Below are 57,404 nucleotides of genomic sequence, written 5' to 3' on the forward strand. Positions count from 1 at the left end.
GCTGGTGGGTTCGTCGGGTGCGATTCTGTCGTACATCATGTGCAAGGCGATGAACCGGTCGTTCTTCAACGTGATTCTCGGCGGCTTCGGCGGCGAGGCTGGCGGTGCGGTTGCGGGCGGCTCGACTGAGCAGCGTCCGGTCAAATCCGGCTCCGCCGATGACGCCGCGTTCATGCTCGGCAATGCGGAGAGCGTGGTGATTGTGCCGGGTTATGGTCTTGCGGTCGCGCGCGCGCAGCATGCGCTGAAGGAGCTGACGGACAAGCTCGTGGAGAAAGGCATCGATGTGCGTTATGCGATTCACCCGGTCGCGGGGCGGATGCCGGGCCACATGAACGTCCTGCTGGCGGAAGCCGAAGTCCCCTATGAGATGGTGCAGGAAATGGAGGACATCAACAGCGAGTTCGGCCAGACGGACGTGGTGCTCGTGCTCGGGGCGAACGACGTGGTGAACCCGGCCGCGAAGACCGATCCGAAATCGCCGATCGCGGGCATGCCGATTCTCGAAGCGTATAAGGCGCGGACGATCATCGTGAACAAGCGGTCGATGGCGGCGGGTTACGCCGGCCTCGACAACGAACTGTTCTATATGGACAAGACGATGATGGTGTTCGGGGATGCGAAGAAGGTGGTCGAGGAGATGATGAAGGCGGTGGAGTAACCACCACTCCGGTTCGAAACTGCTGAACCGCTGGCGCCAGCTCCCGTCTTGCGACGGGGCTGGCGCTTTCTTTTTCCGGCGATGAAGCGGCGCCACCGGCCGGTCGTACCTCCCCGCGTACAATACCGCCTTTGAACATCAGCAAAACCACCTCATGTCCTCCCCCCTCTTCGACTGGTTTGTCCCCTGCCCGCGCGGTCTCGAAGCGCCGCTCGCCGCCGAGCTCACGGAGATCGGAGAGCGGCATGTGGCGAGCGCCCCGCTGTCGGGCGGCGGATCACTGATCGTCGGCGCCCAGGTGCCCGGCGGCGTGCATTTCCGGGGCGGCTGGGTCGCGGGCATGGCGGCGAACCTGCATTCGCGCATCGCGAGCCGCGTGCTTCTGAAGGTCGCGCAAGGCCCGTATCGCAACGAGCACGACATCTACGAACTCACGCATCGCCAGCGCTGGGAGCAATGGTTCACGCCCAGCCAGACAATGCGCGTCGACCTGACCGCGATCAAATCGCCGGTGAAGAGCCTCGAATTCACGACGCTGCGCGTGAAGGACGCCGTCTGCGATCGTCTGCGCGACGTCGCCGGGGCGCGCCCGAGCATCGACACCGCGCAGCCCGATGTGCGCGTGTTCGCGTTCCTCACGGTGAACGAATGCACGCTCTATCTCGACACCTCCGGCGAACCGCTCTTCAAGCGCGGCTGGCGTCTCGACAAAGGCGCCGCGCCGCTGCGCGAGAATCTCGCAGCGGGCATCCTGCGCCTCACCGGCTGGACGCCCGGCACGCCGCTCTTCGACCCGATGTGCGGCAGCGGCACCTTCCTCGCCGAGGCAGCGCAGACGGCGCTCAACATCGCGCCGGGCAGCGATCGGCGCTTCGGCTTCGAAAAGCTCAAGCCGTTCCATCCGGGCATGTGGCAAAAGCTCAAGACAGCCGCGCTCGAACAACGGCGCGCCGCGCGTGCGTCGCAGGCCGAGCTGCGCATCTTCGGCAGCGACATCTCCGGCGACATGCTCGAAAAGGCGCGCGCGAATCTGAGCCGTGCGGGCATCACCGATTTGTCGCTCAAGCAGATCGACGCCCGCAACATGGTGCCGCCGACCGATACGCCAGGCATTCTCATCGCGAATCCGCCGTACGGCGAGCGTATCGAAGTGCGCGGCCGCGGCCCGCGAGGCGAGATCCGCGAGACCGCGCGCTCCCGCCGCGAAGAGGACGACGCATTCGCACGTGCACAGCCCGACCCCGCCGACACGGAATTCTTCGTCTCCTTCGGCAACGCGCTCAAGCAGCGCTTTCCCGGCTGGCGCGCCTACGTGCTCACGTCCGACCGCAAGCTGCCAGGCCTGATGCGGCTGCGTGAATCGACGAAAACGCCGCTTTTCAACGGCGCGCTCGAATGCCGCCTGTTCCGCTTCGATCTGATCGCGGGCAGCGTGCGCAATCGTCCCGCCGGCGAATGAGTATCCGGCGCGCGAGTGCCGCGCGCCATTAGACCGAACGGCCTATGCCGATCGGCCGAGTCCCGGCATCGCCGGGCCGGCGCTACAATCGGCGCATGAACTCACCGACCGAACTCGCCAGTCCCATCGCCGTCGATATTTACCGCGCACGTCGCGAGCGCGTGCTCGCCGCGCTGCGTGCGCAAGGCGGCGGCGTCGCCATCGTGCCGACCGCGCGGGAAGTCATGCGCAATCGCGATACGGACTACCCTTTCCGTCACGACAGCTACTTCTACTATCTGACGGGCTTCAACGAACCCGAGGCCACGCTCGTGCTGAACGCGAGCGCGAAAGACGGCGAGCCCGCGTCCATACTCTTCTGCCGCGAAAAGAACGCCGAGCGCGAAACGTGGGAAGGCTTCCGCTTCGGCCCCGAGGCCGCGCGCGACGCCTTCGGTTTCGATGCCGCTTTGCCCATCGGCGCGCTCGATCAGGAAATGCCGCGTCTCATCGCCGACAAACCCGCGCTGCACTACGCGCTCGGGACATCGGCGGAACTTGACGCGCAAGTGCGCGGCTGGCTCGCTGCCGTGCGCGCCCAGAGCCGCAGCGGCGTGCGCGCACCCGCGAAGGCTGCGCACCTGCTGCCGCTTCTCGACGAGATGCGCCTCATCAAGGACACGCATGAAATCGCGATCATGCGCCGCGCCGCCTCGATCTCCGCCGAAGCGCACCGCCGCGCCATGCGTGCGTGCCGCCCCGGCATGCGCGAATACGAAATCGAAGCCGAACTGCTGTATACGTTCCGGCGCCACGGCGCGCAGGCACCGGCGTACGGATCGATCGTCGCGGCGGGCGCAAACGCCTGCGTGCTGCACTATCCGGCGGGCAACGCGATCGCGCGCGACGGCGACCTGATCCTCATCGACGCCGCGTGCGAGCTCGACGGCTACGCGTCCGACATCACGCGCACCTTTCCCGCGAGCGGCCGCTTCACGCCCGCGCAGCGCGAACTCTACGACATCGTGCTCGCGGCACAGGCCGCCGCCGTCGATGCGACGCGTCCCGGCGTCAGCTTCGACGCGCCGCATCAGGCCGCGTTGAGCGTGTTGTCGCAAGGCCTGCTCGATACGGGCATTCTCGACAAGTCGACATTCGGCAGCGTCGACGATGTCCTCGCGCAACGCGCCTACGCGCGTTTCTACATGCATCGCACGGGGCACTGGATCGGCATGGATGTGCACGACGCGGGCGAGTACCGCGAGGCGGACGGTCCGGTCGACGAGCAGGGCGCGCGTCCGTGGCGCACGCTCGCGCCCGGCATGGCGCTCACCGTCGAACCGGGGCTTTACGTGCGCCCCGCCGAAGACGTGCCCGAGCAATACTGGAACATCGGCATCCGCATCGAGGACGACGCAGTCGTCACGGAGAACGGCTGCGAGCTGATCACGCGCGAAGTGCCCGTCGCCGCCGACGAAATCGAAGCGCTGATGCGCGAATCAAACGCAAACTGACCATGAGCGACGTTCAAGTCACCGAACCGCATTTCGACTACGACATCGCCATCGTCGGCGCGGGGCCGGTCGGGCTCGCGCTGGCGGGCTGGCTCGCGCGGCGCAGCGCGACCTCGCGGCTGTCCATCGCGCTGATCGACGCGCGCACGCCCGACGCCGCCGCGAACGATCCGCGCGCGCTCGCGCTATCGCACGGCAGCCGCGTGATGCTCCAGCCGCTCGGCTTTCCCGCCGACGCCACGGCCATTCGCCGGATTCACGTTTCGCAGCGCGGGCACTTCGGCCGCACCCTGATCGAGCACGACGAGCACGAGCTGCCCGAGCTCGGCTACGTGGTGCGCTACGGCTCGCTCGTCGGCGCGCTCGCGGATGCGGTGCGCGCGACCAAGGTCGACTGGCTCACCGACACCGCCGCGCTCGCGCCGCTGCAGGACCACGACAGCGTCACGCTGCCGCTGCAATCGGCGGGCAGCGAGCGCACGATCCGCGTGAAAGTGCTCGTGAATGCCGAGGGTGGGCTCTATCAGAAGAGCGACGTGACCGCGCCCGGCGAACGGCGAGCGCGCGATTACGGTCAGACGGCCATCGTCGGCACGGTGAGCGTGTCCGATCCGCGCGCGAATGTCGCGTGGGAGCGCTTCACGAGCGAAGGTCCGATCGCGCTTCTGCCCTGCGGCGGCCAGCGTCACGCGGACTACTCGCTCGTCTGGTGCTGCTCGCCCGACGAAGCCGCGCGCCGCATGCAGCTCGACGACGACACCTTTCTCGCCGAGCTCGGCGCCGCGTTCGGCACGCGCATGGGGCGCTTTACGCGCATCGCGGGCCGCGCCGCGTTCCCGCTTGGGCTGACCGCGCTCGACGTGCTCGTCGACCGGCGCACCGTCGCCATCGGCAATGCCGCGCAGACGCTTCATCCGGTCGCGGGCCAGGGGCTGAACCTCGGCCTGCGCGACGCGCTCGCGCTCACCGACGCCCTTTCCACCGATGGCGCGCGCCCGCTCGCCCTCGCTCATTTCGCGCAGCGCCGCGCGCTGGACCGGCGCCTGACGATCGGCGCCACGGACACGCTCGCGCGCATTTTCACGGTCGATTTTCCGCCGCTCGCCGCGATGCGCGGCCTCGCCCTCACCGCGCTCGAGTTCCTGCCGCCGCTCAAAACCGCGCTCGCCCGCCAGATGATGTTCGGCCAACGGCGTTGATCGGGCACGGACAAAGGCAATCGCCTACGCCGATCCGATGAACTTATCCTCTATGAACGCTCGTGCTTTCATAGAAGATTTAAAGACTTGCACGCGATTGCTCTTAATTTCAGCACGCGCTTCGCGTTAAAATACGCGTTTCCCCTTCAGCAACGTTGCATCCGCCTGACGCGGTTCCGAATCTTTCCGGACCGCATTCGCCAGCGCGGATCGTTTAGCCTTCATGCCCACCATCGGTTCACACGTCCTGCGCAATAACCTGTTCGTCGCTCCGATGGCAGGCGTCACCGACCGCCCGTTCCGGCAGCTTTGCAAGCGCATGGGCGCGGGCTACGCGGTGTCGGAAATGGTCGCGTCGAACGCGCAGTTGTGGAAAAGCGAGAAGACCATGCGCCGCGCCAACCACGCGGGCGAGGTCGAGCCGATCTCCGTGCAGATCGCCGGCGCCGATCCGCAGATGCTCGCCGAAGCCGCGCGCCATAACGTCGCGAACGGCGCGCAAATCATCGACATCAACATGGGCTGCCCGGCGAAGAAGGTCTGCAACGTGGCGGCCGGGTCGGCGCTCCTGCAGAACGAGCCGCTCGTCGCGCGCATCGTGGAAGCCGTGGTGCAGGCGGTGGGCGTGGGGCCGGATGCGGTGCCCGTCACGCTCAAGATTCGCACGGGATGGAATCGCGAGAACAGGAACGCGCTGACCATCGCGAGGATCGCGCAGGAAGCGGGCATTGCGATGCTCACCGTGCACGGCCGCACGCGCGCCGATCTCTACAAGGGCGACGCGGAGTACGAAACCATCGCGGCGGTGAAGGCATCGGTCAAGATTCCGGTGGTCGCGAACGGCGACATCACCACGCCGGAAAAAGCGCGCGACGTGCTCGCCGCAACCGGCGCCGACGCCATCATGATCGGCCGCGCGGCGCAGGGGCGTCCGTGGCTGTTTCGCGAGATCGAACATTTTCTGCAGACGGGCGAGCGCCTGCCGCCGCCGCGCATCGACGAGATCCAGCAGGTGATGAACGAGCACCTCGAAGATCACTACGCCTTTTATGGGGAATTCACGGGCGTTCGGACTGCGCGCAAGCACATCGGCTGGTACACTCGCGGCCTTTCCGGCGCCAACACCTTCCGGCACCGGATGAACACGCTGGACACGACCAAAGAACAATTGCTCGCTGTTAATGAATTCTTCGACGCCCAAAAGGCGTTGTCGGACCGTCTCGTCTATGTGGACGAAGCCGGTGACGCCGATGATGCCGACGGCGAAGAATCGTGCGGCGGGCTCGACAACACGACAGACCGATTGATTGCCGCATGAGCAGACATAACATCGAACAATGCGTTCGCCAGAGCCTCGACAACTATTTTCAGGACCTGGACGGCTCCAACCCGCACGACGTGTACGACATGGTGATTTCGTGCGTGGAAAAACCGATGCTCGAGGTGGTCCTCGAGCAGGCGGGCGGAAACCAGTCGCTCGCGGCCGAGTATCTCGGCATCAACCGCAACACGTTGCGCAAGAAGCTTCAGCAGCACGGATTGATTTGATTCATCGGACTGGGGCGCGCGCCTTGGTCCGGCCTGTTTTCCCTTCTCGGTTTCAGTGTTCATCATGATCAAGCAAGCGCTCCTCTCCGTCTCCGACAAATCCGGCATCGTCGATTTCGCGAAATCGCTGTCGGAACTCGGCGTCAAGCTCCTCTCGACCGGCGGCACGGCGAAACTGCTCGCCGACGCCGGCCTGCCCGTGACCGAGGTCGCCGATTACACCGGCTTCCCGGAAATGCTCGACGGGCGCGTGAAGACGCTGCATCCGAAGGTTCACGGCGGCATCCTCGCCCGCCGCGATCTGCCCGAGCACATGGCCGCGCTGGAAAAGCACGACATTCCGACCATCGATCTGCTGGTCGTGAACCTGTATCCGTTCGTGCAGACGGTGTCGAAGGAAGAGTGCTCGCTGGAAGACGCGATCGAGAATATCGATATCGGCGGTCCGACGATGCTGCGCTCGGCGGCGAAGAATCATCGCGACGTGACGGTGATCGTCGATCCGACCGATTACTCGGCCGTGCTCGACGAGATGCGCGCGAACAATAATTCCGTCGGCTACAAGACGAACTTCCGTCTCGCGACCAAGGTGTTCGCGCACACCGCGCAGTACGACGGCGCGATCACGAACTATCTGACGAGCCTGACCGAAGCGCTGCAGCACTCGGATCGCAACACGTACCCGGCCACGTTCAACCTCGCGTTCGACAAGGTGCAGGACCTGCGCTACGGCGAGAATCCGCATCAGAGCGCGGCGTTCTACCGCGATCTGTCCGTGCCGGCCGGCGCGCTCGCGAACTACGAGCAGCTGCAGGGCAAGGAGCTGTCGTACAACAACATCGCGGATTCGGACGCCGCGTGGGAATGCGTGAAGACGTTCGATGCTCCGGCCTGCGTCATCATCAAGCACGCGAATCCGTGCGGCGTGGCGCTCGGCGCGAACGCCGCCGAAGCGTACTCGAAGGCATTCCAGACCGATCCGACTTCCGCGTTCGGCGGCATCATCGCGTTCAATCGTGAAGTCGACGAAGCCGCGGCGCAGGCTGTCGCGAAGCAGTTCGTCGAAGTGCTGATCGCGCCTTCGTTCAGCGAGGCGGCGCGCGCGGTGTTCGCGGCGAAGCAGAACGTGCGTCTGCTGCAGATCGCGCTCGGCGATGGTCACAACAAGTTCGACCTGAAGCGCGTGGGCGGCGGGCTGCTCGTGCAATCGCTCGATGCGAAGAACGTGCAGCCGCACGAACTGCGCGTCGTGACGAAGCGCCATCCGACGCCGAAGGAAATGGACGATCTGATGTTCGCTTGGCGCGTCGCCAAGTACGTGAAGTCGAACGCGATCGTGTTCTGCAGCGGCGGCATGACGCTCGGCGTCGGCGCGGGCCAGATGAGCCGCGTGGATTCGGCGCGCATCGCGGGCATCAAGGCGCAGAACGCCGGTCTGACGCTGAACGGCTCGGCGGTCGCGTCGGATGCGTTCTTCCCGTTCCGTGACGGCCTCGATGTCGTCGTGAACGCGGGCGCGACCTGCGTGATCCAGCCGGGCGGCTCGATGCGCGACGACGAAGTGATCGCCGCCGCCGACGAGCACAGTGTCGCGATGATCTTCACCGGCACGCGCCATTTCCGTCATTAAGCATCACAGGTTCATTTAAGATTGGCCTGTTTGCGCTTTTGACAGCGCAAACAGGCCATTTTGATTTTGACGACGCCTTTTTGAGAACGCGTAACGCGAACGAATGAGAATCCTAGGCATCGACCCCGGCCTGCGCGTGACGGGCTTCGGCATCATCGACAAGACGGGGCACACGCTCAACTATGTGACGAGCGGCGTCATCAAGACGGCCGAGGCGGATTTGCCTTCGCGTCTCAACACGATCTTCAGCGGCATCTCGACACTCATCGCGCAGCACAATCCGGATCAGGCGGCGATCGAAAAGGTCTTCGTCAACGTCAATCCGCAGTCGACGCTCTTGCTCGGCCAGGCGCGCGGCGCGGCCATTTGCGGACTCGTCGCGAGCGGCGTGCCGGTGGCCGAATACACCGCGCTGCAACTGAAGCAGGCGGTCGTCGGCTATGGACGCGCGACGAAGGAACAGATGCAGCAGATGGTCGTGCGGCTGTTGAGCCTCTCCGGCGTGCCCAGCACCGACGCCGCCGACGCGCTCGGCATGGCCATCTGCCACGCGCACGGCGGCACGGGTCTCGCGACCTTGGGCGGCATCGCGCCGGGGCTCGCGAAGAAAGGCCTGCGCGTGCGGCGCGGCAGGCTCATCGGCTAAATCTCTTCTACGAATATCAAAACATGATCGGTCGCATCGCCGGCGTTCTGCTGGAAAAAAATCCGCCGCATTTGCTCGTCGACTGCAACGGCGTCGGCTACGAAATCGACGTGCCGATGAGCACGTTCTATAACCTGCCGAATACCGGCGAGAAGGTCGTGCTGCTCACGCAGTTGATCGTGCGCGAGGACGCGCATCTGCTGTATGGCTTTCTCACCGCGCAGGAGCGCTCGACGTTCCGCGCACTGCTCAAGATCAGCGGGATCGGCGCGCGCATGGCGTTGGCCGTGCTGTCGGGCATGAGCGTGCAGGAGCTGTCGCAAACCGTCACGACGCAGGACGCGGCGCGTCTCACGCGCGTGCCGGGCATCGGCAAGAAGACGGCGGAGCGCTTGCTGCTCGAACTGAAAGGCAAGCTGGGCGCGGATCTCGGTTCGGCGGCGGCGGCTGTTTCGGCGTCCGATCACGCATCCGACATTCTCAATGCCCTGCTCGCGCTCGGCTATTCGGAAAAGGAAGCGCTCACCGCGATCAAGAACGTGCCGGCGGGAACCGGTGTGTCGGAAGGCATCAAACTGGCGCTGAAATCGCTGTCGAAGGCGTAGTGGCTTAGGCCATTCGGCCAGCTTCGCCGCAAAAAAGCTCGCTGTACAATCGACCCATGATCGAAACCGACAAACTCGCCGCCGAACGCGTCATCTCGGCCTCGCCCGTCTCGCCGAACGAGGAAGCGTTCGAGCGCGCGCTGCGCCCCCACAAGCTCGACGAATACATCGGGCAGGAAAAGGCGCGCGGCCAGCTCGAAATCTTCATCGAAGCGGCCAAGCGCCGTTCGGAAGCGCTCGATCACGTGCTGCTGTTCGGGCCGCCGGGCCTCGGCAAGACGACGCTCGCGCATATCATCGCGCGGGAAATGGGCGTGAATCTGCGACAGACGTCGGGGCCGGTGCTGGAGCGCGCGGGCGATCTCGCCGCGCTGCTCACGAATCTCGAAGCGAACGACGTGCTGTTCATCGACGAGATTCACCGGCTGTCACCGGTCGTCGAGGAAATCCTGTATCCGGCGCTCGAGGATTATCAGATCGACATCATGATCGGCGAAGGGCCGGCCGCGCGCAGCGTGAAGCTGGATCTTCAGCCGTTCACGCTCGTCGGCGCGACGACTCGCGCGGGCATGCTGACGAATCCGCTGCGCGACCGCTTCGGAATCGTGTCACGGCTGGAGTTTTATAACGCGAGCGAACTGGCGCGCATCGTGTCGCGATCGGCGTCGCTGCTGAAGGCGGAAATCGTGCCGGAAGGCGCGCTGGAAATCGCGAAACGCTCGCGCGGCACGCCGCGTATCGCCAACCGCCTGCTGCGGCGCGTGCGCGATTACGCCGAAGTGAAAGCGAACGGCATGATCACCGCCGACGTCGCCGACAAGGCGCTCAAGATGCTCGATGTCGATCCTGTCGGCTTCGACCTGATGGACCGCAAGCTGCTCGAAGCGATCCTCCACAAGTTCGATGGCGGGCCGGTCGGCGTGGACAATCTCGCGGCGGCCATCGGCGAAGAGCGCGATACGATCGAAGACGTGCTCGAACCGTATCTGATCCAGCAAGGCTTCCTTCAGCGCACGCCGCGCGGTCGCGTCGCGACGATGCTCACGTATCGCCACTTCGGCCTCGCGGCGCCGGATGCGGGGCCGATCCGCGATCTGTGGGATACCAATAACTGCTAAGCCCGCTTGCGCAGACTGTCGTCGTCCGTATCGGTGGAAAGATGGCTGATATCGCCCCACGACACGACCGTCGCGCCGCCGTCCGCATAGTCCACCACGTTGACGCTGCAATTGAGCAGCGGCCAGTTGCGCGGCTCCTGCAACGAGAGCTTCATCGCGAACCGATAGATGCAATCGAGCACCCCGCCATGCGCGACGACCGCGACGCGCCCGCCCGGATGCGCCGCGACGATCGGCTCCATCGCGTGCACGACGCGGTGATAGAACACGCGCTGCGATTCGCCGTCGCCGGGCGGCGCGAAACCCGGGTCGCGCGTCTGCCATTCGACATATTCGGCGGGAAACTTGTCGTTGATCTCATCGCTGTCGTGGCCCTGGAACGCGCCGTAGAACCGCTCGCGCAGCCCCTCTGACAACCGCAATTCGAGACCGAGCGCATCCGCGAAAGGACGCGCCGTTTGCTGCGCGCGTTGCAGATCGCTCGAATAGACGGCATCCATCCGCCCTTCTCTCGCGAGCCGCTGACCGAGTTGTTCCGCCTGCAGGAAACCGTGCTCGGACAAGGGGATGTCGACATGCCCCTGGATGCGCTTGATGCGATTCCAGTCGGTTTCGCCGTGTCGAATGAAGAGGATCTGGGTCGTCATAGGCTTTTCGAAATCAGGGCCGCACTTGCAGCCAGAACGTTACCGGCCCGTCGTTCACGAGCGATACCTGCATTTCCGCGCCGAACTCGCCGGTCGCGACGATCGGATGATTCGCGCGCGCCCGCTCGACGAAGTAATCGAAGAGCCGCTTGCCTTCGTCGGGCGGCGCGGCGGGCGTGAAGCTCGGGCGCAGGCCGCTCGATGTATCGGCGGCGAGCGTGAATTGCGACACCAGCAGGACGCCGCCCGCCTGGCCCGCGCCGTCCATGTTGGAGACGGACAGGTTCATCTTGCCGGCGGCGTCGCTGAACACGCGGTACGCGAGCATCTTCGCGAGGAGCTTGTCGGCGGCGGCCTCGTTGTCGCCGCGCTCGGCGCACACCAGCGCGAGCAGGCCCGCGTCGATCGCGCCGGTCACGCGCTCGCCCACGCGCACGTCGGCGCGTTTCACACGCTGTATCAGAGCGATCATGCCGAGAGCGTCACGCGAGCAAAGCGCCGCTTGCCGACCTGCACGACGAACTCGCCCGCCTCGACCTTCAACGCCTTGTCGGAGACGGTCGCGCCGTCGATCTTCACGCCGCCCTGCTCGATGTTGCGCAGCGCTTCGCTCGTCGACGGCACGAGGCCCGCCTGCTTCAGCAACTGGCCGATCGCAAGCGGCGCGCCCGCGAGCGTCACCGACGGAATATCGTCCGGCACGCCGCCCTTCGCGCGATGGTTGAAGTCGTCGAGCGCGCGCTCGGCATCCGCCGACGAATGGAAGCGCGCGACGATTTCCTGCGCGAACATCACCTTGAAATCGCGCGGATTGCGCCCGCCTTCGGTTTCCTTCCTGAAACGCGCGATCTCCTCGATGCTGCGGAACGACAGCAGTTCGAAGTAACGCCACATGAGCACGTCGGAGATGCTCATCAGCTTGCCGAACATCTCGGTCGGCTTCTCGCTGATGCCGACATAGTTGTTCTTCGACTTCGACATCTTCTCGATGCCGTCGAGACCTTCGAGCAGCGGCATCGTCAGAATGCACTGCTGCTCCTGGCCATACTGCTTCTGCAATTCGCGGCCGACGAGCAGGTTGAATTTCTGATCAGTGCCGCCGAGTTCGAGATCCGAGTTCAGCGCGACGGAGTCGTAGCCCTGCATCAGCGGATAGAGGAATTCGTGGATCGAGATTGGAACGCCGCTTTGGAAGCGCTTCGTGAAGTCTTCGCGTTCCAGAATGCGCGCGACCGTGTAACGCGACGCGAGCTTGATCATGCCGTCGGCGCCGAGCGGCATCGACCATTCGCTGTTGTAGCGAATTTCCGTTTTCTCGCGATCGAGCACGAGCGACGCCTGCTCGAAGTACGTCTTCGCGTTCATTTCGATCTGTTCGCGCGTGAGCGGCGGGCGCGTCGCGTTGCGGCCGGACGGATCGCCGATCAGCGACGTGAAATCGCCGATCAGAAAAATGACGTGATGGCCGAGATCCTGCAACTGGCGCATCTTGTTCAGCACGACCGTATGGCCGATATGAATGTCGGGCGCGGTCGGATCGAGGCCGAGCTTGATGCGCAACGGCTTGCCTGTCGCGGCGCTCCTCGCGAGCTTTTGCGCGAATTCGTCTTCGATCAGCAGTTCGTCGCAGCCGCGCTTCGCGATGGCGAGCGCGCTCTTCACCTCGTCGGTGATCGGGAAGCTCTGCGCGCCGGGCGCGGAAGAAGCGTTGGAATCAGTGGTCATGCTTGCGGCTTGTGAAGTCAAAAGGGTTCGATGGCTGGCGGCGCGGCGGCACGATGGTGCCTCGACGCTGTCGCTGCGGTCCGGCGGCGGGGCCGGAAAGGACGCCGCTTCGTTGAAAGCGGCGCGCGCGGAAAATGACGAAAATCGCGCGCAATTGCTTGTTCAGGCTCAGGATTTTACGCGATGACGCGGTAGCTCGCGCCTTTTCGTGTCGTTTCGGGCTGTTTTGCGCGGCTTTCCGAGCGTCCGAATGCGCCGCGCGATACGCACACGCTTCAGACGCATCTTAACGATTCGGCCCGTAACGCGGATAATCGCCGCTTGGCAAGCGACGCGGAAACGCGGCAACACGGCATTGAAGAGGAGAGCGGCGTGGGAAAGAAAACCGAAGCAATCGAAACCGGCAAGGCAGACGGCGTGTACTTCGGTTTGATGTCCGGCACCAGCATGGACGGCGTCGACGGCGTCGCGGTGCAGTTCGCGACGGGCAAGGCGCCCGTCGTGCTCGGCGAGGCGCACGTTTCCTTTTCGAAGGGCTTGCGCGATGCGCTCTTCGCGCTGCAGTCACCCGGCGACAACGAGCTCGAGCGCGAGGCGCTCGCGGCCAACGCGCTCGCGACGCGCTATGCCGTCTGCTGTCACGAGTTGCAGAGCATGAGCGGCTATTCCGCGACGAAGGTGCGCGCGATCGGCGTGCACGGGCAAACGGTGCGGCATCGGCCTGAAAAGGGTTACACGCGGCAGATCAACAATCCCGCGCTGCTCGCGGAGATGACCAGCATCGATGTCGTCGCCGATTTCCGCAGCCGCGACGTGGCCGCGAGCGGTCAGGGCGCGCCGCTCGTGCCGGCTTTTCACGCGACGGTGTTCGGCGCGAAAGACGAGACGCGCGTCGTGTGCAATCTCGGCGGCATCAGCAACATCACGATTCTGTCGGGGAACGGCGACGTGCGCGGCTTCGACTGCGGCCCGGCGAACGCGTTGATCGACGAGTGGGCGTTGCGCCATCTGCAAAGACCCTACGATGATGGCGGGAAATTCGCGGCGCAAGGCCAGGTGCATCAGCCGCTGCTCAATGCATTTCTCGACGAGCCTTTCTTCGAGACGGCGCCGCCGAAGAGCACCGGCCGCGATCTGTTCAACCCCGTGTGGATGGACGCGAAACTCGCGACGTTCGCGAGCCTCGCCCCCGCCGATGTCCAGGCGACGCTCACCGCGCTCACCGCGATGACCGTCGCACGCGAGATCGCGCGCCACGCGTCCGATGTGCGCTCCGTCTACGTGTGCGGCGGCGGCGCGCGCAATCCGGTGCTGATGTCGATGCTGCAACAGGCGCTCGAAGACAGCGGCGTCGCGGGCGTGCCCGTCATGACGACCGAAGCGCTCGGCGTGCCGCCGCAGCAGGTGGAGGCGCTGGCCTTCGCATGGCTCGCGATGCGCTGCGTCGCGCGTGAACCGGGCAATCTGCCGGCCGTGACGGGCGCGGCGGGCGATCGCGTACTGGGCGCGATCTATCCGCGTTAACGAAAACACGGAGCCGCGAAGGCTCCGTTTTCTTTCAACGCGAGAAACGCGCGCTTAAACCGAGAACGACGACCCGCAACCGCACGTGGTCGTGGCGTTCGGGTTCTTGATGACGAACTGGGCGCCGTTGATATCGTCCTTATAGTCGATCTCCGCGCCGACGAGATACTGATAGCTCATCGAGTCGACGAGCAACTGCACGCCCGCCTTGTCCATCACGGTGTCGTCTTCGTTGACTTCCTCGTCGAACGTGAAACCGTACTGGAAACCCGAGCATCCGCCGCCTTGCACGAACACGCGCAGCTTCAGATCCGGATTGCCTTCTTCGTCGATCAATTGCTTGACCTTCTCCGCAGCCGCGTCGGTGAAGACGAACGGCATCGGCATTTCGGTCGTGGGGGTGTCGCTGACAGCGCTCATTCGAAATCTCCAATTAAGCTTCTAGGCGATATTGTAGGGCTGATCTCGAAATCGTGCCGAATGTCCATGAAATCAAGAGGCTATATGCAAATTCGACACGCTTCTGCCTGAACGCGCCAAAAAAAAGAAAAAGCCGCCGGCACACGGAGTGCGGGCGGCTTTCGCAGCAGCTTCGCCGGTGAGCCGGGAGACCCGGGCCGGCGAAACGCCAAAGCGCTTAACGCTTCGAGAACTGCTTCCGGCGGCGTGCCTTGTGGAAACCGACCTTCTTACGTTCCACTTCACGCGCGTCGCGGGTGACGAAGCCTGCGTTCGACAGTTGCGACTTGAGCGTTGCGTCGTAGTCCATCAGCGCGCGGGTGATGCCGTGGCGAACCGCGCCTGCCTGACCCGTTTCACCGCCGCCCGACACGTTGACCTTGATGTCGAACGTGGTGCCGTGGTTCGTGAGTTCCAGCGGCTGGCGCACGATCATCAGCGACGTTTCGCGCGAGAAGTAGTCGGCGATGGGCTTGCCGTTGACGACGATATCGCCCTTGCCCGACTTGATGAAGACACGAGCGACGGCGCTCTTGCGGCGGCCCGTACCGTAGTTCCAGTTACCGATCATGTGGGCTCCCCTTAGATCTCGAGCGCTTTAGGCTGTTGAGCCGTGTGCGGATGCGTTGCTTCGGCGTAGACCTTCAGCTTCTTGATCATCGCGTAGCCGAGCGGACCCTTCGGAAGCATGCCCTTGACAGCCTTCTCGAGCGCGCGGCCCGGGAAACGCTCTTGCATCTTGCCGAACGTCGTTTCGTAGATGCCGCCCGGGTAGCCCGAGTGACGATAGTACTTCTTGTCCGTGGTCTTGTTGCCGGTGACCTTCAGCTTGCCGGCATTGACGACGATGATGAAATCACCGGTGTCGACGTGCGGGGTGAATTCAGGCTTGTGCTTGCCGCGAAGACGGCGTGCCACTTCGCTGGCGACACGGCCGAGAACCTTATCCGTCGCGTCAATCACGTACCATTCGCGCGTCACCTCTTCGGCTTTTGCGGAAAACGTCTTCATGATCGATCCAAATATTGAGTCTGCCCTTTGAACGTGGCCTTGTTCGGCCCTGCTTATATGAGTGCGCTCGTGTCATCCACGGCGCGTGCAGGCTCTCACAAGCCTCTCTCCGCGGGCGTAGAGCGAAGAGAACTTTGAATTATAAAGGGAATTTGGCCGCTGCGTCAAAAGCTTTGGTTCGGAGGCCGCACGGACAAAAAAAAAGCCCGAGCAGCTGAGGCTCGGGCTTAATCCACCAAGGAGGAGGTGGAGGAGACAGGAACGAGTATAGGCACGGTCATGCTGCAAGGCAAGAAGATTTGCATGGTGAAAGTCGATTTCATAATTTGAAATTAACGCTCGAACGCGTTTCGTGAATTTTCTTCTTTATTTTCATGCCCTTGGCGGTTCGCCCTCGGCTAGCTCGCCGTGTCCCTCGCTTTTAGAGGGCGGACTCGAATCGATCACGCATGTCCGACAACAGAGCCGTCTCGCTGTTTTTCGCGGCGTCAACCAGTGGAAGCTCGTAAGCAGCGACCGATCGAAATTCCACGAACCGTTACAATGAAGCCTCTGTAAACGACGCGATGAGCAGCTGGAGCCTGAGCATGGAATGCAAAGTTAGCTGGATGGGACAAGACGGCATGGCCTTCGCCGCGGAAACGGGAAGCGGCCATCTCGTCAACATGGACGGCGCGCCGGAAGGCGGCGGTCGCAATCTCGCACCGCGCCCGATGGAAATGGTGCTGCTCGGCACGGGCGGCTGCACCGCCTACGACGTCGTGATGATCCTGAAGAAGAGCCGCCAGGAAGTGCAGGGCTGCTCAGTGACGCTCAAGGCCGATCGCGCGAGCGAAGACCCGAAAGTCTTCACGAAAATCCACTTTCATTTCACGGTGACGGGCAAGAACCTCAACCCGGCGACGGTCGAGCGCGCGATCAACCTGTCGCACGACAAATATTGCTCGGCGTCGATCATGCTGGCGAAGTCGGCGGAGCTCACGCATTCCTTCGAGATCGTCGAAGCGTAATTCACGCCGCGCGCCGAAACGAAAAGAGCCGACGTCGCTAGACGCCGGCTCTTCTCTTTTGAATCACGACAAAGCAGGCCGATAAGCCGGATTTTGTGCACGCGCCCGGCCGAAGCCGACCGCGCGTGGCAATCATTCCTCTAGACGCGCCATTGCTGACGCGCTCAAGCTTCCTACCCGCAGACGAAACGGGGGCCCCGTCCTGCATCGCGAAGATGCGCGCCTGCCTATTTGGAATTGCTCCGAGTGGAGGTTACCGTGCCGGAGCGTCTCGCGACGTCCGCGGTGCGCTCTTACCGCACCGTTTCACCCTTACCTGATCTCCGGACTTGCGCCCGGAGCCATCGGCGGTTTGCTTTCTGTTGCCCTGTTCCGCGTGTCGCCACGGATGGCCGTTAGCCATCACCCTGCCCTGTGGAGTCCGGACTTTCCTCGCCCTCTCCGGCCGAAACCGTCGTGGCCGCGATTGCCTGGCCTGCTTTGCAACTGTGGATTTTAGCATCCGCGGGCTCGGCGGCCCGGGCGAAACACGGAAACATCGTCATAGAAATCGGGCGATGCGTTCGCCTCCCACCATTCCGGCACGCCCAGCACCGGCAGCGGCGCGAACGCGCGGCTATCGAGCGGTTCGGCGTTCAGGCGCTGCGCGACACGTTCGTCGACGAGCGCGCGGCGAGCGGCATCGTCGAGGGAAAAAAAGTCAGCGGGAACATCGACGATCCACGCGTGCCCCGTGCATGCCTTGTACGGTGCGACGAGCTTCTCCAGCAGCGCGTGCCCGAAGATGCGCGCCTCGCAGCGCGTGCCCCACGCCGCGCGCTCATCGACGAACAGCGTGCGCCAGTCGAAGCCGCGCAACGCATCGGCGAGCGATGCATCGGCGCAGGCGAAGAGCACCGCGTTTTCGTCGAAAAGCGTGAGCGCGTCGCGCACGCCGCCGCGCGTCGGACCGACGCCGAGCGCGTCGATCTGCTGCGCCTGGCGCGCGTTGAGCGCCGCCTTGATGCGCGGATACGCGAACCACATCGAGCCGTTGAAAAAATCGTGGAGATTGTGGCGTGTCGGCACGCGGCCCGTCAGCGCGATGTGGCCTTCGTAGGACGCGCCCTCCGGCAGTTCATCCTGCGCGATGAACGCGAGCCGTTCGCCGCGACCCGTGACATGCGCGGCGGCGTCCGCGTCTGCGTTCAGAACCGCAAGATAATGCGCGTAACCGGCGAGCGCCGCCGCCTGCCAGCGCTTGCCGCGCGCCTCGATCGACGCGAGCCAGGGCCGCGCCCAGTCGATATCGGCGAAACCCGCGCTCACGTCCGCGATGTCAATGCGCGTCGGAGAAACGCCAGCCGATCGATTCGCCGCCGCGCAGTGGCACGATCGTCGCGTCGCCGGCGGTGAATTCGGCGGGCAACGTCCACGATGCGCGCTCCAGCGTCACCTTTTCCGTGCTGCGCGGCAGGCCGTAGAAGTCCGCGCCGTAAAAGCTCGCGAAACCTTCGAGCTTGTCGAGCGCGCCGGCCTTGTCGAAGCTCTCGGCGTAGAGCTCGAGCGCATGCAGCGCCGTGTAGCAGCCCGCGCAGCCGCACGCGTGTTCCTTCAGACCCTTCGGATGCGGCGCGCTGTCCGTGCCGAGGAAATAGCGCGGATTACCCGACGTCGCCGCTTCGACGAGCGCCACGCGATGCGTCTCGCGCTTCAGCACCGGCAGGCAGTAATAATGCGGCCGCATGCCGCCGACCAGCATGATGTTGCGGTTGAAAAGCAGATGATGCGCGGTGATCGTCGCACCGATGGGGCCATCCGCCTCGCGCACGTAATCCGCGGCGTCCTTCGTCGTGATGTGCTCGAACACGACCTTCAGCGCGGGAAAATCGCGGCGCAGCGGCGTCATCACCCGGTCGATGAACACCTTCTCGCGATCGAACACGTCGATGTCGCCGTCGGTGACTTCGCCGTGGACCAGCAGCGGCATGCCCGTTTCCTGCATCGCTTCGAGCGTCTTCGCGCATTTCGCGAGATCGGTCACGCCCGCGTCGGAATTGGTCGTCGCGCCAGCCGGATACAGCTTCACGCCAAGCACGAAGCCGCTGTCCTTCGCGCGGCGGATTTCGTCGGGCGGCGTGTTGTCGGTGAGGTACAGCGTCATCAGCGGCTCGAAGCGCGCACCGGCGCCCTCTTTCGGCAGCGCGGCCAGAATGCGCTCGCGGTATGCGCCGGCCAGCTCGGTCGTCGTCACCGGCGGTTTCAGATTCGGCATGATGATTGCGCGGCCGAACTGGCGCGCCGTGTGCGGCATGACGGCGGCGAGCGTCGCGCCGTCGCGCACGTGCAGATGCCAGTCGTCGGGGCGCGCGATCGTGAGCGAATTGGGCGAGGATGAGGTAGCGGACATGGCGTGATGACGGGGAACGTTGGAATGGCGCAAGCCCATGCGAGGCAGGAAGAATTCGCCGTGGAAATTCCACAACGTGCGCGCTGGCGAGCAGTCGCGCGATTTTTTCGGCCCGACCTCGGTGATATGCTTGTCGCACGTATTGTAACAACGAGGCCACAGGCCGCCGCTCCAGCATCATGTGCCAACTTCTCGGAATGAATTGCGCCGAACCGACCGACGTGACGTTCTCGTTCACCGGCTTCGCGGCGCGCGGCGGCGTCACCGATCATCACGGCGACGGCTGGGGCATCGCGTTCTTCGAGGACAAGGCCTGCCGGCTCTTCATCGACCATCAGTCGTCCGCCAGTTCGCCGCTCGCGGACATGGTGAAGCGCTATCCGATCAAGTCGAAGAACACGATCGCGCATATCCGCAAGGCGACGCAGGGGCATATCCTGCTCGAAAACTGCCATCCGTTCATGCGCGAGCTGTGGGGCCGGCACTGGATCTTCGCGCACAACGGCGATCTCAAGGGGCACGCGCCCGAAATGACCGGCGTATATCAGCCGGTCGGCACGACCGACAGCGAACTCGCATTCTGTGCGCTGCTGCAGGGCCTGCGCCGCGCGTTTCCATGCTCGCAGCCGCCGCTCGACGAAATGTTCGACGCGCTCGCCGTGCTCACCCGCGACATCACGCAATACGGCGTCTTCAATTTCCTGATGTCGAATGGGCAAGCGCTCTTCTCGCACTGCTCGACCCATTTGTACTACCTGGTGCGCAGTTGGCCGTTTTCGACGGCGCATCTGATCGACGCGGACATGTCGATCGATTTCGCCAAGTACACGACGCCGGAAGACCGCGTGGCCGTCATCGCCACGTCGCCGCTCACCGACAACGAAATCTGGACGCGCTTCGCGCCCGGCGATCTCGCGATGTTCCAGAAAGGCGATCTCGCGCGCACGGTGAATATTCCGGTGCCGGAGGAAATTGCGAGGAAGGCGGCCGAGCCGCTCGCGAAGGCGGGCATCGGGTCGGCGCTGAAAGTGGAAGAGATTCGCACGACGGCCGCAGTGGAAAGCGAACTGGGTATCGAATAAAAAAACGGCGCTTCTTTTCGGAAGCGCCGTTTTTCTTGTCAGACCAGGATCAGTGCAGGATCTTCGCCAGAAAATCCTTCGCGCGATCCGACTTCGGATTCGCAAAGAACGCTTCCTTCTGATCGTCCTCCACGATGAGCCCGCGATCCATGAAGATCACGCGGTTCGCCACCTTCTTGGCAAAGCCCATTTCGTGCGTCACGCACATCATGGTCATGCCTTCCTGCGCGAGTTCGACCATCACGTCGAGCACTTCGTTGATCATCTCGGGATCGAGCGCGGACGTCGGTTCGTCGAAGAGCATCGCGATCGGGTCCATCGACAGCGCGCGGGCGATTGCCACGCGCTGCTGCTGACCGCCCGAAAGCTGGCCCGGAAACTTGTCCGCATGTGCGCGCAGGCCGACGCGGTCCAGCAGCTTCATGCCCTTCTGCGTCGCTTCGTCGCTCGAGCGGCCGAGCACCTTGATCTGCGCGAGCGTCAGGTTCTGCGTGATCGTCAGATGCGGGAACAGCTCGAAGTGCTGGAACACCATGCCCACCTTCGAGCGCAGCTTCGACAGATTGGTCTTCTTGTCGGTGAGCGACTGGCCGTTGATGGTGATCTCACCCTTCTGGAACGGCTCGAGGCCGTTCACGGTCTTGATGAGCGTCGACTTGCCCGAGCCCGACGGGCCGCACACCACGACGACCTCACCCTTCTTCACTTCGGTCGTGCAGTCCGTCAACACCTGGAACTGCCCGTACCACTTGGAAACATTCTTGATAGAGATCATCTTGCGACCTTTTTCTGAAGACTTTTGACGAGGGCCGACGCCACCACGCAGATCACGAAATAGCACGCGCCCGCGAACAGGACCATTTCGACGGACGTGCCGTCGCGGTCGCCGATGTTCGTCGCCGTGCGGAAGAAGTCCGCGAGGCTGATGACGTAGACGAGCGACGTATCCTGAAACAGGACGATGGCCTGCGTGAGCAAGAGCGGCACCATCGCGCGGAATGCCTGCGGAAGCACGACGAGCTTCATCGCCTGGCCGTAGGTCATGCCGAGCGCGAAGGCCGCGTTCACCTGGCCGCGCGGCACTGCCTGAATGCCGGCGCGGATGATTTCCGAATAGTACGCGGCTTCGAACAACGAGAACGCGACCATCGCCGAGGCGAGACGAATGTCGATATCCGCCGACAGCCCGAGCACGTTCTGCAGCACTTGCGGCACGATCAGGAAGAACCACAGCAGCACCATCACGAGCGGGATCGAGCGGAACAGCGTGACGTACGCGCCCGCGAACCATTGCAGCGGCTTCACGCCCGAGAGGCGGAACAGCGCGAGCACGGTGCCCCAGACGATGCCGACCACGATGGCGAGCAGCGTGATCTGCAGCGTGATCTTGGCGCCGACCAGCAGCGTGGGCCACTGCGTAAGAACGTCACTCCAGTTGAACTGATGCATCACTTGCCTCCGATGTAGCCAGGCAGCCGGGTTTTCGCCTCGAGCCAGCGCATCAACAACATCACGACGAGGTTGATGAGCATGTACGCGAGCGTCACCGCGATGAACGATTCATACGTCTGCGCCGTGTAGTCGACGAGCTGGCGAGCCTGCGCGGACAGATCCAGCAGACCGATGGTCGATGCGACCGCCGAGTTCTTGAACACGTTGAGGAACTCCGACGTGAGCGGCGGCACGATGATGCGGTACGCGACCGGCATCAGCACGTAACGATACGTCTGCCATTGCGTGAAGCCCATCGCGAGACCCGCGTTGCGCTGTCCGCGCGGCAGCGCGTTGATGCCCGAGCGCACCTGCTCGCACACGCGCGCGCCGGTGAAGAGCCCGAGACAGATGATCGACGACGAGAAGAACTGCGCCGTGGGCGGCAGTTGCTTGAACCAGTTGCCGATGGAAGGCGGCAGCAGCTCCGGTATCACGAGATACCAGACGAAGAACTGCACGATCAGCGGAATGTTGCGGAAGATCGCGACATAGACGGTGCCGATGCCCGCCAGCGTGCGATTCGGGACCGTGCGCAAGATGCCGAACAACGAGCCGACCACGAGCGCGATCACCCAGGCCGCGAGCGACACGGTGATCGTCACCCAGAAGCCCGAGATCAGCCAGCCGAGATAGGTGGTGGGCTCGCCGGTCGAAACCGGACTCAGCAAGATGCCCCAGTTCCAGTGATAAGACATGGACTCACTCCAAAAAGAAACGGAAGAAGCAAGCTCCTTCCGTTTCGTCTGTTCGATTATCCGAACCGGTTAGTCGATTGCCTTGTCATTCGGGCTCTTGTAGAGAGCCTTCATGTCATCACTTTCAGGGAAGTTGAGGTTGAGACCCTTCGGCGGGATCGGGCTTTCGAACCACTTCTTGTAGATCTTGTTCGCTTCGCCCGACGTTTCGACCTTGGCGATCGCATCGTCGACGACCTTCTTGAACTCCGGATCGTTCTTGCGGATCATGCAGCCGTACGCTTCATGCGATTGCGGCGCGCCGACGATCACGAAATCGTTCGGGTTGTTCGACTTGGCGCGCTCGCCGGCGAGCAGCGCATCGTCCATCATGAACGCGACGGCGCGGCCCGTCGACAGCGTCAGGAACGACTCGCCGTGGTCCTTCGCGCTGATGATGTTCATGCCCATGTTCTTGTCCTGATTCATCTTGCGAAGCAGGCGCTCGGACGTCGTGCCGGCGGTCGTCACGACGGTCTTGCCCTTCAGGTCGGCCCAGTCCTTCACGCCCGAATCCTTCTTGGTCATGAGGCGCGTGCCGATCACGAAGATCGTGTTCGAGAAGGAAACCTGCTGCTGACGCTCGGCGTTGTTCGTGGTCGAGCCGCACTCGATATCCACGGTGCCGTTCTGCACGAGCGGAATGCGGTTCTGCGAGGTGATCGGCGTGAGCTTCACCTTCAGATCCTGCATGCCCAGCTTCTGCTTGACGGCCTCGACGACCTTCAGCGCGAACTCGTGCGAGTAGCCGACGACATTCTGCTTGTCGTCATAGTAGGAAAACGGAATGGACGATTCGCGATGCCCCAGCGAGATCACACCCGTGTCCTTGATTTTCTTGAGCGTGCCGGCGTCCTGAGCGTAAGCGCTCGTTGCGATGAGCCCGAGCGCGGCGACGAGCAGCGCAGCCTTTTTAACCTTCATTTGTTCGATCTCCTGTGGCGAAAAACGGGGCAAGTTTAGCAGGGTAATTATTCTGAAAGAATGATTGTTAACCCACGCCGTCTTATTTGCGAGACGGCCATGCACGCTGAGGTGCAACCTGGTGCGACCGCGCATATTACTGGCGTTTCAGCACTGATGCTTGACGGAATTCATCTAGTCCGCCGACTTGTAGTTTTAATGCAAATGCGGGCGGCATTCCGAGGAATGCCGCCCGCATCGTTCAAGGGGTGCAGACACGGCCCGCCTTCCGCGAGCCGCCCGCCCGATGCCCGTTCAGACTAACCTGCAACCGCATCGGATCAGGGATACAGGCCGCGCATTTCACGCGCCTGAAGAATCCGCGTACACGCGACGATGAACGCCGCCGTGCGCACCGATACCTTGTGCTCGCTCGCGATCTGCCACACGCCGGCGAACGCTTCGCGCATCACGCGTTCGAGGCGCTGGTTGATCTCGTCCTCGGTCCAGAAGAAGCTCGAAAAGTCCTGCACCCATTCGAAGTACGAGACGGTCACGCCGCCCGCGTTCGCGATCACGTCCGGGATCACGAGGATGCCCTTGTCGTTCAGGATGTCGTCCGCCGCGGTCGTGGTCGGGCCGTTCGCGCCTTCGACGATGATCTTCGTGCGAATCTTCGACGCGTTCTTCTCGGTGATCTGGTTTTCCAGCGCGGCCGGAATCAGGATGTCGCTTTCGATCATCCAGAACTCTTCCGGCTGCACCGGGTCCGCACCCGCGAAGCCGCCCACGCCGCCGTTCTTCGCGACGTGATCGAGCAGCGCGGCGGTATCGATGCCCTTCGAGTTATGAATCGTGCCCGTGTGATCCTGCACGGCGATCACGCGCGCGCCCGCTTCCTGGAACAGCTTGGCCGCGATGCCGCCCACGTTGCCGAAGCCCTGCACCGCGATGCGCGCGCCTTCGATCTCCATGCCGATGCGACGCGCCGCTTCCGTGGCGACGACGAACACGCCGCGGCCGGTCGCTTCCTTGCGGCCGAGCGAGCCGCCGAGCGAGATCGGCTTGCCGGTCACCACGCCCGTCGCCGTCTGCCCCTGGTTCATGGAGTAGGTGTCCATCATCCACGCCATGATCTGCTCGTTCGTGTTCACGTCCGGCGCGGGAATGTCCGTGTTCGGCCCGATGATGATGCCGATCTCGCTGGTATAGCGACGCGTCACGCGCTCGAGTTCGCCGCGCGACAGCGTGCGCGGATCGACGCGGATGCCACCCTTCGCGCCGCCGTACGGCACGTTCACCGCTGCGTTCTTCACCGACATCCACGCGGAGAGCGCCATCACTTCGGAGAGCGTCACATCCTGGTGGTAACGCACGCCGCCCTTGCCGGGACCGCGCGACGTGTTGTGCTGCACGCGATAGCCTTCGAAGTGCGCGACGGTGCCGTTATCCAGCTCGATCGGGCAGTCGACGACGAGAATACGCTTCGGGCGCTTGAGGGTTTCGAGCCAGCGCGACAGAGGACCGAGATACGGCGCGACGCGATCGACCTGCTGCAGATAGTTTCCCCAAGGGCCGAGATCGTCGGCGTGGAGATACGACGGGATAGCGTGTTTTGCGTCCGGCGCTTGCACAGGTTGCTTCGAGGCAGACATTGAGGCTCCAGCGGTGAAGGAATGCGCCCATTGTCGAAAAACCGCGTTTCCAAATCCAATGCCGTTTCCTTATCCCGTCATGCAATTCCTGCATAACGTCGCGGAGCCTTACGCGGCGGGCTTCCCCGGCGATGCCTTCAACAATTCTTCACCCACTGCGTCCCAGAGCGCGCGCATCAACGCCTGACGCGGCTCCTCGCCTTGCGCGGCGAGCTTGTCGCGATAGAGACGGATGTCCATCGTCAGCGTGAACTGGCCGGCGGGCGTGCCGCGCGTTCCACGATCGAGGCGAATGAGCCGGCCTTCCTCGACCGCATCCTCGACGGCGCTGTGCGGCAGGAACGCCACGCCGTGGCCGGCGAGCGCCATCGCTTTGAGGCCCTCGGCCATGTCGGTTTCGTAGACCTTGTCGAGATAGAGCCTCGCGGGCGCGGTCGCGATGATCACTTCCGTCATGCGCCCGAGGTACGCATTCGGCGTGTACGACAGATACGGCACCGGCGATTCGGCCGTCGCGGGCAGCGTGAAGCGCGCACGTCCGCCCTTCGTGACGGCGGAGAACGGGCTGATCGGCTCGACGCCGAGCGTGAGCATGTCGTAGCGCGCGGGATCGAGCGCGACCGGATGACTCGGATGGTGATAGCCCATCACGAGATCGCAGCCGCCCTCGACGAGCGAGAGCACCGCGTCGTGCACGTTGAGCGCGCGCAGCCGCGTGCGGATGCGCCCGAGCCGCGCCTCGATATGCTCCAGCCAGCGCGGAAAATACGTGAGCGAAAGCGTGTGCGGCACCGCGAATTCGATGGTCGCCGACGGCACGCCGCCCTGCCCGCGCAACAGCGTGCGTGCCTCGTGGAACTGCGAAAGCATCGCGAGCGCCTGTTCATAGAACACGTTGCCGGCCTGCGTGAGCCGCGTCGGATATACGGAGCGGTCGATGAGCTCGGTGCCGAGCCACGCTTCGAGCGCCTGGATGCGCCGCGAGAACGCGGGCTGCGTGATGTGTCTCAGTTCAGCGGAGCGACTGAAGCTGCGCGTCTCCGCGAGCGAGACGAAGTCTTCCAGCCATTTCAGTTCCATGCGTGTCGGGCGCGCCGGGGCGCTTGTTCAGCAAAGAACGCATTCTAGCGGGCGCATGAACCGCGCGAAGGCGCGGCGCACCATTCGCATGCGGTCGCGCACGGGCGCGGTGCCGTGGATTCGAACGCCACAGGCGCATGTGCATGCGCCCGAAATCCGCGCCGGCGCTCGCTCAGCGCGATGCGTCGATCAAATATGCATCACATTGGCACGGTGTTTGCAGTTTTCAGGCCGTCGCGTGCTCGTCCAGCAGCACGCGCATATACGGAACCCCGCAATGTCCAATCTGATCGCATCGCTCAAGAGCGGCAACTGGCGCTCGCTCCTCGCCTGCTTCCTTTACTTCGACACGGGATTCACCGTCTGGGTGCTGTACGGGCCGCTCGCGCCGTTCATCGGACGCGACGTGACGATGTCCGCCGCGCAGCAGGGCTTCCTCGTCGCGGTGCCGGTGCTGGCCGCGGCCATTCTGCGCGTGACGCTCGGCAACCTGTATCAGTCGAGCGACGGACGCCGCGTCGCGCTGATGGGCGTCGTGCTCTCGTCGATTCCGTCGATCGTGCTGCCGCTCCTGCCCGGCGTGCCTTCGTATGCGCTCCTGCTCGTGCTCGGCGTGTTCCTCGGCATGGGCGGCGCGAGTTTCGCCGTCGCGCTGCCAATGGCCGGGAGCAACTATCCGCCGAAGGTGCAAGGGCTGGTGCTTGGCTTGGCTGCGGCGGGCAACATCGGCGCGGTGCTCGACGGCTTTCTGTTCCCCCATCTCGCCGATGCCTTCGGCTGGCAGATGTCGACGGCGGCCGCGCTCCCGCTACTCGCGATTACGGCGGTCGCGCTCTTCGCGTGGGCATCGGATGCGGGCGAGAAAACGGGCAGCACGATGCGCGCGCTCTCCGGCTTCGTCGTGACGCTGGTCAGCCTGATCGTGCTCGTGCTCGCGGTGAATGCGGGCGTGTTCGGCGGCGGCAAGGCGGGCGTGCTGCTACTGCCCGTGATCGGTGCGCTCATCGCGATCGCGGTGTTGCCGAGCCGTTATCGCTCGGTGCTCGGTGAACGCGACACGTGGGTCATCATGCTGATCTACAGCATCACGTTCGGCGGGTTCGTCGGCATGTCGTCGTATGTGACGCTGCTGCTCACGTCGCTCTATCAGATGCCGAAGCTCGAAGCCGGCCTCTTCATGTCGCTGCTCGCGTTCCTCGGCGCGATCGTGCGGCCGTTCGGCGGCTATGTCGCCGATCGCGTGACGGGCGTGCGCGCGCTGCTCGTGCTGCTCGCGGCGATCGCCGTCGGCGATTTCGCGTTCGCGATCTGGATGCCGCCCGTTGCCGGCGGTCTCGCGATCCTGGTCGGCCTGTATATCGCGTTCGGTCTCGGCAACGGCTCGACATTCCAGCTCGTGCCGCATCGCTGGAAGGGCAAGACCGGGTTGCTGTCGGGGATCGTGGGCGCGGCGGGCGGCATCGGCGGGTTCTATCTGCCGGTGATCATGGGCATCGCCAAGGAAAGCACGGGCAGCTATCAGATGGGCTTCGCGACCTTCGGCGTGCTCGCGACCTGCGCATTCGGCGCGCTGTTCCTGTTGCGCGGGCAGTGGCTGCGCTGGTCGTCGACGGCGTCGCAAGGGCGCGAGGGTGTCGCGATGGGCGGCGCGCACGCGATGGAGTGACGCCCGGCGGGGCGGCGTTTCCCGCGCCGCCCTATTCGCCGATCGTCGATGTATCGCGCTGATCCGCCGCCGCTTCCTCCGCACGCTGCTGCTGCAACGCCCACATCTGCGCGAACAGCCCGCCCGCGCGCAGCAACTCCGCGTGCGTGCCGCGCTCCACGATGCGCCCGTGATCCATCACGATGATCTGCTGCGCATGCACGACCGTCGATAGCCGATGCGCGATGATGAGCGTCGTCCTTTCACGCGCGATCGAATCGAGCTCGCGCTGAATCGCGCGTTCCGACTTCGAATCGAGCGCGGACGTGGCTTCATCGAAAATCAGGATCGGCGGGTTCTTGAGCAGCGTGCGCGCGATCGCGACGCGCTGCTTCTCGCCGCCCGACAGCTTCAGCCCGCGCTCGCCGACGGCCGTGTCATATCCCGCCGGCAACGCCTCGATGAACTCGTGGATATGCGCCGCACGCGCCGCCGCGATCACTTCCTCGCGGCTCGCCGAAGGACGCCCATACGCGATGTTGTAGTAGATCGAATCGTTGAAGAGCACGGTGTCCTGCGGCACGATGCCGATCGCCGCGCGCAACGAATCCTGCGTCACGTCGCGGATGTCCTGCCCGTCGATGCTGATGCTGCCGCCCTGCGCGCGGTCGAGGTCATAGAAGCGGAACAGCAGCCGCCCGAGCGTCGACTTGCCCGAGCCGCTGTGCCCGACCACCGCCGTCGTCGTGCCGGCCGGAATCGCGAAATCGACGCCGTGAAGAATCTGCCGCGCCTTCTCGTACGCGAAGCTCACGTTCTCGAAACGCACTTCCCCGCCGCGCACGGCGAGCGGTTGCGCGTTGGGCGCGTCAGGCACTTCGCGGCCCGCGGCGAGCAGCGTGAACATGCGGTCCATGTCGGTCAGCGCCTGCTTCAGCTCGCGATACACCACGCCGAGGAAATTCAGCGGAATATAAAGCTGCAGCATGAACGTGTTGATGAGCACGAGATCGCCGAGCGTGAGGCGCCCCGCCATCACGCCTTGCGTCGCGCGCCACAGAATGAACACGAGCCCGACACCGATGATCGTCTGCTGCCCGAAGTTCAGCATCGACAGCGAGCGCTGCGACTTGATCGCCGCCGCGCGATAGCGCTGCAGGTTTTCATCGTAACGACGCGTTTCCCACTCTTCGTTGCCGAAGTACTTCACGGTCTCGTAGTTGAGCAGCGAATCGATGGCGCGCGAGTTCGCCTTCGAATCGAGATCGTTCATCGTGCGGCGGAAATGCGTGCGCCACTCGGTGACTTTCACCGTGAACACGATATACGTGAGCAGCGCGATGCCCGTGACGATCGCGTAATACGCCTCGTACTTCGTCGCGAAGAAAGCGAGCACGAGCCCCACTTCGACGAGCGTCGGCAGGATGCTGTATAGCGAATACGAAACGAGTTGCTGGATGCCGCGCGTGCCGCGTTCGATGTCGCGCGACATGCCGCCCGTCTGCCGCTCCAGATGAAACCGCAGCGACAGCGAATGCAGATGGCGGAACACCTTGAGCGCGAGTTGCCGCACGGCGCTTTCGGTGACCTTCGCGAAGAGCAGTTCGCGCAATTCGGTGAAGAGCGAAGTGGACAGGCGCGCGGCCGCATACGCGACAACCAGTAGCCCGATGCCGCCGATCAGCACGATGCCCGGCGAGTCGCTCGCGCGTCCGAGCGCGGTGAGATGCTGCACCGACGCGAGACCATCGACGATGCGCTTCATCACGATCGGCACGCCCAGGTTCGCGACCTTCGCGCCGATCAGGCAAGTCAGCGCGAACGCGACGCGCCATTTGTACGTGGTGAGATAAGGCAGCAGCGAGCGGATCGTCTGCCAGTCGTTGCGCGGGCCCAGAGGCGCGGGCCCGGGCTCGCTGTTGGAATAGCGGCGCATGAGTCGTATTGTGCTAGCGCGTCGCGCTCGGGCGCGGCGCCGGGGACGCTTTTATCGTCGAAGCGGGAGCACGTCTCTCGCATGCTTTCCCGTACAATTTACTGCACGCCCCGGCGGATTCGAGGTCGCGGCCTCGCGCGGAAGGGCGTATTCATAAATATGCATTGTCGCAGAAGGTTCAAGGGGCCGCTCGCGCCGGCCAGCCTTCAGCTGCCTTGCAAACCGGAACAGCTTCCATGACCGACCATCCGAATCTTCCCGAAAAGCACGTCGCGCTGCGCGTCGTGCCTCAGCCCGCCGACGCCAACGTCCACGGCGACGTCTTCGGCGGATGGATCATGGCGCAGGTCGACATCGCCGGCTCCATTCCGGCGAGCCGCCGCGCCAACGGCCGCGTCGCGACCATCGCGGTGAATTCGTTCCTGTTCAAGCATCCGGTGTTCGTCGGCGATCTGCTGAGCTTTTACGCCGATATCGTCAAGACAGGCAATACGTCGGTCACGGTGTCCGTCGAGGTGTGGGCGCAGCGCATGAACCTCGCGGAAGAGGTCGTCAAGGTGACGGAAGCGACGCTCACCTACGTCGCGACCGACCGCGATCGCCGGCCGCGCGTGCTGCCGTCGCTCGACTGAAAAGCGCCCTCAGTGGGGCAGCACGCCCTGCTGCAAAAGGCCCGGAATCGCATCGTGCGGCATCGGGCGCGAGAACAGATAGCCCTGCATCTCGTCGCAATCGCGCTCGCGCAGGAAGTCGTGCTGCGCGTGCGTTTCGACGCCCTCCGCGATCACCTGTAACTCCAGCGAATGCGCGAGCGCGATGATCGCCGACGTGATCGTCTCATCGTCGCCCGACGAGCCGATATCCGCGACGAACGAGCGATCGATCTTCAGCCGGTGCACCGGAAAGCGCTTGAGATACGACAGGCTCGAATAGCCGGTGCCGAAGTCGTCGATCGCAATGCCGATACCCAGCGCCGATAGCTCCGAGAGCATCATCACGGCTTCCTCGGCGTTGCGCATGATCGCGCTCTCGGTGAGTTCGAGTTCGAGATAGCGCGGCTCCAGCCCGGTCTCTTCGAGCACGGATGTCACGAGCCGCGCGATGTCGCGCTGCTGAAAATGCCGCGCCGACAGATTCACCGACACGCGCGCCGGCGGCAGGCCGGCATCCTGCCACGCCTTGTTCTGCCGGCACGCTTCGCGCAACACCCACTCCGACAGCGGCCCGATCAAGCCGCTCTCTTCCGCGACCGGAATGAACGACGCCGGCGATACGAGCCCTTGCTCCGGATCGCGCCAGCGCACGAGCGCCTCGATGCCGACGATCGCGCGCGTCGTCATATCGACTTGCGGCTGATAGTGCAGCAGGAACTCGCCGTCGCGCAGCGCGCGCCGCAAGCGGCGTTCGAGATTCATGCGCGCGCCGACGCTCGCGTTCATCTCCGGCTGATAGAACTGGTACGTGTTGCGGCCCATGTCCTTCGCGCGGTACATCGCGAGATCGGCCTTCTTCATGACGGTTTCGGCATCGTCGCCGTCTTGCGGATACAGGCTCGCGCCCATGCTGCAGCCGACGTACAACTCCGTATCGTCGAGCCACACCGGCTCCGAGATCGCCGCGCGCGTGCGCTCCATCCACGTGATCAGGCCGGCTTCGTCGGTGAGATCGGGCAGCACGATCACGAACTCGTCGCCGCCATGACGCGCGACCGTATCGCTCGAACGCGCCGAACGCGCGAGCCGCTCCGCGATCACCGCGAGCAGCCGGTCGCCGACGCTATGACCCAGGCTGTCGTTGACGTTCTTGAAGCCGTCGAGATCCATGAACACGACGGCGATCTTCGTCTCGCGCCGCCGCGCCTGCTCGATCGCATGCTGCAGCCGATCGCGCAGCAGATTGCGGTTCGGCAGGCGCGTGAGCGTGTCGTAATTGGCCTGATATTCGAGCTCTTCCTGATAGCGCATCAGATCGGTCACGTCGTTGATGATGCCGATGTGATGCGTGGTCATGCCCTGCGCATTCGGCACCGGCGCGACGAAGAGCTGGTTGAGGAAGAGCGCGCCGTCCTTGCGATAGTTGCGCACCACGACGCTCGCTTCCATGTTCGCGGCGAGCGCGCGACGGATCGCGACGAGTCCTTCCTGGTCGCCTTCGGGGCCGTGCAGGAAGCGGCAGTCCTGGCCGATCACCTCGCTCGGGTCGTAGCCCGTGATGCGCTTGAACGCCGGATTCGCATACTCGATGACGTTCGCGCCATCGACCACGCCCGTGATCAGGATCGCGTTCACGCTCGCATCGAGCGCGCGGCTTTGCAGCCGCAACGCGAGCTCGGCGCGCTTGTGATCGGTGACGTCGTGATAGGAACCGAGCACGCCGATCGTCTGTCCTTCGCCGTCGAGCAGCGGCAGCTTGCTCGTGACCACGGTGCGCAGTTGCTCGCCCATCACGATATCGCGCTCGTAATGCATCTTCGGCACCGTCGTGACGATGACCTCCGTGTCGTCCGCGCGCACGATATTCGCGAGCGCGCTCCACGGCAGGTCGTAATCCGTCTTGCCGATGACCTGCTCGTTGTACGCAAGCCCCGCGTCGTGCGCGAACGCGTTGTTGCAGCCGAGGTAACGAAGCTCGCGGTCCTTCCAGAACACGCGCTGCGGAATGTTGTCGATGACCGCTTCGAGCATCTCGTTCGATCGACGCGCCTCGGCCTCCGCGTTGATGCGGTCGGTCACGTCGTTCGCCAGCATGAAGATGCCCGGACGATTCGAATACATGAGCGTGTGATGCGAGACGTCCGCGCTGACGATCGCTCCGTCCTTGCAGCGGTAGCGCCACACGCCGGCCGAGCCCCGGCCCGACATCGACCGGTCGCCCGCTTCGCCGCCGCTGCGCGCGAGCCGCGCGGCGAAGCTGTCGAAGTCGTCGACATGATGCAGATCGCGCAGCGTCATGTTCATGAACTCCGGCTCGTCGAAGCCGAAGTGCTCGATCGCGGCCTGATTCACGGCGATGAAGCGCATCGTCTCGCGATCGACGATCCACATCGGCACGGGATGCGCCTCGAACATGCCGCGAAAGCGCTCGTTGCTGCGCTGTCTCGCGCGCACGACGCCGAGCTTCTCGCGCGACTGGCGCTCGCGGCTCGCGAACAGATAGATCAGCACGCCGCTGCCGGCGAGCATCGTGAAGACCAGCAGCAGCATCGCTCCGCTCGATGTCTGCGCGGATTGATCGAGCGCGGTGATCGTCGCAGTGTCGATACGCGAGCGCACGAAGGCAAGCTCTTCGTCGACGGCTTGCTGATCTTCGCCGAGCGTGACGAACGCGGCATCGGCCCAGGCGCGGGATTCGCCGGGGTCGGCGTTCTTCGCGCGCTCGAACGCGAGATTGGCGTCGCGGCGCATCACGGCGGCGCGCGCGGCCAGCGCATCGAAGGCACCCGTCATGCCGGGCTCGGTCGTGATCTGCGCGCGCAGGCCGCTTTCGAGCGCATCGAGATGCGCCTCGCGTTCCTGATGACGCGCGTCGGTTTCGGCGATGCCGGTGGCTTCGAAGCGGCTCAGTTGCGTGAGCGATTCGCCGAGCGTGCCGCGCCAGGCCGCCAGATCGCGCATGAGGCTCATCGAGCGCAGCGTGCGCGCGTCGCTTTCGCGCAGGCCGCCGATCCGCTCGCAGGCAACGAACGCATTCGCGCCGAGCGCGGCCAGTACCACGGCGATGTTGACGAGCAAACCTCGGGAGAGGAATCGAGTCATGAGCAGCGGGCTTATCCCTTTGACGCGCGTTAAACACGCATCGAAAACAGTGCGCGGCGTGGAAACGGCTCCACGCCCGCTTAATGGATAACGCCCAATAACGGCAGCGACGGCCCGTAGTTTAGGGCCGTGCTTCAAATAATCCGACTAAAGCGCCTGCTTAACGTTTGCGGGCTTTGTCGTCACTCCGCGAGGCCGAATTCCTTCATCGCGGGCAGGAAGTCGTGATTGACCTTGTCGGTGTTGCGCGAGAGTTTCGCGAGTGCATAGCGCTGGAAGCGGTCGAGCTGTCCCCAGCGATCGAGGCTCGGCGCGCTGACACCAGAAAGGCTGCTCTGCCGGATCACGGTTTCGGGCACGGCGTCGGCGTGCATCCACACGGGATCGGGATCGCGCTCGATTTTCTCGGGCGCGGCGTTCGCGTGCGTCTTCATCATCTCTTCGAGCGCGAGATCGAAGTTCTTTTCGAGTTCGGCCTCTTCCTCGATCGGAAAGCGTGCGAGCAACGCGCGATCTTCGTAGGGCAACTGCTGCCACTGATCGAGCGAAATACGCATGCCGAAGCGGTCCAGATTGAAGCGCACGGCAAGCGGAATGAAGCGAAGATTGTCAGAGGATTCGACTTCGAATCCGAAGAGACGTGCGGCGTCGTAAAGTCCCATGGCGAAGCCTCGTTGGATTGAGCGGAAGGTGCGCGACGCGCATCGCCCGCTTAAGTTATTGTAGGGCCTTGGATCTGGCTGGAACCATTGCAATCTAGCCGCTGTGCGCCGCGCGGTGCGTGCGAACAGCAACCATAGGCAGCAAGTCACATACCCGACTTTACTCGAAGTGCGCGGTCAGGAGCAGTGAAGTGAATCAACTCGAAACCGACGACCAACCCGGCTTCGTCGAGCGCCAGGTGCGCAGGCATCGCAGGAACGACAGTGCGGTCGCGGCGGATAACGTGAGCCAGGAATGGCCCGTCGCGCTCGTGTTCAACGGCATCTCGCACGCGGTGATGATGTGCACGCCGCGCGATCTCGAAGCGTTCGCCGTGGGCTTCTCGCTGACCGAAGGCATCGTCGAGCGCGGCAGCGACATCCACGACATCGAGGTTTATTTTCGCGACGACGGCGTCGTACTGCCGCATGCCGAAGTGCATCTGCAGGTCGTGCAGCAGGCGTTCGCGTCGCTGAAGGACAAGCGCCGCGCGCTCGCGGGGCGCACGGGTTGCGGCGTGTGCGGCATCGAAAGCATCGAGCTGCTCGATCTTCAAGCCGAGCAGGTGCCCGACACCGGCTTTCTCGCGCGCCTCGCGCCCGATGCGATCGAGCGCGCCGCGCGTGAATTGCCCGCGCATCAGCAATTGACGAAGCTGACGGGCGGCCTGCACGCCGCCGCCTGGTGCGATGAAACCGGCGCGATACGCCATGCGTTCGAGGACGTCGGGCGGCATAACGCGCTCGACAAGCTCATCGGCCAGTTGATCCTGAAGCGCGAGGACACGACGCAAGGCTTCGTGTTCCTGTCGAGCCGCGCGAGCTACGAACTCGTGCGCAAGTCGGCGCGCGTCGGCGTGCCGATGGTCGCGACGATTTCCGCGCCGACCTCGCTCGCCATCGCGATCGCGAAGCAGGCGGGCTTGCGGCTCGTCAGCTTCGCGCGCGAGAACAGCTTCGTCGAATACGACGTCGAGTGAAGCCGAAGCGGCCTATTCGAACTTGCTGAAGTCCGGCTTGCGCTTCTCGAAGAACGCCTGAAACGCTTCGCGCGCTTCGGGCGCGACGAGCATCCGCGCGAAGTGTGCGGCTTCGTCTTCCATGCGCGCGGTCACTTCGTGGGCCTGCGCGCCTTTCATCAGCGACTTCGTCACGCGCAGCGACGACGCCGGCAGCAGCGCGAGCCGTTTCGCCTTGTCGAACGCGTAGGCGTCGAGTTCGCCCGGCTCGATCGCGCCGTTCACGAAGCCCATGCCGATCGCTTCGTTCACGTCGAACGCTTCGCCCAGCAAGAGCTTTTCCGCCGCGCGCTGATAACCGGCCGTGCGCGGCAGCAGCAGACTCGATGCCGCTTCCGGGCACAGGCCCAGTTGCGAAAACGGCAGCGAGAACTTCGCGTTCGGGCTGGCGTAGACGATGTCGCAATGCAGGAGCATCGTCGTGCCGATGCCCACCGCCGTGCCCGCCACCGCCGCGACGATCGGCTTCGGAAAGCCGGAGAGGCGCCGCAGGAACTGGAACACGGGCGCGTCGAGTCCCTTGGGCGGATCGTTCAGGAAGTCGTCGAGATCGTTGCCCGCGCTGAACGTGCTGCCGTTGCCGCGAATCAATACCGCACGCACGGTCGCGTCCATCTCGGCTTCGTAGAGGCCGTCGGCCATTTCCTGATACATCGACGCAGTGATCGCGTTCTTCTTCTCCGGACGATTGAGCACGATGCTCAGCACGCCGTCCGCGCGTTCGATCTGAATTTCCATGCGCTGTCTCCTTCATGCCGGTCCGCGAGCGATGGCACTCGCGGACCCATTCCCGATCAAAGCCGCTCGATGATGCCCGCCGCGCCCATGCCGGTGCCGACGCACATCGTCACCATGCCGTACTTCAGGTTGCGCCGGCGCAGGCCGTGCACGACCGTCGAAGCGCGGATCGCGCCCGTCGCACCGAGCGGATGGCCGAGCGCGATCGCGCCGCCGAGCGGATTGACCTTCGACGCATCGAGGCCGAGATCGCCGATCACCGCGAGCGCCTGCGCCGCGAAGGCTTCGTTGAGTTCGATCCAGTCGATGTCGTCCTGCTTTAAGCCAGCAGCCTTCAGCGCGGCCGGAATCGCTTCCTTCGGCCCGATGCCCATGATCTCGGGCGGCACGCCGCGCACCGCGAAGCTCACGAAGCGCGCGAGCGGCGTCAGGTTGAACTGCTTCAGGATCTTTTCCGACACGACGATCAGCGCGCCCGCGCCATCCGACGTCTGCGAGCTGTTTCCAGCGGTGACCGAGCCCTTGTTCGCGAACACCGGACGCAGCTTCGCCAGACCTTCGATCGACGTGCCTTCGCGCGGGCCTTCGTCCAGCGCGATCTCGCGCGCGTTCACGCGCACTTCGCCGGATGCGAGATCGGGGAAGCGCTCGTTGAGCGTGAAGGCGGCGATTTCATCGGCGAATTCGCCCGCCTGCTGCGCCGCCAGCGCCTTGCGATGCGACTCCACCGCGAACGCGTCCTGCGCCTCGCGGCTCACCTTCCAGCGTTCCGCGACCTTCTCCGCCGTCAGACCCATGCCATACGCGATGCCGACGTCTTCGTTGCGATCGAAGATATGCGGCGACAGCGACGGCTTGTTGCCCATCATCGGCACCATGCTCATCGATTCGCAGCCACCCGCGATCATCGCATCGGCTTCACCGACGCGGATGCGGTCCGCCGCCATCGCAAGCGCCGTCAGCCCGGATGCGCAGAAGCGGTTCACCGTCACGCCGCCGACCGTGTTCGGCAGGCCGGACAGCAACGCGCCCATGCGCGCGACGTTCAGCCCTTGCTCGGCTTCCGGAATCGCGCAGCCGACGATCGCGTCCTCGATCACGCTGGTGTCGAGCCCCGGCACCTGCGCGACCGCCGACTTGATCGCGTGAACGAGCAGTTCGTCCGGGCGCGTGTTCCTGAACACGCCGCGCGGCGCCTTGCGGATCGGCGTGCGGCTCGCGGCGACGATGTATGCATCCTGCAATTGCTTTGTCATTTGTAGCCCCCTCAGTTGCGCACCGGTTTGCCCGTTTGCAGCATGCCCATGATCCGTTCCTGCGTCTTCTGCGTGCCGAGCAGTTCGACGAACGCGCGGCGCTCGAGCGCCAGCAGCCATTCCTCGTCGACGAGACTGCCCGCTTCGACATCGCCGCCGCAGACCGCTTCCGCGATGCGGCTCGCGATCAGGAAATCGTGATCGCTGATGAAGCGCCCGTCGCGCATGTTGACGAGCGACGCCTTGATCGTCGAGATCGCCGAGCGGCCCGCGACCGGCACCTGCTTCACGCGCAACGGCGGCCGATAGCCCGATGCGCTCAACGCACGCGCTTCCTTCTTCGCGATGTCGAGCAGTTCGTGCACGTTGAAGACGATCGTGTCGGACGGCTTCAGATAGCCCATCGCGCGGGCATCGAACGCGGACGACGAGACCTTCGCCATCGCCGCGTTTTCGAAGGGCTTTTGCAGGAACTTGAGCAGATCGCTGGTGGCGTTGACGGCGCTGGCCGCTTCCGCCGCGCGCAACGCCGCTTCCTTCAGGCCGCCGCCCGCCGGCACGAGACCCACGCCCACTTCGACGAGACCGATATAGCTCTCGACATGCGCGACGCGCTTCGCCGAATGCAGCAGCAGCTCGCAGCCGCCGCCGAGCGCAATGCCCGACACCGCCGACACTACCGGCACGTTCGCGTACTTCACGCGCAGCATGCCTTGCTGGAACTTCTTCACGAACGGCTCGATGCCTTTCGCGCCGCCCATCATGAAGGCGGGCATCGCTTCTTCGAGATTCGCGCCCGCCGAGAACGGGCCGCCCGGCGCGCCGAGCTGCAGCAAAGTCGGCTGCCAGATCACGACGCCGCGATATGACTTTTCCGCGAGCTCGATGGCTTGCGCGAGGCCGTCGATCACGCCTGGGCCGATGGTGTTCATCTTCGTCTTGAACGAGACGATGACGACATCGCTCTGATCGTCGTCGAGCCACGCGCGCACGTTTTCGGTTTCGAAGAGCGTCTTGCCGTAGGTCTTCGGATCGGCGCCCGTCTCACCGACGAGCGGCGCGCGAAACACCTGCTTCTCGTAGACCGGAAGCGTCGAGCGCGGCTCGAAGCGCTTCGAGTTCGGCGACCACGATCCTTCGTTCGTGTGCACGCCTTTCTCGGCGACGGGACCGTCGAGCACCCACGCGGGCAGCGGCGCGTTCGAGAGCGCCTTGCCTGCATCGATGTCTTCCTGCACCCACTTTGCGACTTGTTGCCAGCCCGCTGCCTGCCAGCTTTCGAACGGCCCCTGATTCCAGCCGAAGCCCCAGCGGATTGCGAGATCGACATCGCGCGCGTTGTCCGCGATCGATTCGAGATGCACCGCGATGTAGTGGAACACGTCGCGGAATATCGCCCAGAGGAATTGCGCCTGCTTGTTGTCCGTTTCGCGCAAGAGCTTGAAGCGCTCGGCGGGCGGGCGCTTCAGAATGCGGCCGATGATCTCGTCGGCCTTCGCGCCGCCATCGACGTACTGCGCCGTCTTCGCGTCGAGGACCTTGATCGCACGGCCTTCCTTGCGGTAGAAACCGGCGCCGGTCTTCTGGCCCAGCGCGCCGTTCTTCACCAATGCTTCGAGCACCGGCGGCGTCTTGTAGACGGGGAAGAACGGATCGTCGGACAGGTTGTCCTGCATCGTCTTGATGACGTGGGCCATCGTGTCGAGACCGACGACATCTGCCGTGCGGAAGGTCGCGGACTTCGCGCGGCCGAGGCGCGCGCCGGTGAGATCGTCGACTTCGTCGAAGCGCAGGCCGAATTTCTCCGCTTCCGCGATCACCGCGAGAATCGAGAATATGCCGACGCGGTTCGCGATGAAGTTCGGCGTGTCTTTCGCGCGCACGACGCCCTTGCCGATCACGCTCGTCAGGAAGGTTTCGAGCTGATCGAGGATTTCGGGCTTCGTGGATGCGGTCGGAATCAGCTCGACCAGATGCATGTAGCGCGGCGGATTGAAGAAGTGCACGCCGCAGAAGCGCGATTTCAGTTCATCGGAAAAGCCGTTCGACAGTTCGGTGATCGACAGACCCGACGTGTTGCTGGCGAAGATCGCATCCGCCGCGATATGCGCCGACACCTTCTTGTAGAGATCGTGCTTCCAGTCCATGCGTTCGGCGATGGCTTCGATCACGAGATCGCATTCCTTCAGTTGCTCGATGTCGTCTTCGTAGTTCGCGGGCTCGATGTATTGGGCGTCGTCCTTCACGCCGAACGGCGCGGGCGACAGCTTCTTCAGATTCTCGATGGCCTTCAGCGCGATGCCGTTCTTCGGGCCTTCCTTCGCGGGAAGATCGAAGAGCAGGACGGGCACGCGGGCGTTGATCAGGTGCGCGGCGATCTGCGCGCCCATCACGCCTGCGCCGAGCACGGCGACTTTGCGGATTTTCAGGGTGCTCACGGGTTAAGCCTCCGTTTGTTGCTGTGGTTCGGGTTTGGTTTGTTTGCTTGGGCTTCTATGGACTTCCTGATTTCGCGTCGGTCTGTTAGCTCTGCCCCTGTGCGGGGCGGCAGTCACTTTCTTTGCTGCTGCAAAGAAAGTAACCAAAGAAACAGCTATCACCATCCAAAGTACTTCACACCGGCCCCGGCACAGAAGATCGTTCGTGGTCCGGCACTAGCGAGTGCCCTCACAAAACTCTCCGGGCTTGGATCGCGCACGGTCTGTCACATCGCACCGCTCAACTTACTGGTAAGGCGCCAAATAGCTCCGGCCCGCTGCGCGGCCGACCGGTCCATCGGGGCTGCGTGTGCTTCTTTGCTAACGCTTCCATCTCACTGCATTTGTGATTCGTCGGTTTCCCTTGCAAACCCAACGGCAGCGCGTAGCGCTGTGCCGGAGCTGTTTGGTGCTGAACCAGTGCCCTCAAGGTTCTAGCTTGTCAGACCGTGCGCGGTCCAAGCCCGGTTAGGCCTATGAGGGCACTCGCTACTGCCGGACCACGTGCCATCTTCTGTGCCGCGGCCGGCCTGAAGTGCTTAGGCTGGGGATAGCTGTTTCTTTGGTTACTTTCTTTGCAGCAGCAAAGAAAGTGACTGCCGCCCCGCACAGGGGCAACGCTAATAGACCACTAAGAAAACGGGATCCAGCGAAACCAATCGCGCAAGCAGAAAATCAGAACAACGCTTCGTCAAAATCCATCATCGGCTTGGCACCGGCGCGAGCGGCCCGAATAGTCGAAGCGGTTTCCGGCAGAAGCTTGGCGAAATAGAAGCGGGCAGTACCGAGCTTGGCCTTATAGAACGCATCGCCCGAAGCGGCGTTATCCAGCGCAACGCGCGCCATCCGCGCCCAGAAATAAGAAAACACGAGATGCCCGACAGTCCGCAAATAAGGCACGGCCGCAGCGCCGACCTCATCGGGATTCTGCATGGCCTTCATGCCGATCTCCATCGTGAGCTTCTGCACCTTCTCGCCGATATCCGCGAGCGGATTGATGAACTCCTGCATCTCCGGCTTCACGCCTTCTTCCTCGACGAAATCCGTCACGAGCTTGCCGAAGCGCTTCAGCTTCGCGCCCATGTCGCCGATGATCTTGCGGCCGAGCAGATCGAGCGCCTGAATGGAATTCGTGCCCTCGTAGATCATGTTGATGCGCGCATCGCGGACGTATTGCTCCATGCCCCATTCGGAGATGAAGCCGTGGCCGCCATAGATCTGCATGCCCATGTTGGTGCCTTCGAACGCGTTGTCCGTCAGGAAGGCCTTGATGACCGGCGTAAGCAGCGCGACAAAATCGGCGGCCTCGGCGCGCACGGCCTCATCCGCGTGCGACAACTCCTTGTCGATGTTCAACGCCGCCCAGTACGTGAACGCGCGGCCCGCTTCGGCATATGCCTTTTGCGTGAGCAGCATGCGACGCACGTCCGGATGCACGATGATCGGATCGGCGGGCTTCTCCGGCGCTTTGGGACCGGTGAGCGCGCGCATCTGCAGGCGCTCTTTCGCATACACGAGCGAGTTCTGATACGCGACTTCCGTGAGGCCCAGGCCCTGCATGCCAACGCCCAGACGCGCCGCGTTCATCATCACGAACATGGCGTTCAAGCCCTTGTTCGCTTCGCCGACGAGCCAGCCCTTCGCACCATCGAGATTCATTACGCAGGTCGCGTTGCCGTGAATGCCCATCTTGTGCTCGATGGAGCCGCACTTGATGTCGTTGCGCGCACCGATCGCGCCGCTTGCGTCGGGCACGAACTTCGGCACGATGAAGAGCGAAATGCCTTTCGTTCCGATCTGCGCGCCCGGCAGACGCGCGAGCACCAGGTGGATGATGTTCTCCGCCATGTCGTGCTCGCCGCTCGAAATGAAGATCTTCGTGCCGGTCAGCGCGTAGGATCCGTCGGGGTTCGGCTCGGCCTTCGTGCGCAAAATGCCGAGGTCCGTTCCGCAATGCGGTTCCGTGAGGCACATCGTGCCGGTCCACTCGCCCGAGACGAGCTTCGGCAGATACGTGGATTTTTGCTCCGGCGTGCCGTGCGCGTGCAGGCATTCGTAAGCGCCGTGCGAGAGGCCCGGATACATCGTCCAGGCCTGGTTCGCCGAATTGAGCATTTCGTAGACCGCGTTGTTCACGAACGCGGGCAAGCCCTGCCCGCCGTACTCGGGGTCGCAGCCGAGCGCGGGCCAGCCCGCATCGATGTACTGGCGGTAAGCTTCCTTGAAGCCGGCCGGCGTCTTCACGACGCCATCGCCCTCGTAAGTGCAACCTTCGCGGTCGCCGCTCTGGTTGAGCGGGAACACGACTTCGGAGCAGAACTTGCCGGCTTCCTCGAGCACCTGATTGATGGTGTCGGCATCGAGGTCGGCATGCTTTGGCATGCTCTTCAATTCAGCTTCAACCTTCAGCACTTCGTGCAGCACGAACTGCATGTCGCGAAGGGGGGCGGCGTACTGTCCCATGAGTCTCTCCAGTTTCTTCAAACGTCTGGTTTGCGCGCCGCCGAACCACCTTGCGATTCGAACGGCCGCTAACGGCTGTCGGTATGTTGCGAAGTCAGATTCGCGGTCGCACTCGGAGCCGGTTGAGGGGCGCTGCCATTGGCGCCCGTACTCGACGTCTGATACGACACGATCGTCTTCTCCAGCGCGTCCCGCGTCAGTTGCACCGCCTCCGGCAGATGCAGGAAGCGCGCGTCGTGATGCAGGCCGAGCGTAAAGCTGTACAGCTCGAAGAGCATCAGATGCGGATCCGTCTCCGGCTTCAGATGCCCTTCCTCCTTCGACTGGCGGATCGCGCGCAACAGCGCCTCGCGCCACATGCTCACGCTGTGCACGAGCTGCTCGCGCACGGCGCTCGCGGCACGGTCGTCATACTCGACCGCTCCGCTGATATAGATACAACCCGTGGTCACCTCCTGGATGCGCTTCTCCATCCAGCGATTCATCATCGCGCGCAATCGCGGCAAACCGCGTGCTTCGCGCAGGCTCGGAAAGAACACTTCATCTTCGAAGCGCCGGTGGTACTCACGCACCACTTCCACCTGCAAGTCCTCGCGAGACCCGAAATGCGCAAACACACCGCTTTTGCTCATCTGCATCCGCTCGGCCAGCAGGCCGATCGTCAGCCCTTCCAGCCCGTCCCGACTTGCCAACTCCAGCGCTGCGTCGAGAATCGCGGCCCGCGTCTGTTCGCCTTTTCGCATGATGTCCCTACCGTTCTTATGTGACCCGTAAAATCGAACGGCCGTTCTATTATTGTGGCCGAACGCTGGTGATACAAGCAATTTTTTAGAAACGCGTTTCTAAAACGCGAGGACATGTCTATAGGATAAATCTCAACAATGTCCGCGCCCATTGTCGCGTCTTATGTACGGACTGCCTGTAAGTGACTGCCCGAGTTCCCAGTTGGTGGGAGGTCTTATCTGTGCTTGCTCACTGGCTAATATTTTTACTCATTAATTGCCGAATGGCATGTTAATCGTACTGACCGATTGTGATCATTTTCATCATCAGACGATATGTGTTGTATGCGAGCCAATTAAGCGCCCGCTCCGTAATTGGCCGCGACGCATAATGTTTTTCATCGATCGGACGGCCTTCATCGAACGCCTGAAGCAGAGCGTCGTGCAAGCCGGCGATTTCGGGATGATTCACGAGCACCATGTTGGCCTCGTTATTGAGCACGAGCGAGAGTGCATCCAGATTCGATGAGCCGATCGTCGCCCAGTCCGCATCCACGACCGCCACTTTGCCGTGGAGCATCGTCTTCTCATACTCGGCGATTCTCACGCCGTGCTTGAGGAGATTGCCGTAGAGAAACGGCGTCGCGTAATCCAGCGCGACAAACTCCTTGCGACCGATGACGAGCGACACGCGCACGCCGCGCTCCGCCGCGTTGACGAGCGCGCGCCTCAGCTTGCGGCCCGGCATGAAGTAGGGATTCGCGAGCAGCACTTCACGCTCGGCATGAGCGATTGCGCGCAGATACGCCTTTTCGATCGCGCGCCGATTGAGCAGGTTGTCGCGTGCGACGAACGCGACGCACGGCCGATCCACCGCGTGTATCTCGCCGAGCCGTGCACGCCTGCGCGCGAGCATGGCGCGGCGCGCGTTCCATCGGCCGGGGAGCCTGTCGCTTTCTTGCGGCTCGCAGCCCGGCTGCGACGGCTGACGCGGCTTCACGCCGAGGCGGATGCGCTGCCATTGCAGGTCGAACGCTTCGCGCACGTCCTTGACGACGGGCCCGTGCGCCTCCATCGCGAAATCCCAGCGCGGCCGCTCGAGGCGCGTGCCGTTCTGATCGTAGTCGTCGACGATATTGATGCCGCCGCAATACGCGTACGTCTCGTCGATCAGCGCGAGCTTGCGATGCGTGCGCGACCAGCCCTGCGGACCAAACAAAAGATGCGGGTTGTAGATGCGATGGTCGACGCCGCGCTCCTGCCAGAGCTTGAACATCGGCAGATTGCTTTCGGTGCCGATGCCATCCGTGATCACGCGCACCTCGACGCCGCGCTCGGCCGCGCGAATGAGGGCGTCGGAGACCGCGCGGCCGATGTCGTCGTTGGCGAAGATGTAGGTTTCGAGCGACACCGATTTGCGCGCGTTATCGATACGCTCGATCAACGCCGGGAAGAACTGCACGCCGCTCTTGAAGAGCCGAACCTCATTGCCAGACGTGAAGCAAAGGCGCGGCGGACGACGGCCGGAGAACAGCGCCTGCCGCAGCCGCTTGAAACTGCGTCGCGGGCGCATACCGATCATCGGTTATGCGCCGCGAGGCGCTCGGGCAATTGCAGGATCGCTTCTCGGTTCGACCACGAGAAGCATCGGTCAGCGGCTTCGCGAAACGGCAGCCACAGATGCGCGGTGTGCTCGCGCGGCGCGAGCGTGACTTCGAGGCAATGTGGCACGAGCAGGCTGAACTGATGCTCCGTGTTGTGCATGACGCCTTCCGCATAGCGATGCCGCCACTGCGGATAGATCTCGTATTGAATGCTGTGATGCCAGTCGAGCAGCGCGTTCGGCGGCACGAGCGCGCTGCCGATCACGATGCCCGTCTCTTCCTGCACTTCGCGCGCGGCGGTTTCGGCCAGCGGCTCGTCGATGTGATCCTTCGAGCCTGTCACCGATTGCCAGAAGCCCTTGTGGTCCGCGCGTTCGATGATGAGCACATCGAGCTCCGGCGTGTGAATGACGACCAGGACTGATTCGGGAATCTTCGGCGGCTTGAGCATGACGTTGTGAAGGCACGTTTCATTGTCTGTCTTCTGGCAAAGACTGTAACGCAAAAAACGAAAAAGGCGCACCCGGCGCCTTTTTCGTTACAACGACAACTGGTAATGCTTAATGCGTCTTCTGTTCCGGCTGACGCAAACGGATGTGCAACTCGCGCAACTGGCGCTCGTCCACTTCGCTCGGCGCCTGCGTGAGCAGGTCTTGCGCGCGCTGCGTCTTCGGGAACGCGATCGTGTCGCGGATCGAATCCGCGCCGGACATCAGCGTGACGATGCGGTCCAGACCGAACGCGATACCACCGTGCGGCGGCGCGCCGTACTGCAGCGCGTCGAGCAGGAAGCCGAACTTCAGACGTGCTTCTTCAGCACCGATCTTCAGCGCGCGGAACACCTTGCTCTGCACGTCTTCCTGGAAGATACGCACCGAACCGCCGCCGATTTCCCAGCCGTTCAGCACCATGTCGTACGCCTTGGCGAGGCAACGGCCCGGATCGGTTTCGAGGTATTCGAGGTGCTCGTCCTTCGGGCTCGTGAACGGGTGATGCGCGGCCACGTAGCGGTTTTCTTCCTCGTCGTACTCGAACATCGGGAAGTCGATGACCCACAGCGGCTTCCAGCCGGTTTCGAGCAGGCCGTTCGCCTTGCCGAATTCCGAATGACCGATCTTCAGGCGCAGCGCGCCGAGGCTGTCGTTCACGACCTTCGCGCGATCCGCCGCGAAGAAGATGATGTCGCCGTCTTCCGCCGCCGTGCGCTCGAGGATCGCTGCGATCGCCGCGTCATGCAGGTTCTTGACGATGGGGCTTTGCAGGCCGTCGCGACCCTTGGTCTTGTCGTTGATCTTGATCCACGCGAGACCCTTCGCACCGTAGATGCGCACGAACTCCGTGTAGCCATCGATATCGCCACGCGACAGCTCGCCGCCCTTCGGCACGCGCAACGCAGCGACGCGGCCATCCTTCGAGTTGGCCGGCATGCTGAAGACCTTGAAGTCCACGTCCCTCACCGCGTCGGTGAGGTCCGCGAATTCGAGCTTCACGCGCAGGTCGGGCTTGTCCGAGCCGAAGCGGCGCATCGCTTCCGAGTACAGCATGACCGGGAATTTTTCAGGCAGCGCGACTTCCATCGTCTCCTTGAAGACGTGGCGGATCATCTCTTCGAACAGATCGCGGATTTCCTGCTCGTTCAGGAACGAGGTTTCGCAGTCGATCTGCGTGAATTCCGGTTGGCGATCGGCGCGCAGGTCTTCGTCGCGGAAGCACTTCGTGATCTGGTAGTAACGGTCGAAGTTCGCGACCATCAACAATTGCTTGAACAATTGCGGCGATTGCGGCAGCGCGAAGAACTGGCCTGCGTTCACGCGCGACGGCACGAGGTAATCGCGCGCGCCTTCCGGCGTGCTCTTGGTGAGCATCGGCGTTTCGATGTCGATGAAGCCTTGCGCATCGAGATACTTGCGCACTTCCATCGCGACGCGATAGCGCAGGCGCAGGTTCTTCTGCATCTGCGGGCGGCGCAGGTCGAGCACGCGGTGCGTGAGGCGCGTGGTTTCGGAGAGGTTGTCGTCGTCGAGCTGGAACGGCGGCGTGACCGACGCGTTCAGCACGGTCAGCTCGTGGCACAGCACTTCGATCTTGCCGCTCGTGAGGTTCGCGTTGATCGTGCCTTCGGGACGGTTGCGCACGACGCCTTTGACCTGCACGCAGAACTCGTTCCGAACGCCTTCGGCCACCTTGAACATCTCGGCGCGATCCGGGTCGCAGACGACCTGAACCAGGCCTTCGCGATCGCGCAAGTCAATGAAGATAACGCCACCGTGATCGCGGCGACGATGCACCCAGCCGCACAGCGAGACGGTTTCGCCCAGTCGGGCCTCGGTCACCAGACCGCAGTATTCAGATCGCATCGACATGATGTTGTGTCTTTCGTTGTTCGTTGATCAACGGCTCGCGCGTCCGGGTCATGCTCTTCTCTCGGCTGACTCTCGCGGCGCGCGCGCCGGCATTACATCGGCGGCTCGGTGGGGCGTCGGGCTGGCGCGACCGAAGCCGGCGCGCTCGGCGCAGGGGCGACCACACCCATCGAGACGATGTACTTCAGTGCTGCGTCGACGGTCATATCCAGTTCGACGACTTCGCTTTTCGGCATCATCAGGAAGAAACCGGACGTCGGGTTCGGCGTCGTCGGCACGTAGACGCTCACGTGGTCTTCGTCCAGGTGATTCAGCACGTCGCCGCCGGGAATGCCCGTCAGAAAGCCGATGGTATACGAGCCCTTGCGCGGATATTCGATCAAGAGCGCCTTGCGGAACGCGTTGCCGCTCGACGAGAGCAGCGTGTCCGACACCTGCTTCACGCTCGTATAGAGCGGACCGACCACCGGAATATGACGCAGGATCGCGTCCCACCATCCGACGAGTTTCTGGCCGACGAAGTTCTGCGTCAGCAGGCCGACGATGAAGATGAAGGCGAGCGTCAGCACCGCGCCCACGCCCGGCAGATGGAAGCCCACGACGCGCTCGGGCTGCCACGACTGCGGCAGCAGGAGCAGCGTCTGGTCCATGGTTCCGATGACGAGCCCCAGCACCCACAGGGTGATGGCAAGCGGCACCAGCACGAGCAGGCCGGTGAGGAACACGGTTTTCAGCGTAGTCTTTTTCGTCGTCATTTACACGGGGCGAAGGCTGCGCCGGCTCTCATAAACGTTGGAGATTCGGCTTGGCAGGCGGGCCGCGCCCGGTTGAGCGCGGTCGACGAGATCATCTGCGGGGCACGCCGGGCGCCCGGCCGTGCCGTCTTGCGCGTCAGGCGGCGCTCGACGAAGCGGACGAATCCGCAGCGGGCTTGGCGGTATCGGACGATGACACCGTTGCGGCGCTCGCGCCATCGCTGGAATTCGAATTGTCGGATGCGCCATCCGTTTTCGCCGCCGGCGCGCTCGCCGCGCCGCCGTTCGAAGCGGCGTTGCCGCCACGGAAATCGGTGACATACCAGCCGGAGCCTTTCAACTGGAAGCCGGCAGCGGTCACCTGCTTCGAGAAGGCGTCCTTTCCGCAGGCGGGACATTGCGTGAGCGGCGCATCGCTCAGTTTCTGAAGCACGTCTTTTTCGTGGCCGCAGTGTGCGCAGCGGTACGCGTAAATCGGCATGGCACTCTTCCTACAATTATCTGTCGACGCTTGCAAAGCCTTGAAGTATAGCCGCAAACCAATATTGACCCGCGATTTTCGGGATCAGCGGCACAAGATTAACCGCGCCATATTTCAGGGCGCCGTCGACGGATTTCAAGCCTGCCGGCTCACCCACGCCGCCAGGTCATCCAGCGCTCGTGGCCGGCGAAGACGGGAATCGAGTCGGCCACCTCGCGGTCTTCGATCAATTCGAAACGCGAAGACAGCAGCGCGTCCAGCTCGCCGCGCTCGATGCCGAACGGCGGCCCCTTCGGCGTCGATCCGATGAAAAAGAAGCCTGCCAGCACCGCGCCTGGCTCGAGAAGCGCCGCCATCCGGTCGGCGTAGTCCTGCCAGCGGTCCTTCGGCAGTGCGCAGAGAAAGGCCCGCTCGTAAATCCATCCGGGCGAAAAAGGCGGCTCGTAAGCGAAAAAATCCGCCTCTTCGACGAGGCCGGCATGCGCGCCCAATTGCGCGCGCGCAGCCTCGACGGCGCCCGGCGCGAAATCGATCGCGCGCACCGGCCAGCCGCGTTCCGCGAGATAGAGCGCCTCGTACGCGCTGCCGCAGCCGGGAATCAGCACGTTCTGCGCTTGCCGCGACGCGACGAAGCGCTTGAACATCTCCGGCACGCCGGCCTGATCCCACGGCGTGTAATGGTGGCCGAAGCGCTCGTCCCAGAAACCGGGCGAATTCGGGTCGCGATTTTCGAAATTGGGAACGTCTGGATTCGTCGGATCGCTCATGTCGTCGCCTTCACGGATGGCCGAGCCACAGTTTCGCGATCACCACGCCCGCGCCCGCCGTCACGATCAGACCGGCGACGAGCAGCGTTACGAGCAGGCGGTTCGTGCGCTTCTGCTCGGCGAGAAGCATCCGCATGATTTCGTCGCTGCCGCTCTTCGGGGCGTCGTGGTGCTCCGCCAGAATATGGTGAATCAGCCGCGGCAATTGCGGAATGGTCTTGCTCCACTGCGGCGCTTCCATCTGCAGGCGCTCGTACCAGCCGCGCCAGCCAATCTGCTCGTTCATCCAGCGCTCGAGATACGGCTTGGCCGTTTTCCACAGATCGAGCTCGGGATCGAGCGAGCGTCCGAGGCCTTCGACGTTGAGCATCGTCTTTTGCAGCAGCACGAGCTGCGGCTGGATCTCGACATTGAAACGGCGCGACGTCGAAAAGAGGCGCATCAGCACCTGACCGAGCGAAATGTCCTTCAGCGCACGATCGAAGTACGGTTCGCAGACGGCGCGAATGGAGCTTTCCAGCTCCTCGACGCGCGTGCTCGGCGGCACCCAGCCGGATTCGAGGTGCAGCGTGGCGACGCGGTGATAGTCGCGCTTGAAGAACGCGAGGAAGTTCTGCGCGAGATAGTTCTTGTCGAAGTCCGACAGTGCCCCGACGATGCCGAAATCCAGCGCGATATAGCGCCCGAACGTTGCCGGATCGAGGCTCACCTGAATATTGCCGGGGTGCATGTCGGCGTGGAAAAAGCCGTCGCGGAACACCTGCGTGAAGAAAATCTCGACGCCTTCGCGCGCGAGCTTCGGAATATCGACGCCCGCCGCGCGCAGGGTATCGACCTGGCTGATCGGCACGCCGACCATGCGCTCCATGACGAGCACGGTCGGCGCGGACAGATCCCAGTACATCTCCGGCACGAGCAGCAGATCGAGTCCCTGGAAGTTGCGGCGCAGCTGGCTGCCGTTCGCCGCCTCGCGCATCAGGTCGAGTTCGTCGTGCAGATACTTGTCGAATTCGGCGACCACTTCGCGCGGCTTCAGGCGCCGGCCGTCCGCCCACAAACGCTCGGCCCATGTCGCGATGTCGCGCAGGAGCGCGAGATCGGAGTCGATCACCGGCAACATGCCCGGGCGCAGCACCTTCACCGCGACGGGTTTGCCCGCGTGCTCGCCGTTCCTGATCTTGGCGAAGTGCACCTGCGCGATCGACGCGCTCGCCACCGGCACGCGCTCGAAATCGTCGAACAATTCGTCGATCGGCGCGCCGAGCGACTTCTCGATGATCGACACCGCCACCGCCGAATCGAACGGCGGCACGCGGTCCTGAAGCTTGGCGAGCTCGTCGGCGATATCGACGGGCAGCAGGTCGCGCCGCGTCGACAGCACCTGGCCGAACTTCACGAAGATCGGCCCGAGGCTTTCCAGCGCGAGCCGCAGCCGGATGCCGCGCTCGATATTGAACCGGCGGCCGAAGGTCGTGATGCGCATGAGATAGCGCACACGACGATCGTCGATGCCGCTCATCACGAGTTCATCGAGTCCGAAGCGGACGATCGTGAAAAAAATCTTGAGGAAACGCAGAAAACGCATGGTTCAGTTTCGCTTCAGCTCGTTATTCGCGCGAGTCGCGCACGGACTCGCCGCCGGTTCGCGCTGAGGCGCCGCTAGCCGGCTGTCGTTGATCGCTTTGGCGTTCGATTCTTTCGATGCGCTTCTCGACGCGCGCGAGCGCATCGCGTGTCTTCGAAAGCTCGGCGTTGAACGCGTCAAGTGCGCTCTTGCGGACGAGCTGCGGGCGCTCGTCGAGGACATATTCGGTGAAGGTATCCAGCAGATTCCGTCCGGTACGCTGCGCCTGCTCATGAACCGCCCGCGCGATCAGCCCGACGCGATGCGCCGGCGCGTCGCCGATCACCCGTGCGAGATCCTCTTCCGGATCCCAGCGCAGGTGCTCCGCGAGCTTGGCGAGCGTCGTCGCGAATTCCGCGTCGCCTTCGATGCGCACGTGCTTCATCACCGCCGCCTGGCCGCCTTGCAGGAACGCCGGCAAAGCGTCGAGCGGCACGGCGATCGTCACGTCGAACTCGCCGGCCTCCGCCTCGCTCGTCGCCGTGAAGAGACCGTCCGGTTGCACCACCAGCGCGATCGACACCGGCGAGCACGACAGCTTCACGCGCTTGCCGGCGTAAGGCTTCACGCGCTCGCGAGCCCAAGGCTCACGCGCGAGCAGATGATTCACGGCGGCCGCGAACCCAGTGGACGCGGTCTTCAAGGCGGGATTTGCTGCGGGACGGGCGGATTCGTCTGCGTTCGTCATCGAGTGTGAGATAAAAAAACCCGCGCGAGCGGTAGCTCACGCGGGTTCTATTCTACGGGTTAAATCCGTGCGGGACGTTCGCGCGACTTTCCGGTACTACGCCGCGCCTCTCGCACCTCACGCGAAGGAGCCAGGGCGTCGCGCCCCGGCACCGTCACGCTCAACTGACCTGCTGAATACCCGCCAGCAGCCAGCCTTCGTTGCCCGCCTTCTGCTTCGACAGATTCCACACCTCGACGAACGGCTCCGCTGCCGAGCCTTCCGACTCGCGGATGAGACCGTGGAAACGCACGCTCGCCAGATATTCGGTCGCGCGGTCTTCGACGCCGAGGACATCGGCGTTGAGCTGCACCACGTCCGTGCGGTTCGGCGCGCTGCCGCGCGCGTCGACGTCGAGCTTCACTTCGGCGAACATTTCGGGCGTCGTGAATTCGCGGATGTCGTTGACATTGCCGCGGTCCCACGCGTCCTGCAGACGCACGAAGTAGACCTTCGCGTTACGCACGAACGCTTCGGTATCGAAGCCAGCCGGCACGTTCGCCTGCACGGCCTGTTGCGGCGCCGCGGACTCGATATAGTTCGCGCCGAAGCCGGTCGGCTGCTGCGGAACTTGCGGCGGGTCCTGGTTCAGGCTCGTGCGCGCGCTCGCGCCGTACGGCGAGCCCGAAGCCGAGCCCGCGCCCGCGCCGGCGTACGCGGGCGTGTTGTTGCCCTGACGCTTGCGCATGATGAAGCGGAACAGCATGACGGCCGCCAGCACGATCAACGCGATCATGATCATGTTGGCCATCGCGCCGGCGAACGCTTCGCCCAGCCCGAAGTGCGAAAGCAGCGCCGCGATGCCCAGACCCGCCGCCAGACCGGCGATCGGTCCGAGCCAGCGGTTTCGCGCGGGTTGCGCCGCGGGCGTGGCCGGCGCGGGTTGCGCGCGGTTCGCCTGAGCGGCCTGACCCGGCTGCTGGCCCTGCTGCATGGATTGCGATTGCGACGGCGGCGTGGCCTGATGCTGCTGCGTCGCCGTGGCCGACTGACGGCCCATGCTGCGGCCGCCACCCATGCGCTTGGCTTCCGCCGTTTCCGCGAAGATCGCGCCAGCCGCAATAACGCCAGCCAGCGCCAAGATTCCGGCCTTCCTGAAGAAGAGGTTCAGGAAACCCCGGGATTGGGGTGTGCGCGAATCGAACATATCGAATCCTTAAGAGAGTGGAACACTAAAATTTGGTCCCGACGTGTAACGCTACCACGCCACCTGACAAATTGTAATATTCGACTCGATCCAGGCCCGCTTGTTCCATCATCGTTTTCAATGTTTCCTGGTCCGGGTGCATGCGGATGGACTCGGCCAAGTACCGATAGCTCTCCGCATCTTTGGCCACTTTTTCGCCAAGCCACGGCAAAATCTTGAAACTGTAGATATCGTACGGCTTCTTCAGCGGTTCCCACACTTTCGAGAACTCCAGCACGAGCAAACGGCCGCCCGGCTTGATCACGCGCTGCATTTCGGCCAGCGCACGGTCTTTGTGCGTCATATTACGCAAACCGAAAGCTACCGTAACCACATTGAAATAATTGTCCGGGAACGGGATGTTCTCGGCGTCGCAGAGCAGCGTGGGCGTCAGCACGCCCTTGTCGATCAGCCGGTCGCGGCCGACGCGCAGCATCGATTCGTTGATGTCCGTGTGCCAGACCTCGCCCGTTTCGCCCGCCTGTTTGGCGAACGCCATCGCGAGATCGCCGGTGCCGCCCGCGATGTCCAGCACCTTGTAGCCCGCCCGCACCTTGGCCTGCCCGATCGTGAAATGCTTCCAGATCCGATGCAGTCCGCCGGACATCAGGTCGTTCATCAAGTCGTAGTTGCTTGCGACGGAGTGAAATACGCCCGCCACTTTCTTCGCCTTGTCCTGCTCGTCGACCGTTTCGTATCCGAAGTGGGTCTTGCTCATCGCGCTCTTTCCTCGCCTGTTGTTCGTTCTATGTCCGCGCAATTGTCGCGCCGGATTGCGGCGCTATGCCGCATCCGTGATGCCCGGCTGCCTCAGTGGCAGTGCCCGCCGCCGGCGGATTTGGTCGCCATCGGCGTGTCGCGGTCCACGCCCGCCGCTTCCAGTTTTCCAAGATACTCGCGCCACAGCTCGTCCTGACGCGTCGCCAGGTCGTACAGGATGTCCCAGGAGTAGATGCCGGTATTGTGGCCGTCCGAAAAATTCAGTTGCAGCGCGTAATGCCCGACCGGATCGATGCCGATGATCGTCACCTCCCGCTTGCCGGTCTGCAGCGTTTCCTGTCCCGGCCCGTGGCCCTGTACTTCGGCGGAAGGCGAATATACGCGCAACAACTCGAACGGCACGCGAAACGACGTATCGCCGTATTGCAGTTCGAGCACGCGGGATTTCGAATGCACGACGACGCCGGTGGGAATCGGCGTCGTTGATGTGAGTCCGCTCATGATGTCGTCTTATTGATGGCCGAACGCCTGGTTCAGCTCGTTGCGCACTTGTTCGCGCAGGAGCGTCGCCTGCGCGCGGCGCTTGGAAAGTTGCGATTCCGAGACCGTGCGCTGACGCGGCGCCCAGATCGGCAGCGGAAAGCGGGAGTCGTTGGAAAAGCGTGGAATGATGTGCCAATGCACGTGCGGCACCTGATTGCCGAGGCTCGCCAGATTGATCTTCTCAGGCACGAGCACGCGGCGCATCGCGCGTTCGACGCCGTTGACGGCGGTCATCACGCGCGCGCGGTCGCCGTCCGACAAATCGGACATTTCGGCGACGTGCGCGCCCCAGACCACACGGCACAGACCCGGCCAGTCGGGCTCATCGGCGAGGACGACGCGCAACGCGTCGTCCGACCATAGAACATCGCCGCCGTCTTCACGGCAAAACACACAGTCCATCTCATACCTCTAGCGAATCAAACCTCGATTTCGCTATTACACCAGCACGCGCTCGATACCGCCATTGTTCGCGCGTTCGACGTACTGTTCCATCCAGTTTTCGCCGAGCACCTTGCGGGCGATTTCCACGACGATATAGTCCGCCTCGATGTTGGCGTCCTCGTTGTAGCGCGAGAGACCTTGCAGGCAGGACGGGCAGCTCGTGAGGATTTTCACGTCCGCGCCGTTGGGCTGAGGACCGTCGCCGGCCTTGAGCACCGAGCCGGGCTGCGCGCCCGCCGCGCCGGCCGCGGCGTTCGCCATGTTGATGGCGTTCGCGCCCGCTTCCGCGACGAGCGGAATGCCACGCAGTTTGGCCGCGCCCTTGCGAATCTCCTCTTCCTTGCGGAAACGCACTTGCGTGGAGATGTCCGGGCGCGTGACCGCGAGCGTGCCCGATTCGCCGCAGCATCGATCGTTCTTTTCGATCTTGTAGCCGTCTCGTTCAGAACCCATCAGCTCGTTGACGAGCTTGACCGGGTCCATCGTCTTGATCGGCGAGTGACACGGGTCGTGATACATGTAGCGCGTGCCCTTCACGCCATCGAGCTTGATGTTCTTCTCGAGCAGGAACTCGTGAATGTCGATGATCCGGCAGCCCGGGAAGATCTTCTCGAATTCATAGCCCGCGAGCTGGTCGTAGCAGGTGCCGCACGATACGACCACGGTCTTGATATCGAGATAGTTTAGGGTATTCGCGACGCGGTGGAACAGCACGCGATTGTCCGTGACGATCTTCTCGGCCTTGTCGTACTGGCCCGAGCCGCGCTGCGGATAGCCGCAGCACAGATAGCCCGGCGGCAGCACGGTCTGCACCCCCGCTTCCCACAACATGGCTTGCGTCGCGAGACCGACTTGCGAGAACAGGCGCTCCGAGCCGCAGCCGGGGAAGTAGAACACCGCTTCCGAATCGACGGTGGTCGTCGCCGGATTGCGGATGATCGGAACGATCTTGTTGTCCTCGATATCCAGCAGCGCGCGCGCCGTTTTCTTCGGCAGATTGCCCGGCATCTTCTTGTTGACGAAGTGGATCACCTGCGTCACGACCGGCGGCTTGCCGACCGTCGCGGGCGGCTGGGCCGTCTGCTTCCTGACGATTTTCTTCAGCACATCGTTGCCGAAACGCTGGGCCTTGTAGCCGAAATCCATCATCACGTTGCGCGCGAGATTGATCGTCTGCGGATTCGTCGCGTTCAGGAAGAACATGCCTGCCGCGTTGCCCGCGTTGAACTTCTTCTTGCCCATCTTGCGCAGGAGGTTGCGCATGTTCATCGACACATCGCCGAAATCGATCTTCACCGGGCACGGCGTCACGCACTTGTGACAGACGGTGCAATGATCGGCGACGTCGTTGAATTCGTCCCAGTGCTTGATCGACACGCCGCGACGCGTCTGCTCTTCGTACAGGAACGCTTCGACCAGCAGCGACGTGGCGAGAATCTTGTTGCGCGGGCTGTACAGCAGGTTCGCGCGCGGCACGTGCGTCGCGCAGACCGGCTTGCACTTGCCGCAGCGCAGGCAGTCCTTGATGGAATCGGAGATCGCGCCGATATCCGACTGCTGCATGATGATCGACTCGTAGCCCATCAGCCCGAACGACGGCGTGTACGCGTTGCGCAGGTCGGCGCCTTCGAACAGCTTGCCCTTGTTGAAGCGCCCGTGCGGATCGACGCGCTGCTTGTACGCGCGGAAATCGCCGATTTCGTCTTCGGTCAGAAACTCCAGCTTCGTGATGCCGATGCCATGCTCGCCCGAGATCACGCCATCGAGCGAACGCGCGAGCTTCATGATGCGCGCGACCGCGTGATGCGCGTCCTGCAGCATCTCGTAGTTGTCGGAGTTGACGGGGATGTTCGTGTGCACGTTGCCATCGCCCGCGTGCATGTGCAGCGCGACGAACACGCGCCCGCGCAGCACCTGCTTGTGAATGGCCTGCGCTTCGTCGAGGATCGGCTTGAATTCGCCGCCGTTGAAGATCTGCCGCAGTTCCGCGCGAATCTCCTGCTTCCACGAAATGCGCACCGTGCGGTCTTGCGCGACGTGGAACACGTTGGCGTCCGGCTGAATATCGACGCGATCCGCGAACTTCTCCGCAAGCGCCTCGTAGCCGAGATTGACGAGATAGTGCTGCGCCTCGCGCAAGGACATGTCGAGCTTGTCACCGACGAACGTCCAGCGCTCGCGCACGCGCTTCAACAGATCGAGCGCCTGCTGCACGCGATCTTCGAGCAGTTCGGCGCTGGGGATTTCGTTGGCGTCGTCGGTCTTGCCGAGCGGCAGCTTGCCGGTGCGGAAGAACGCTTCGAGCGCATCGACGAGTTGCAGCTTGTTCTTGATGGACAGCTCGATGTTGATGCGCTCGATGCCGTCCGTGTATTCGCCCATGCGATTGAGCGGAATCACGACGTCTTCGTTGATCTTGAACGCGTTCGTGTGCTTCGCGATCGCGGCGGTGCGCGAGCGGTCGAGCCAGAAGCGTTTGCGCGCCTCGGCGTTCACCGCGACAAAGCCTTCGCCGCTCTTGCCGTTCGCCATGCGCACGACTTCGGATGCTGCGGAAGCGACGGCATCGGCGTCATTGCCGACGATATCGCCGATCAGCACCATCTTAGGAAACGCGTTGCGCTTGCTCTTGGTCGCGTAGCCGACCGCGCGCAGATAGCGCTCGTCGAGGTGCTCGAGACCGGCGAGAATCGCACCGCCCTGCTTCGACGTTTCGAACAGATAGTCCTTGATCTCGACGATGCTCGGAATCGCGTCGCGCGCCTGGCCGAAGAATTCGAGGCAGACGGTGCGCGTGTGCGCAGGCATCTTGTGCAGAATCCAGCGCGCCGACGTGATGAGACCGTCGCAGCCTTCCTTCTGCACACCGGGCAGGCCGGCGAGGAATTTATCGGTGACGTCCTTGCCGAGCCCTTCCTTGCGGAACGTGCGGCCGGCGATGTCGAGGTTTTCCGAGCGGATCAGCTTTTCGCCGGGCGCGCGGTTGCCGTCGAACCAGTCGAGACGGAAACGCGCCACTTCGACGTCGTGAATCTTGCCGCAGTTGTGATCGAGACGCGTGATTTCGAGCCAGTTGCCTTCGGGATCGACCATGCGCCACCACGCGAGATTGTCGAGCGCCGTGCCCCACAACACCGCTTTCTTGCCGCCCGCGTTCATCGCGACATTGCCGCCGACGCACGATGCATCGAGCGAAGTCGGATCGACGGCGAAGACGAAGCCCGCCTGTTCCGCCGCCTCGGTCACGCGCCGCGTGACGACGCCCGCGCCGGAGAAGATCGTCGCGACTTTATGATCGACGCCCGGCAGATCCGTCATCTCGACGGGACCGAGCTGCTCCAGCTTTTCCGTGTTGATGACGGCGGAGAACGGCGTGAGCGGAATCGCGCCGCCGGTATAACCCGTG

General features: G+C 63.6%; 52 protein-coding genes and 1 other RNA gene (1 of these 53 running past the window's edge). 17 read left to right on the plus strand and 36 right to left on the minus strand.

What is annotated here, in order from left to right:
- The 10 genes from AWB78_RS17120 to ruvB all read left to right on the plus strand — a co-directional run.
- A partial coding sequence (locus AWB78_RS17120) for an NAD(P)(+) transhydrogenase (Re/Si-specific) subunit beta (RefSeq protein WP_198399289.1) occupies positions 1–661 on the plus strand: 661 nt, incomplete at its 5' end.
- A 154-nt stretch (positions 662–815) separates the two neighbouring features.
- Positions 816–2,120, plus strand: coding sequence for a THUMP domain-containing class I SAM-dependent RNA methyltransferase (locus AWB78_RS17125; RefSeq protein WP_062606276.1), 1,305 nt, complete (start codon positions 816–818; stop codon positions 2,118–2,120).
- Positions 2,121–2,215: 95 nt separating this feature from the next.
- Positions 2,216–3,613, plus strand: a complete 1,398-nt coding sequence (locus AWB78_RS17130) for an aminopeptidase P N-terminal domain-containing protein (protein ID WP_062606553.1) — start codon at positions 2,216–2,218, stop codon at positions 3,611–3,613.
- Between the two features lie 2 nt (positions 3,614–3,615).
- Positions 3,616–4,812: a UbiH/UbiF/VisC/COQ6 family ubiquinone biosynthesis hydroxylase gene (locus AWB78_RS17135; RefSeq protein ID WP_062606278.1), complete on the plus strand. Its 1,197-nt coding sequence runs from the start codon at positions 3,616–3,618 to the stop codon at positions 4,810–4,812.
- 223 nt (positions 4,813–5,035) lie between these two features.
- The gene (gene dusB, locus AWB78_RS17140; protein ID WP_062606280.1) at positions 5,036–6,130 is read left to right on the plus strand and encodes a tRNA dihydrouridine synthase DusB; all 1,095 of its coding nucleotides are present in this window, start codon (positions 5,036–5,038) and stop codon (positions 6,128–6,130) included.
- Complete coding sequence (locus AWB78_RS17145; protein WP_008351548.1) at positions 6,127–6,360, plus strand: Fis family transcriptional regulator; 234 nt, start codon at positions 6,127–6,129, stop codon at positions 6,358–6,360. Before dusB ends, AWB78_RS17145 begins: the two co-directional genes overlap by 4 nt.
- A 64-nt stretch (positions 6,361–6,424) precedes the next feature.
- Positions 6,425–7,990 (plus strand): bifunctional phosphoribosylaminoimidazolecarboxamide formyltransferase/IMP cyclohydrolase, encoded by a 1,566-nt coding sequence (gene purH, locus AWB78_RS17150; RefSeq protein WP_062606556.1) that lies wholly within the window; start codon positions 6,425–6,427, stop codon positions 7,988–7,990.
- A gap of 103 nt (positions 7,991–8,093) precedes the next feature.
- Positions 8,094–8,636, plus strand: a complete 543-nt coding sequence (ruvC, locus tag AWB78_RS17155) for a crossover junction endodeoxyribonuclease RuvC (RefSeq protein ID WP_062606281.1) — start codon at positions 8,094–8,096, stop codon at positions 8,634–8,636.
- Between the two features lie 23 nt (positions 8,637–8,659).
- On the plus strand, positions 8,660–9,241 hold the full coding sequence (ruvA, locus tag AWB78_RS17160) for a Holliday junction branch migration protein RuvA (RefSeq protein WP_062606283.1): 582 nt from the start codon (positions 8,660–8,662) through the stop codon (positions 9,239–9,241).
- A 56-nt stretch (positions 9,242–9,297) separates the two neighbouring features.
- Positions 9,298–10,359: a Holliday junction branch migration DNA helicase RuvB gene (ruvB, locus tag AWB78_RS17165; protein WP_062606285.1), complete on the plus strand. Its 1,062-nt coding sequence runs from the start codon at positions 9,298–9,300 to the stop codon at positions 10,357–10,359.
- On the opposite strand, the gene AWB78_RS17170 is transcribed toward ruvB, so the two are convergent.
- The 3 genes from AWB78_RS17170 to tyrS are packed head-to-tail and all read right to left on the minus strand — an operon-like array spanning position 10,356 to position 12,731.
- The gene (locus tag AWB78_RS17170) at positions 10,356–11,006 is read right to left on the minus strand and encodes a histidine phosphatase family protein (RefSeq protein WP_062606287.1); all 651 of its coding nucleotides are present in this window, start codon (positions 11,004–11,006) and stop codon (positions 10,356–10,358) included. The two genes, ruvB and AWB78_RS17170, sit on opposite strands and share 4 nt — an antisense overlap.
- A 13-nt stretch (positions 11,007–11,019) precedes the next feature.
- On the minus strand, positions 11,020–11,478 hold the full coding sequence (gene dtd / locus AWB78_RS17175; RefSeq protein ID WP_062606289.1) for a D-aminoacyl-tRNA deacylase: 459 nt from the start codon (positions 11,476–11,478) through the stop codon (positions 11,020–11,022).
- Positions 11,475–12,731 carry a tyrosine--tRNA ligase gene (gene tyrS, locus AWB78_RS17180; protein ID WP_062606296.1) on the minus strand — a complete coding sequence of 419 codons (1,257 nt, stop codon included), beginning with the start codon at positions 12,729–12,731 and terminating at the stop codon, positions 11,475–11,477. Before tyrS ends, dtd begins: the two co-directional genes overlap by 4 nt.
- Here tyrS and AWB78_RS46550 point away from each other — a divergent pair.
- Positions 12,715–12,918 (plus strand): hypothetical protein, encoded by a 204-nt coding sequence (locus AWB78_RS46550; RefSeq protein ID WP_157697539.1) that lies wholly within the window; start codon positions 12,715–12,717, stop codon positions 12,916–12,918. The genes tyrS and AWB78_RS46550 overlap by 17 nt on opposite strands.
- A gap of 206 nt (positions 12,919–13,124) precedes the next feature.
- A complete protein-coding gene (locus AWB78_RS17185) occupies positions 13,125–14,255 on the plus strand; it encodes an anhydro-N-acetylmuramic acid kinase (protein ID WP_096031803.1) in 1,131 nt (376 codons plus the stop codon).
- 54 nt (positions 14,256–14,309) lie between these two features.
- Here AWB78_RS17185 and erpA read toward each other — a convergent pair whose 3' ends face one another.
- The 3 genes from erpA to rplM all read right to left on the minus strand — a co-directional run bounded on the left by erpA (position 14,310) and on the right by rplM (position 15,725).
- Positions 14,310–14,675, minus strand: coding sequence for an iron-sulfur cluster insertion protein ErpA (gene erpA / locus AWB78_RS17190; protein WP_062606298.1), 366 nt, complete (start codon positions 14,673–14,675; stop codon positions 14,310–14,312).
- Positions 14,676–14,892: 217 nt separating this feature from the next.
- Entirely contained in the window at positions 14,893–15,285 is a 393-nt protein-coding gene (rpsI, locus tag AWB78_RS17195; protein WP_061117817.1) for a 30S ribosomal protein S9, read from the minus strand.
- 11 nt (positions 15,286–15,296) lie between these two features.
- Complete coding sequence (rplM, locus tag AWB78_RS17200) at positions 15,297–15,725, minus strand: 50S ribosomal protein L13 (RefSeq protein WP_008351572.1); 429 nt, start codon at positions 15,723–15,725, stop codon at positions 15,297–15,299.
- A 587-nt stretch (positions 15,726–16,312) separates the two neighbouring features.
- Between rplM and AWB78_RS17205 the strand changes: the two genes are divergently transcribed.
- Positions 16,313–16,735: an OsmC family protein gene (locus AWB78_RS17205; protein WP_062606560.1), complete on the plus strand. Its 423-nt coding sequence runs from the start codon at positions 16,313–16,315 to the stop codon at positions 16,733–16,735.
- Between the two features lie 66 nt (positions 16,736–16,801).
- On the opposite strand, the gene rnpB is transcribed toward AWB78_RS17205, so the two are convergent.
- The 3 genes from rnpB to pyrC form a co-directional block, all read right to left on the minus strand.
- Positions 16,802–17,217: RNase P RNA component class A (rnpB, locus tag AWB78_RS17210), an RNA gene on the minus strand.
- Positions 17,218–17,230: 13 nt separating this feature from the next.
- Positions 17,231–18,043, minus strand: coding sequence for a DUF3025 domain-containing protein (locus AWB78_RS17215; protein WP_062606300.1), 813 nt, complete (start codon positions 18,041–18,043; stop codon positions 17,231–17,233).
- Positions 18,044–18,053: 10 nt separating this feature from the next.
- On the minus strand, positions 18,054–19,124 hold the full coding sequence (pyrC, locus tag AWB78_RS17220; protein WP_062606562.1) for a dihydroorotase: 1,071 nt from the start codon (positions 19,122–19,124) through the stop codon (positions 18,054–18,056).
- A 179-nt stretch (positions 19,125–19,303) separates the two neighbouring features.
- Between pyrC and AWB78_RS17225 the strand changes: the two genes are divergently transcribed.
- On the plus strand, positions 19,304–20,206 hold the full coding sequence (locus AWB78_RS17225; protein WP_074173468.1) for a class II glutamine amidotransferase: 903 nt from the start codon (positions 19,304–19,306) through the stop codon (positions 20,204–20,206).
- Between the two features lie 49 nt (positions 20,207–20,255).
- Here AWB78_RS17225 and AWB78_RS17230 read toward each other — a convergent pair whose 3' ends face one another.
- The 6 genes from AWB78_RS17230 to AWB78_RS17255 all read right to left on the minus strand — a co-directional run bounded on the left by AWB78_RS17230 (position 20,256) and on the right by AWB78_RS17255 (position 26,072).
- On the minus strand, positions 20,256–20,981 hold the full coding sequence (locus tag AWB78_RS17230) for an amino acid ABC transporter ATP-binding protein (protein ID WP_033536539.1): 726 nt from the start codon (positions 20,979–20,981) through the stop codon (positions 20,256–20,258).
- A complete protein-coding gene (gltK, locus tag AWB78_RS17235) occupies positions 20,978–21,655 on the minus strand; it encodes a glutamate/aspartate ABC transporter permease GltK (RefSeq protein WP_062606302.1) in 678 nt (225 codons plus the stop codon). Before gltK ends, AWB78_RS17230 begins: the two co-directional genes overlap by 4 nt.
- Positions 21,655–22,395, minus strand: a complete 741-nt coding sequence (locus AWB78_RS17240) for an amino acid ABC transporter permease (protein WP_062606304.1) — start codon at positions 22,393–22,395, stop codon at positions 21,655–21,657. Before AWB78_RS17240 ends, gltK begins: the two co-directional genes overlap by 1 nt.
- Positions 22,396–22,464: 69 nt before the next feature.
- On the minus strand, positions 22,465–23,358 hold the full coding sequence (locus AWB78_RS17245) for a glutamate/aspartate ABC transporter substrate-binding protein (RefSeq protein ID WP_062606307.1): 894 nt from the start codon (positions 23,356–23,358) through the stop codon (positions 22,465–22,467).
- Positions 23,359–23,678: 320 nt separating this feature from the next.
- Positions 23,679–24,992 carry a Glu/Leu/Phe/Val family dehydrogenase gene (locus AWB78_RS17250; RefSeq protein WP_062606309.1) on the minus strand — a complete coding sequence of 438 codons (1,314 nt, stop codon included), beginning with the start codon at positions 24,990–24,992 and terminating at the stop codon, positions 23,679–23,681.
- A gap of 108 nt (positions 24,993–25,100) precedes the next feature.
- Positions 25,101–26,072, minus strand: a complete 972-nt coding sequence (locus AWB78_RS17255) for a LysR family transcriptional regulator (protein WP_062606311.1) — start codon at positions 26,070–26,072, stop codon at positions 25,101–25,103.
- 277 nt (positions 26,073–26,349) lie between these two features.
- Here AWB78_RS17255 and AWB78_RS17260 point away from each other — a divergent pair, with 277 nt between their 5' ends.
- The gene (locus AWB78_RS17260; protein ID WP_062606566.1) at positions 26,350–27,738 is read left to right on the plus strand and encodes an MFS transporter; all 1,389 of its coding nucleotides are present in this window, start codon (positions 26,350–26,352) and stop codon (positions 27,736–27,738) included.
- A gap of 31 nt (positions 27,739–27,769) precedes the next feature.
- Here the strand turns inward: AWB78_RS17260 and AWB78_RS17265 are convergent, their stop codons facing one another.
- Entirely contained in the window at positions 27,770–29,653 is a 1,884-nt protein-coding gene (locus tag AWB78_RS17265; RefSeq protein ID WP_062606317.1) for an ABCB family ABC transporter ATP-binding protein/permease, read from the minus strand.
- 236 nt (positions 29,654–29,889) lie between these two features.
- On the opposite strand from AWB78_RS17265, the gene AWB78_RS17270 reads away from it, so the two are divergent.
- Entirely contained in the window at positions 29,890–30,285 is a 396-nt protein-coding gene (locus AWB78_RS17270) for an acyl-CoA thioesterase (protein WP_062606319.1), read from the plus strand.
- Between the two features lie 9 nt (positions 30,286–30,294).
- Here the strand turns inward: AWB78_RS17270 and AWB78_RS17275 are convergent, their stop codons facing one another.
- Positions 30,295–33,408 carry a sensor domain-containing protein gene (locus AWB78_RS17275; RefSeq protein ID WP_062606322.1) on the minus strand — a complete coding sequence of 1,038 codons (3,114 nt, stop codon included), beginning with the start codon at positions 33,406–33,408 and terminating at the stop codon, positions 30,295–30,297.
- 182 nt (positions 33,409–33,590) lie between these two features.
- On the minus strand, positions 33,591–34,070 hold the full coding sequence (locus tag AWB78_RS17280; RefSeq protein WP_062606324.1) for a nitrate reductase associated protein: 480 nt from the start codon (positions 34,068–34,070) through the stop codon (positions 33,591–33,593).
- A 191-nt stretch (positions 34,071–34,261) separates the two neighbouring features.
- Between AWB78_RS17280 and fdhD the strand changes: the two genes are divergently transcribed.
- Complete coding sequence (gene fdhD, locus AWB78_RS17285) at positions 34,262–35,089, plus strand: formate dehydrogenase accessory sulfurtransferase FdhD (protein ID WP_062606325.1); 828 nt, start codon at positions 34,262–34,264, stop codon at positions 35,087–35,089.
- A gap of 12 nt (positions 35,090–35,101) precedes the next feature.
- Here the strand turns inward: fdhD and AWB78_RS17290 are convergent, their stop codons facing one another.
- The 18 genes from AWB78_RS17290 to AWB78_RS17375 form a co-directional block, all read right to left on the minus strand.
- Positions 35,102–35,866: an enoyl-CoA hydratase gene (locus tag AWB78_RS17290; RefSeq protein ID WP_062606327.1), complete on the minus strand. Its 765-nt coding sequence runs from the start codon at positions 35,864–35,866 to the stop codon at positions 35,102–35,104.
- 56 nt (positions 35,867–35,922) lie between these two features.
- Entirely contained in the window at positions 35,923–37,122 is a 1,200-nt protein-coding gene (locus AWB78_RS17295; RefSeq protein ID WP_062606329.1) for an acetyl-CoA C-acyltransferase, read from the minus strand.
- Positions 37,123–37,133: 11 nt separating this feature from the next.
- A complete protein-coding gene (locus AWB78_RS17300; RefSeq protein WP_062606331.1) occupies positions 37,134–39,560 on the minus strand; it encodes a 3-hydroxyacyl-CoA dehydrogenase/enoyl-CoA hydratase family protein in 2,427 nt (808 codons plus the stop codon).
- Positions 39,561–40,274: 714 nt separating this feature from the next.
- A complete protein-coding gene (locus AWB78_RS17305) occupies positions 40,275–42,062 on the minus strand; it encodes an acyl-CoA dehydrogenase C-terminal domain-containing protein (protein WP_062606332.1) in 1,788 nt (595 codons plus the stop codon).
- Positions 42,063–42,130: 68 nt separating this feature from the next.
- Entirely contained in the window at positions 42,131–42,805 is a 675-nt protein-coding gene (locus AWB78_RS17310) for a TetR/AcrR family transcriptional regulator (protein WP_062606333.1), read from the minus strand.
- A 271-nt stretch (positions 42,806–43,076) separates the two neighbouring features.
- Positions 43,077–44,363 (minus strand): phospholipase D-like domain-containing protein, encoded by a 1,287-nt coding sequence (locus AWB78_RS17315; protein ID WP_374729475.1) that lies wholly within the window; start codon positions 44,361–44,363, stop codon positions 43,077–43,079.
- Positions 44,363–44,839 carry a dihydroneopterin triphosphate diphosphatase gene (gene nudB, locus AWB78_RS17320; protein WP_062606337.1) on the minus strand — a complete coding sequence of 159 codons (477 nt, stop codon included), beginning with the start codon at positions 44,837–44,839 and terminating at the stop codon, positions 44,363–44,365. The genes AWB78_RS17315 and nudB overlap by 1 nt, the downstream gene beginning before the upstream one ends.
- Positions 44,840–44,948: 109 nt before the next feature.
- Positions 44,949–46,751, minus strand: coding sequence for an aspartate--tRNA ligase (gene aspS, locus AWB78_RS17325; protein ID WP_062606339.1), 1,803 nt, complete (start codon positions 46,749–46,751; stop codon positions 44,949–44,951).
- Positions 46,752–46,843: 92 nt separating this feature from the next.
- Positions 46,844–47,506: a DUF502 domain-containing protein gene (locus tag AWB78_RS17330; RefSeq protein WP_062606342.1), complete on the minus strand. Its 663-nt coding sequence runs from the start codon at positions 47,504–47,506 to the stop codon at positions 46,844–46,846.
- Positions 47,507–47,642: 136 nt separating this feature from the next.
- Entirely contained in the window at positions 47,643–47,987 is a 345-nt protein-coding gene (locus AWB78_RS17335) for an FmdB family zinc ribbon protein (protein WP_062606344.1), read from the minus strand.
- A 149-nt stretch (positions 47,988–48,136) separates the two neighbouring features.
- Positions 48,137–48,754, minus strand: coding sequence for a class I SAM-dependent methyltransferase (locus tag AWB78_RS17340; protein WP_062606346.1), 618 nt, complete (start codon positions 48,752–48,754; stop codon positions 48,137–48,139).
- 10 nt (positions 48,755–48,764) lie between these two features.
- Positions 48,765–50,339: a ubiquinone biosynthesis regulatory protein kinase UbiB gene (gene ubiB / locus AWB78_RS17345; RefSeq protein ID WP_062606349.1), complete on the minus strand. Its 1,575-nt coding sequence runs from the start codon at positions 50,337–50,339 to the stop codon at positions 48,765–48,767.
- Positions 50,340–50,361: 22 nt separating this feature from the next.
- Positions 50,362–51,021: a ubiquinone biosynthesis accessory factor UbiJ gene (locus tag AWB78_RS17350; RefSeq protein ID WP_198399290.1), complete on the minus strand. Its 660-nt coding sequence runs from the start codon at positions 51,019–51,021 to the stop codon at positions 50,362–50,364.
- A gap of 205 nt (positions 51,022–51,226) precedes the next feature.
- On the minus strand, positions 51,227–52,252 hold the full coding sequence (locus AWB78_RS17355) for a Tim44 domain-containing protein (RefSeq protein ID WP_062606353.1): 1,026 nt from the start codon (positions 52,250–52,252) through the stop codon (positions 51,227–51,229).
- A 25-nt stretch (positions 52,253–52,277) separates the two neighbouring features.
- On the minus strand, positions 52,278–53,009 hold the full coding sequence (gene ubiE, locus AWB78_RS17360) for a bifunctional demethylmenaquinone methyltransferase/2-methoxy-6-polyprenyl-1,4-benzoquinol methylase UbiE (RefSeq protein WP_062606355.1): 732 nt from the start codon (positions 53,007–53,009) through the stop codon (positions 52,278–52,280).
- A 92-nt stretch (positions 53,010–53,101) separates the two neighbouring features.
- Positions 53,102–53,512 (minus strand): gamma-butyrobetaine hydroxylase family protein, encoded by a 411-nt coding sequence (locus tag AWB78_RS17365; RefSeq protein WP_062606357.1) that lies wholly within the window; start codon positions 53,510–53,512, stop codon positions 53,102–53,104.
- 9 nt (positions 53,513–53,521) lie between these two features.
- Entirely contained in the window at positions 53,522–53,956 is a 435-nt protein-coding gene (locus AWB78_RS17370; RefSeq protein WP_062606360.1) for an HIT family protein, read from the minus strand.
- Between the two features lie 36 nt (positions 53,957–53,992).
- A protein-coding gene (locus AWB78_RS17375) for a DUF3683 domain-containing protein (RefSeq protein WP_062606363.1) crosses the window boundary here: on the minus strand, positions 53,993–57,404 show its 3' portion. It continues 683 nt past the right edge of the window; the window shows 3,412 of its 4,095 coding nt (coding positions 684–4,095); its start codon lies off the right edge, out of view — the gene reads right to left on this strand; its stop codon occupies positions 53,993–53,995.

Source organism: Caballeronia calidae (assembly GCF_900044055.2).
Taxonomy (GTDB): Bacteria; Pseudomonadota; Gammaproteobacteria; order Burkholderiales; family Burkholderiaceae; genus Caballeronia; species Caballeronia calidae.

Excerpts from the sequence above, each read along its gene's own strand:
- AWB78_RS17125 (WP_062606276.1), top strand. The coding sequence starts at position 816 with ATGTCCTCCCCCCTCTTCGACTGGTTTGTCCCCTGCCCGCGCGGTCTC.
- AWB78_RS17130 (WP_062606553.1), top strand. The coding sequence starts at position 2,216 with ATGAACTCACCGACCGAACTCGCCAGTCCCATCGCCGTCGATATTTAC.
- AWB78_RS17135 (WP_062606278.1), top strand. The coding sequence starts at position 3,616 with ATGAGCGACGTTCAAGTCACCGAACCGCATTTCGACTACGACATCGCC.
- dusB (WP_062606280.1), top strand. The coding sequence starts at position 5,036 with ATGCCCACCATCGGTTCACACGTCCTGCGCAATAACCTGTTCGTCGCT.
- AWB78_RS17145 (WP_008351548.1), top strand. The coding sequence starts at position 6,127 with ATGAGCAGACATAACATCGAACAATGCGTTCGCCAGAGCCTCGACAAC.
- purH (WP_062606556.1), top strand. The coding sequence starts at position 6,425 with ATGATCAAGCAAGCGCTCCTCTCCGTCTCCGACAAATCCGGCATCGTC.
- ruvC (WP_062606281.1), top strand. The coding sequence starts at position 8,094 with ATGAGAATCCTAGGCATCGACCCCGGCCTGCGCGTGACGGGCTTCGGC.
- ruvA (WP_062606283.1), top strand. The coding sequence starts at position 8,660 with ATGATCGGTCGCATCGCCGGCGTTCTGCTGGAAAAAAATCCGCCGCAT.
- ruvB (WP_062606285.1), top strand. The coding sequence starts at position 9,298 with ATGATCGAAACCGACAAACTCGCCGCCGAACGCGTCATCTCGGCCTCG.
- AWB78_RS17170 (WP_062606287.1), bottom strand. The coding sequence starts at position 11,006 with ATGACGACCCAGATCCTCTTCATTCGACACGGCGAAACCGACTGGAAT.
- dtd (WP_062606289.1), bottom strand. The coding sequence starts at position 11,478 with ATGATCGCTCTGATACAGCGTGTGAAACGCGCCGACGTGCGCGTGGGC.
- tyrS (WP_062606296.1), bottom strand. The coding sequence starts at position 12,731 with ATGACCACTGATTCCAACGCTTCTTCCGCGCCCGGCGCGCAGAGCTTC.
- erpA (WP_062606298.1), bottom strand. The coding sequence starts at position 14,675 with ATGAGCGCTGTCAGCGACACCCCCACGACCGAAATGCCGATGCCGTTC.
- rpsI (WP_061117817.1), bottom strand. The coding sequence starts at position 15,285 with ATGATCGGTAACTGGAACTACGGTACGGGCCGCCGCAAGAGCGCCGTC.
- rplM (WP_008351572.1), bottom strand. The coding sequence starts at position 15,725 with ATGAAGACGTTTTCCGCAAAAGCCGAAGAGGTGACGCGCGAATGGTAC.
- AWB78_RS17205 (WP_062606560.1), top strand. The coding sequence starts at position 16,313 with ATGGAATGCAAAGTTAGCTGGATGGGACAAGACGGCATGGCCTTCGCC.
- pyrC (WP_062606562.1), bottom strand. The coding sequence starts at position 19,124 with ATGTCCGCTACCTCATCCTCGCCCAATTCGCTCACGATCGCGCGCCCC.
- AWB78_RS17225 (WP_074173468.1), top strand. The coding sequence starts at position 19,304 with ATGTGCCAACTTCTCGGAATGAATTGCGCCGAACCGACCGACGTGACG.
- AWB78_RS17230 (WP_033536539.1), bottom strand. The coding sequence starts at position 20,981 with ATGATCTCTATCAAGAATGTTTCCAAGTGGTACGGGCAGTTCCAGGTG.
- gltK (WP_062606302.1), bottom strand. The coding sequence starts at position 21,655 with ATGCATCAGTTCAACTGGAGTGACGTTCTTACGCAGTGGCCCACGCTG.
- AWB78_RS17240 (WP_062606304.1), bottom strand. The coding sequence starts at position 22,395 with ATGTCTTATCACTGGAACTGGGGCATCTTGCTGAGTCCGGTTTCGACC.
- AWB78_RS17245 (WP_062606307.1), bottom strand. The coding sequence starts at position 23,358 with ATGAAGGTTAAAAAGGCTGCGCTGCTCGTCGCCGCGCTCGGGCTCATC.
- AWB78_RS17250 (WP_062606309.1), bottom strand. The coding sequence starts at position 24,992 with ATGTCTGCCTCGAAGCAACCTGTGCAAGCGCCGGACGCAAAACACGCT.
- AWB78_RS17255 (WP_062606311.1), bottom strand. The coding sequence starts at position 26,072 with ATGGAACTGAAATGGCTGGAAGACTTCGTCTCGCTCGCGGAGACGCGC.
- AWB78_RS17260 (WP_062606566.1), top strand. The coding sequence starts at position 26,350 with ATGTCCAATCTGATCGCATCGCTCAAGAGCGGCAACTGGCGCTCGCTC.
- AWB78_RS17265 (WP_062606317.1), bottom strand. The coding sequence starts at position 29,653 with ATGCGCCGCTATTCCAACAGCGAGCCCGGGCCCGCGCCTCTGGGCCCG.
- AWB78_RS17270 (WP_062606319.1), top strand. The coding sequence starts at position 29,890 with ATGACCGACCATCCGAATCTTCCCGAAAAGCACGTCGCGCTGCGCGTC.
- AWB78_RS17275 (WP_062606322.1), bottom strand. The coding sequence starts at position 33,408 with ATGACTCGATTCCTCTCCCGAGGTTTGCTCGTCAACATCGCCGTGGTA.
- AWB78_RS17280 (WP_062606324.1), bottom strand. The coding sequence starts at position 34,070 with ATGGGACTTTACGACGCCGCACGTCTCTTCGGATTCGAAGTCGAATCC.
- AWB78_RS17290 (WP_062606327.1), bottom strand. The coding sequence starts at position 35,866 with ATGGAAATTCAGATCGAACGCGCGGACGGCGTGCTGAGCATCGTGCTC.
- AWB78_RS17295 (WP_062606329.1), bottom strand. The coding sequence starts at position 37,122 with ATGACAAAGCAATTGCAGGATGCATACATCGTCGCCGCGAGCCGCACG.
- AWB78_RS17305 (WP_062606332.1), bottom strand. The coding sequence starts at position 42,062 with ATGGGACAGTACGCCGCCCCCCTTCGCGACATGCAGTTCGTGCTGCAC.
- AWB78_RS17310 (WP_062606333.1), bottom strand. The coding sequence starts at position 42,805 with ATGCGAAAAGGCGAACAGACGCGGGCCGCGATTCTCGACGCAGCGCTG.
- nudB (WP_062606337.1), bottom strand. The coding sequence starts at position 44,839 with ATGCTCAAGCCGCCGAAGATTCCCGAATCAGTCCTGGTCGTCATTCAC.
- aspS (WP_062606339.1), bottom strand. The coding sequence starts at position 46,751 with ATGTCGATGCGATCTGAATACTGCGGTCTGGTGACCGAGGCCCGACTG.
- AWB78_RS17330 (WP_062606342.1), bottom strand. The coding sequence starts at position 47,506 with ATGACGACGAAAAAGACTACGCTGAAAACCGTGTTCCTCACCGGCCTG.
- AWB78_RS17335 (WP_062606344.1), bottom strand. The coding sequence starts at position 47,987 with ATGCCGATTTACGCGTACCGCTGCGCACACTGCGGCCACGAAAAAGAC.
- AWB78_RS17340 (WP_062606346.1), bottom strand. The coding sequence starts at position 48,754 with ATGAGCGATCCGACGAATCCAGACGTTCCCAATTTCGAAAATCGCGAC.
- ubiB (WP_062606349.1), bottom strand. The coding sequence starts at position 50,339 with ATGCGTTTTCTGCGTTTCCTCAAGATTTTTTTCACGATCGTCCGCTTC.
- AWB78_RS17355 (WP_062606353.1), bottom strand. The coding sequence starts at position 52,252 with ATGTTCGATTCGCGCACACCCCAATCCCGGGGTTTCCTGAACCTCTTC.
- ubiE (WP_062606355.1), bottom strand. The coding sequence starts at position 53,009 with ATGAGCAAGACCCACTTCGGATACGAAACGGTCGACGAGCAGGACAAG.
- AWB78_RS17365 (WP_062606357.1), bottom strand. The coding sequence starts at position 53,512 with ATGAGCGGACTCACATCAACGACGCCGATTCCCACCGGCGTCGTCGTG.
- AWB78_RS17370 (WP_062606360.1), bottom strand. The coding sequence starts at position 53,956 with ATGGACTGTGTGTTTTGCCGTGAAGACGGCGGCGATGTTCTATGGTCG.